Raw genomic sequence first — 57,671 nt, 5'->3', positions numbered from 1 at the left:
TTTAAATTACCTGCGATGGTGATTTCGCTAACCGGATACTGAATTTCGCCGTTTTCTACCCAGAAGCCCGCCGCACCACGGGAATAATCACCGGTAATTGCACTCACGCCCTGGCCCATCAGCTCCGTCACCACCAGCCCGGTGCCCATCTCTTTGAGCATTTGTTCGAAGCTTAGCCCTTGTCCGGCAATCCGCCAGTTGTGAATACCGCCCGCATGTCCGGTGCTTTTCAGCCCCAGTTTTCGCGCCGAATAGCTGGTCAGCAGCCACTGAGTCAGGATGCCATCTTTAATAATATCGCGACGCTCGGTGCGCACACCTTCGCTGTCAAATGGCGTCGATGCCAGCCCTTTCAGCAGATGCGGATGCTCTTCAATGGTCAGCCAGTCCGGCAGAATTTGTTTACCCAGCGAATCCAGCAGGAAGGTAGATTTACGGTAAACCGCTCCACCCGCTATCGCCCCCACCAGATGCCCAAAAAGCCCGGTTGCCACTTCATTGGCAAAAATGACCGGCGCTTTCATGGTGGAGAGTTTACGCGGTGACAGGCGCGATAAAGTACGGCGAGCACAGTCGGCCCCAACCCACTCTGGCGTTTGCAGATCGCTCATCGCACGACCAATGGTGTAGGCGTAATCACGCTCCATATCGCCATTTTCTTCGGCAATTACACAGCTGGAGAGCGAATGACGCGTAGAGCAGTAACCCTGCAACATGCCGTGGCTGTTGCCAAAAACTTTGACACCGTAGTGGCTGTTAAAGCTGCCACCTTCGGTATTGGTGATACGTTTGTCCGCCTGTAATGCTGCCTGTTCTGCGCGGGCCGCCAGTTCAATGGCTTCATCCGGGGAAACTTCCGCAGGGTGGAACAAATCGAGATCCGGTGCCTCAAAGGCCAGCAGCTCTTTGTCTGCCACGCCGGCACAGGGATCTGGCGAGGTATAACGGGCAATATCCAGCGCCGCCTGTACGGTGCGGGCAATGGCCTGCGGGCTTAAATCGGTGGATGATGCGCTACCTTTGCGGTTCTGGTGATAAACAGTGATCCCCAGCGCGCCATCGCTATTGAATTCAACATTCTCCACTTCACCATAACGCGTGCTTACGCTAATGCCGGTGGTCTTGCTGACGGCAACTTCCGCACCGTCCGATTTGCCTGAGGCCAACTCCAGCGCAGTGGAAACTGCTTCTTCCAGAATCTTGCGCTGCGCTTCAACTTGAGAGATTACTTTCATTGCAAGTGCCATAATGTAGAGAGTTTCTCTGAAGTCTAACAGAGAACCGTTTTTCAGTGCGCATCTTAACTGGTAACATTAGCCTCTTTTTTTAAGGAGCCTGAGATGACTAAGCAGCCCGAAGACTGGCTCGACGACGTTCCCGGTGATGACATCGAAGACGAAGACGATGAAATTATCTGGGTCAGTAAAAGTGAAATTAAACGTGATGCCGAGGAGCTAAAACGCCTTGGCGCGGAAATTGTTGATCTGGGGAAAAACGCGCTGGATAAGATCCCGTTAGATGCGGATCTGCGCGCGGCTATTGAGCTCGCCCAGCGTATTAAGATGGAAGGTCGCCGCCGCCAGTTGCAGCTCATCGGTAAGATGCTGCGCCAGCGCGACGTAGAGCCTATTCGTCAGGCGCTGGATAAGCTGAAAAACCGTCACAACCAGCAGGTGGTGCTGTTCCATAAACTGGAAAACCTGCGCGATCGTCTGATCGATCAAGGTGATGACGCCATCGCTGAAGTATTGAATCTGTGGCCCGATGCCGATCGTCAGCAGCTGCGTACTCTGATCCGCAACGCGAAGAAAGAGAAAGAAGGGAATAAGCCGCCGAAATCCGCACGCCAGATTTTCCAGTATCTGCGCGAACTGGCGGAGAATGAAGGGTAATTTTCGTTGTTGATGTGAGTATGGTTTGCCGGATGCGGTGCACCTGTAGGCCTGATAAGACGCATCAAGCGTCGCATCAGGCACTATGCTCAAATGCCGGATGCGGCGTGAACGCCTTATCCGGCCTACGCACACTATATCAGGCTAAGGCCGAATTACTGCGCGGCTTCCGCCTTCTTCGCCAGACCATCCAGCAGTTTCTGATGGATCCCACCAAAACCGCCGTTGCTCATCACCAGAATATGGTCGCCAGGCTGAGCGGTTTTCACCACCATATCTGCCAGCGTATCCACATCGCCACTCCAGTGTGCAGGCTGAACGCAGGCTTCTGCCACTTCTGCCACCTGCCACGGAATATGCGCTGGTTGCAGCAGGAAGACTTCATCGGCACGACCTAATGAAGGTGCCAGATCGTCTTTGCAGATCCCCATTTTCATGGTATTCGAGCGCGGTTCCAGCACAGCAATAATGCGCGCCGTACCGCCAACTTTGCCACGCAGCGCCGCAAGCGTTGCCAGAATCGCCGTCGGGTGATGGGCAAAATCGTCATATACCGTGACGCCATTCGCTTCACCACGCAACTCCAGACGGCGGCGAGCGTTAATAAACGAACCCAGCGCGTTAGCGGCATCTGCCGGCGCTACACCAACATGGCGAGCCGCCGCAATCGCCATCAGGCCATTGTGCATATTATGTTCGCCTACCAGCGACCATTTCACTTCGCCCACTTTTTCGCCATCCAGCAAGACTTCCCATTCGGAAGCATCGGTGGTCAGCTTTTTCGCCTGCCAGTGACCCTGCTCACCCACCAGCTCCTGCTCGCTCCAGCAGCCCATCGCCATGGTCTGTTTCAGGTTGATGTCGTTTTCCGGCCAGATAATACGGCCCTGCCCCGGAACGATACGCACCAGATGGTGGAACTGTTTCTGGATCGCTTTCAGGTCGTCAAAGATATCGGCGTGATCGAACTCAAGGTTGTTGAGGATCAGCGTACGCGGGCAGTAATGGACAAATTTAGAGCGTTTGTCGAAGAAGGCGCAGTCATACTCATCCGCTTCGATAACAAAGAAGTCGCTTTCGCCCAGACGCGCCGAAACCTCAAAGTTCCCCGGCACACCGCCGATCACAAATCCCGGTTTGTAACCGCACTGTTCCAGAATCCAGGTCGCCATTCCCGCGGTGGTAGTTTTGCCGTGTGTACCGGCAACGGCCAGCACCCAGCGGTCGCGCAGCACAAAATCGTGCAGCCACTGCGGACCTGACATATAAGGGATGTTTTTTTCCAGTACCGCTTCCACACACGGATTTCCACGGGTCATGGCGTTGCCAATAATCACCAGATCCGGCTGCGGATCGAGCTGGCTGGCATCGTAACCCTGAATCAGTTCAATGCCTTGCTTCTCAAGTAAGGTGCTCATCGGCGGATACACATTGGCGTCCGAACCCGTTACTTCATGGCCTAACTGGCGCGCCAGCATCGCCAGACCGCCCATAAACGTGCCACAAATTCCTAAAATATGAATGCGCATACGTCACTATCCTTTTTTAATCTGCCGCTCATTTTACGCATATGTCGGGCAAGTGAGAAACGCATTTCAGGATAATCCGCAATTTGCTGGCGCGATTCACCTGAGCGCAACATTCCGATTATTTGTTAAGATTGTTACGGTCGCTTTACTCCATAAACATTGCAGGGAAAGTTTTATGAAAACGTTAGGTGAATTTATTGTCGAAAAGCAGCACGAGTTTTCTCATGCTACCGGTGAGCTCACTGCTTTGCTGTCGGCAATAAAACTGGGCGCCAAGATTATCCATCGCGATATCAACAAAGCAGGACTGGTTGATATCCTGGGTGCCAGCGGTGCTGAGAACGTGCAGGGCGAGGTTCAGCAAAAACTCGACTTGTTCGCTAATGAAAAACTGAAAGCCGCACTGAAAGCACGCGATATCGTTGCGGGCATTGCCTCTGAAGAAGAAGATGAGATTGTCGTCTTTGAAGGCTGTGAACATGCAAAATACGTGGTGCTGATGGACCCACTGGATGGCTCGTCCAACATCGATGTTAACGTCTCTGTCGGTACCATTTTCTCCATCTACCGCCGCGTTACGCCCGTCGGCACGCCGGTAACGGAAGAAGATTTCCTCCAGCCTGGTAACAAACAGGTTGCGGCAGGTTACGTGGTATACGGCTCCTCTACCATGCTGGTTTACACCACCGGATGCGGTGTTCACGCCTTTACTTACGATCCTTCGCTCGGCGTTTTCTGCCTGTGCCAGGAACGGATGCGCTTCCCGGAGAAAGGCAAAACCTACTCCATCAACGAAGGAAACTACATTAAGTTTCCGAACGGGGTGAAGAAGTACATTAAATTCTGCCAGGAAGAAGATAAATCCACCAACCGCCCGTATACCTCACGTTATATCGGTTCACTGGTCGCGGATTTCCACCGTAACCTGCTGAAAGGCGGTATTTATCTCTACCCAAGCACCGCCAGCCACCCGGACGGCAAACTGCGTTTGCTTTATGAGTGCAACCCGATGGCATTCCTGGCGGAACAAGCGGGCGGTAAAGCGAGCGATGGCAAAGAGCGTATTCTGGATATCATCCCGGAAACTCTGCACCAGCGCCGTTCGTTCTTTGTCGGCAACGACCATATGGTTGAAGATGTCGAACGCTTTATCCGTGAGTTCCCGGACGCGTAATCTCCTGCGCCTCTCCACACGGAGAGGCGTTTTTATCGCTGCGCAATGTTGACTCTTGTCACTGGCGAACTCTGACGATTCTCCCACAGCACCGTTAATCCACGCTGTAATGCTATAAAAATAAACAACAAAATACCGATGGCGATTTTCGTCCACCATGAGCTCAGCGTGCCATCAAAGTTTATGTAAGTCTGAATCAGTCCCTGAATCGCCACGCCAAAAAGCGTCCCTAATACCGTTCCAACGCCACCGCTCAGAAGCGTACCGCCAATTACCACTGAGGCGATAGCATCCAGTTCCACACCTACGCCCGCCAGCGCATATCCGGCCTGGGTATAAATCGAGAAGACAATCCCCGCCAGCGTTGCCAGTCCGGTAGAGAGCATATAAATGCGAATAGTGGTGCTGCGAGTGGAAATCCCCATCAGGTTCGCCGACGTTGCGTTGCCGCCAATGGCGTATACCTGATTACCAAAACGGGTACGATGCGCGAGGAAAATACCGATAACCACCACCGCCAACATCAGCAGTCCCATCGCACTTAAGCGACCGCCGCCAGGGATTTTCCACGCAAGGCTTGAGAGCGTGTCATAAATGGGATGGTTTATCGGAATCGACTCTTCCGAAACGAGATAGCTGACACCGCGCAAAAAGAACATCCCCGCCAGGGTAATGATAAATGCCGGGATCTTCAGGGCGTCGATCAAAAGCCCCATAAATGCGCCGAAGGCACAGCCCATCACCAGCACTAGCGGAAACGCCAGTAGCGGCGAGAGGCCGAAATCGCCAATCACTTTTGCCAGAAACACGCCAGTAAAGGCGATCACCGAACCGACGGAGAGATCGATCCCACCGGAGAGGATCACAAAGGTCATGCCAACGGCAATGATCCCAAGAAAGGCGTTATCGGTCAGGATATTGCAGATCACTCTTGTGGAAGCAAAACCGGGAAACTGGGTCAGGCAGTAAAGATAACCCAACACAAAGACGCCGATGGTGATCATCAGTGGCAAATTACGTTTTATCACGGCTACGTACTCCTTTAATCAGACTGATAAAGCGTTGCGACTGGACAATCAGCACGCAAAGAACCACCACCGCTTTTACAACCTGGTTCATCTCTGGCGGAAAGCCCGAAAGCAAAATTCCGGTGTTCATCCCCTGAATAATCAGCGCCCCCACCACCGAAAGCAGTAGGTTAAAACGTCCGCCCATCAGCGATCCGCCGCCAATAACCACCGCGAGAATGGCGTCCAGCTCCAGCCATAACCCGGCGTTATTGGCATCGGCACCGCGAATATCCGCCGCCACGATAATGCCCGCAATCGCCGCACACAGCCCGCTCAACACGTAGGTAAGCATGACGATGATCCGCGTGTTTACCCCGGCATTTTTTGCCGCCCGAATGTTGATACCAACGGCTTCGATAAACATCCCCAGCGCCGTTTTGCGGGTCAACAGCCAGAACAGGATAAGCGTCAGCACCGCGATAATGACAGGCGTTGGCAGGAACAACAGCGATCCACTGCCAAACCATGAGAGATCCGGCGAGTTAAACGTGACGATCTGTCCGGAGGTGATCAGTTGCGCCACGCCGCGCCCGGCGACCATCAGGATCAGGGTGGCAACAAACGGCTGAATTTTGAGGATCGCTACCAGTATGCCGTTCCACAATCCCGCCAGGATGCCAGTGCCCAGGGCGCTTAACAAAACAATCGGCAGGCTGAATCCCGCGACCGTCATCGCAGCCGTTGTGGCTCCGGCGATAGCCATCACCGCCCCCACGGAGAGATCAATCCCACCTGTTGCGATCACCAGCGTCATTCCGATAGCCAACAGCGCAACGGGGGCCGCACGGTTAAGAATGTCTATGGGGCTACCGAATAAACGCCCATCCTGGAGCACCACCTGCCAGAAATGCGGGGCCACCAGGCTATCGACCAGCAGCACCAGCAACAGTGCCGCCAGCTGCGGCATTCCCGTTGGCCAGCGAAAGCGCCTTTTCGGCGGCGTAGTGTCCGGGAGAGATTGAGGCATCACACTGTTCTCCTTACGCCGCAATGGCGTTCATGATCGCCGGAACGGAAAGCTCTGCCAGCGGGATCTCCGCCACCTGTTTGCGATCGCGCATGATGATCACCCGGTCGGCATAGCCCACCAGTTCTTCCAGTTCGGAGGAGATCACCAGCAGCGCCAGACCATCGGCGCATAGCGTTTCAATCAGGCGGATGATCTCGGCGTGGGCACCAACATCAATGCCGCGAGTTGGCTCATCAAGGATCAGAAATTGCGGTCGGGTCAGTAGCCAACGTGAAAGCAACACTTTTTGCTGATTGCCGCCAGAGAGAAATTCAATCGGTTGTTCAGTTGAAGGTGTGCGAATGCCAAGCTGGCGGATAAAGCGTTCGGCAATCTCTTGCTGTTCTTTGCGGGAAATGGGACGTAGCCAGCTGCGCTGGGCCTGGAGAGCGAGGATGATATTTTCCCGCACCGAGGCGGCAGCGATGATGCCATCGGTTTTCCTGTCTTCCGGGCAGAAGCCAATGCCCAGTACCGAAGCCTGATGTGGCGATCGCAGGTTTTGCGGTTTGCCTTTGATCAACGCCGTGCCGCTGTCAGCAGGTTTGATACCGAAGATCACTTCGGCGGTTTCGGTACGTCCTGATCCCAGCAATCCAGCCAGACCGACGATCTCGCCGGGGCGTACTTCGAGATCAAACGGTGCGATCGTTCCTTTTTTGCCGTAATTTTTGAACGCGGCAACGGGTTTGTCGCTCAACAATGTTCGCCCGGCACGCTGTAGCGCGTGGGTATCCAGCTCGCGCCCCAGCATCATTTTTACCAGTTCGATCTGCGGTAGCTCGCACGTTTCCCGACAGCCTACGAAACTGCCGTTGCGTAAGACGGTGATCCGATCGCTGACCTGATAGACCTGATCGAGAAAGTGAGTGACAAAAATCAGGCTGACGCCGCGATCGCGCAACTGACGCATCAGGTCAAACAGTAACTCCACTTCCTGGGTGTCGAGACTGGCGGTGGGTTCATCGAGGATCAGCACTTTGGCAGAGAGATCGATAGCCCGGCAAATAGCGACGATTTGCTGCATCGCGACTGAAAAGCGGTTGAGCGGTTCGCGCACGTCGAGGGAGAAACCGTAAGATGCCATCAGTTCGGTGGCGCGCTTTTCCATCTCTTTGCGGCGTAGAAGGCCGAAGCGTTTGGGTTCGCGGCCTATAAATAGATTATCAGCGACCGACATATTGGGTAGCAGGTTTACTTCCTGATAGACGGTGCCGATACCGAGTTGTTGTGCATGGGCGGTATTTTTCGGTGAGATAGCCTGGCCTTCCAGCCAGATGGTGCCGCGATCGGCGTGGTATACACCAGTTAATGCTTTGATTAGCGTTGATTTTCCTGCCCCGTTTTCACCGAGCAGCGCCATGATTTCGCCGCGGCGCAGGCTGAAATCAACGTTGTCTAACGCTTTGACGCCGGGGAAAAATTTACTTAATCCTTCGGTGCGGAGGATCTCCTGGTGTTGGTTAGTCGTCATGGTTTCCCCCGGTGTAAAGCGTGCTCCCAGTAGGCATGATAAGACGCGGTAAGCGTCGCATCAGGCTTCAGCGCACCACCGCCGGATGCGGCGCGAGCGCCTTATCCGGCCTACGAATCGGCATCAGGCATAGCAACCCTCAATACCCCATATTTTTCTTCTTCTCTAACTCTTCTTTTGCGGTATCAGGCAGATAAAGGGTGGATTTGGTCAGCGTCAGCTTTTCAGGCATGGTGCCGTCTTTTTTGTATTTCTCCAGCGCGTCGAAGGCGGGACCTGCCATATTCGGCGTCAGTTCAACACTGGCGTTCGCTTCGCCATCAATCATCGCTTTGTAGATATCCGGTACGCCGTCGATAGAACCTGTCAGAATATCTTTGCCTGGTTTCAGGCCCGCTTCTTTAATTGCCTGAATTGCACCAATCACCATGTCGTCGTTATGGGCGTAAACCATGCAGATGTTTTTGCCGTTGTTTTCCGCTTTGATAAAGCTCTCCATGACTTCTTTGCCTTTACTGCGGGTGAAGTCACCTGACTGCGAGCGGATAATTTTGATATTTGGCGCATTCTTAATGGCTTCGGCAAAGCCTTTCTTACGGTCAATGGCGACGCTGGCCCCAACAGTGCCCTGCAGCTCCACCACGTTGCATGGTTTGCCATTCACTTCTTTTACCAGCCAGTCACCAATCAACTTGCCTTCGAGAATGTTGTCGGCAGTGACGGTGGTCATATAGAGAGATTTGTCTTTCACATCAATAGAACGATCGAGCAAGAAGACCGGGATTTCGGCATCTTTCGCCTCTTTTAATACCGGTTCCCAACCAGTCGCAACCACCGGAGCGATAAAGATCGCATCCACCCCTTGCGCGACGAAGGAACGTACCGCTTTAATCTGGTTTTCCTGCTTTTGCTGACCATCGGCAATTTTCAGCGTAATTCCGCGTTTTTCGGCCTCACTTTTCGCCACATTGGTTTCTGCGGCGCGCCAGCCAGATTCCGATCCGACCTGCGAAAATCCTACGGTTAATGGAGCGGCCAACGCCATAGACGACATGGCTGCCGAGACTGCAGAGACTACAAGTAAGCGTTTCCACATAGGGTTGTCCTCGTCGGGGTAATTATTATTGGTGAAAAGATGTTCGCGAAAAAACTATAGACAATTCGTTATGTAACGGATTGCGTTACATCACACTTCAAAGAAGTAAATAAAACGTTAATCACAAGTTTGTAATCGCTTTCATCTCACTATGAAAAATGCGGCTACGGTTATGGATTTTCCTGCTCTGTATACCGTCTTAAAATTGGCGAAAAAGGAAAATGAAGACGAAAACAAGCGAAGACATTCGGCGCGAGTTGGCTATAATACTCGGCACTTGTTTGCCACATATTTTTAAAGGAAACAGACATGAGCTTACTCAACGTCCCTGCGGGTAAAGATCTGCCGGAAGACATCTACGTTGTTATTGAGATCCCGGCTAACGCAGATCCGATCAAATACGAAATCGACAAAGAGAGCGGCGCACTGTTCGTTGACCGCTTCATGTCCACCGCGATGTTCTATCCGTGCAACTACGGTTACATCAACCACACCCTGTCTCTGGACGGTGACCCGGTTGACGTACTGGTCCCGACTCCGTACCCGCTGCAGCCGGGTTCTGTGATCCGTTGCCGTCCGGTTGGCGTTCTGAAAATGACCGACGAAGCCGGTGAAGATGCGAAACTGATTGCTGTTCCGCACACCAAGCTGAGCAAAGAATACGATCACATTAAAGACGTTAACGATCTGCCAGAGCTGCTGAAAGCGCAGATCGCTCACTTCTTCGAGCACTACAAAGACCTCGAAAAAGGCAAGTGGGTGAAAGTTGAAGGTTGGGAAAACGCAGAAGCCGCTAAAGCTGAAATCGTTGCTTCCTTCGAGCGCGCAAAGAATAAATAAGTTCTTCTAGCGCAATAACCCTGAACGCCGGGCTTCGGTTAGTAAGGGTTTTTTTATGCCCGCGATAAATAAACTCTCTATTCCACCATCATTATTCTCAGCGGTTGCAAGGCTTGAACGGTAAGAACAAGCAAACCCGACCACCATTTTGCTGTTCATAGCCACTTGCTGGAAGTTAGCCGACCTCACTCATACTCACCGTTCAAAGCGTGCCCCCGTTTTACCCCTGCACATTTGTGAACGCCAGCAGAGTTTTTTATGCGATTGCAGATATGGAAAGCGGCTCGGAGAGAAAAGCAAAAGATGGAAAAGTTACAAAAAAAAATCGCGAGATACATCGCATAAAACAACGCCACCCGAAGGTGGCGTGCTTTTATTATTACTTATCCCTGTCTAACCAGTCGCCGCTTTCAATTAGCTTTAATCCATCGACGGGTCGTTGATAAACGTACATCCATGCACTCCCGTACGGCGTCTGAATCAACTGGCGCGCGTATTCACCGCCCCTGGTGCGCAAGGCATCAAGTTCGGCCAGCGTGGCGTTGTCAATACGATAAACTTCACCGTGTACTGTTCCGTTCCCCGGAACTGCGCCTGGATAGTGGCCCAGGCTATACAACTGGTAGTTATCGATACTGAAATCGCCCAGTAACTGGGCATTGGTCATCCAGTGACTGTTGCCTTGTTTGTGGCGTAAACTGCCGTAGACAAATATTCGCATTGCTAAAACTCGAACTGATAGAGCAAATCCAGTGCCTGGTCTACACCAGACACGGCTTCCAGATATAGCTTAGGCATCAGGCGATAACGTAACGTGAGTGTTGCTATAGAGTCAAATATACCCACGCCGTATTTCACTTGCAGACCTGGCAATACATAGCCGCTGACCACTACCTGGGAGGAGTCGCCTACTCCCTGGGTGTCGAGCGCTAAATTGCTTACGCCAAACGTCTCGCCGATTTTACCCACAATCTGGCCACTTTGCGCAACCCCCAGACCAATCAGCATCGAGGTCATTGCCGCACTGTCGCTCTGATCGCTCTCCAGCCCTTGTCCACGTAGCAAATAAGACAATGCAGCTTGTTGCGACATCGCCGGGTCAGAGAAGATCTCCGCTTTCGGTTCGTCCGCCAGACCAGTGACGCGAACTCCGGCGATTACGTCGTCTTCTGTAGCATCCGGGTTACGAATAGCTTCAATATTAAGATACGGTTGATCCGGCGGACCAGAGAACAGTAACTCACCTTTACGCACAATCAGATCCTGACCATAGGCATGGAAGCGCCCTTCAGGGATGTTGATCTGCCCGTTCAGGCCCAGCCCTTGTTTGTCCTGAACGACGTTAAGATCGCCCGTCAGCCGCGCTTTCAGGCCAAAGGCGTCAATGCGCACATTGTTGCCAACGTGGACAATCAGGTTACTGTTAATCGGAATCGACGCCGTTTTCGGCTCTTCCGGTTGCAGGTTATCGTTAAGCATCACCACATCGCTGGAGACGCCTACTGCGCTTTCCGGCAGATCGTGCACCACGATGCGCGCCCACGGGACATCCACGCGACCATCGAGGGTAAACAGGTTTGGTGTAGCCTCGAAGACAACATCTGGCGATACATCCATTCGTACCATCGGCGGCACGGTGATCCGCACTTTACTGCCTTTCGCCGTTACCCGCGCCCGCCAGTTTTCAATTTGGCTCCAGTCGGCATCACCGTTCAGGTAGATTTCACCCTGCTGGGTCCGTACTGTACCGGCAAGCGTCGAGCGCATACCATTAAAGTTGACCGCAAGCTGGCTCGGTTGCATATCAAACGGCATAAAGTTGCCGTCGATATCCACACCCGTAACCTGAAGCTGACCAAACAACTGCGGGCTTTGCACATCACCACCCAGACGCAAGTTGGCACTCACCATCCCCGCTGCTTTTTCCCCACGGGTAAAGATGGGGTTTATCATCGCAAGGTTGAAGTTACGGATATTGACGTTGCCACCAAGATTACGGCGGCCTTGCGGATCGGTCACCTGCACCTGTCCATCAAACTGGCCGTTATTGGTCAGGCGGATGGTCCAGCCCAATTCGGCACGGTTGTTACGCAATTCCGCCGTCAGATTCAGTGTCTGAAACGCCACGGGCAGCGCCGCATCGTTGACGGTTTGCGTTACCTGCACGTTACGCCCCGAAAGGGTGATACTGCCCTGCGGCAGCCCCTCTTTGGTGGTGTCCCAGGCAACGTCCGCTTTACCCGTGAAGATACCGCTGGCCTGAGTGGTTTCTGGCATAAATGGTTTCAGCATGGCCAGGTCGAAGCGGTTGAGATTCACCACCGCACGCCCTTCGGCACCCGCATCGATAGTTTGCGGCACGCACAGTTCCGCATTCGGGTTAAGCCAGCAGTGTGGCCCGATGCTGATTTTTTGCTCCTTATTGCGGTAATCCAGCGCAATATCGCGGGTCAGCGACCACGGGCCGACCGGCGTCTGGAAGCGGGTATTGCTAAGAGTTCCCTTCCAGCGTTCTTCTTTGCGATCAAAACTTCCTGCCAGATTAAGCTGCCCGGAGACAGGCTCGCCCTGAATCCGCAACTGTAACTCGTGCTGTTTTTCGCTGCCTTTGGCATTCAGGGTGACGAGGTTGATATTTACATCCGGCTGCGAAATTTGCTCAACGCGTACGTCGAGTTTCCCGGCGATCTGATCGGTGGATTTAATGTCGCCTTCCACGCGAACCTGCGCCACGGAAAGTTCCTGCCAGCGCAGGCCGCGCGCGGTGATATCTGCCAGTAGTTGTGGCGCTTCCACCGTGCCGCGTACTTTCACCAGCCCTTTCGCTGTACCGCCAAGCCCCGGCAGCGCGTTATCCAGCCCCGGCGCGTTGATGGTGGCATCAAGATTGAGATCTTTTACCCCCAGCTCGCCTTTCACTTCGGCACTGTTTGGCCCCAGTTCCAGATGAAGCCCTGGGATCATCCACTGCATATAACTGTTGCCTTTCAGCGTGCCGTCAACGTTCACTTTGTTCTGTTTGACGTTACCGGTCAGCTTCAGTTCTGGCACCTCCATCTGCCAGGTGCCGCCGTACAGGCTACCGCGGGTTTTAATCAAGCCATTGAGTTTCGACGGCCACTCTGGGATCTCTTTGGCGGTGTTAATGCCGTTAAGCGTTAGCTCACCGCGCCAACTAATGGCCTGCTGCCAGTCGAGCAACGCCTTGAGTTCAGTTTTCCCTTCCAGCGCCGCGACGGTGAGTTTGTCGAGATTGACCTGCTGTTCATTACCTTTGGCATCAAGGGTAATGGTGGCTGGCGGGATCTCCAGTCCCTTCACTGCCGTACGCATAGAGAGCGTGTAATCGGTCATTTTGCCGGTAAGTTTCAGTTTCAGATCATCCGCCTGATACTGCTTCTCACCAGTGAACGGCCAGTAAATCTGTTTGCTGTTCACTTCCACGTTGAGCGGCAATCCGGCTTCCGCCAGTCGCGTCTGGGCGCGTAAATCCATATCCACCGGACCGGAAAGATTAACGCCAATCTCCAGCTGTTCGCGCAGCGCGCCGCCCACTTTCAGCTTCACCTTTTCACCTTTCAACGGCTCCACGTTCAGTGTACTATTGAGAGTGATGTCCACCGGCCAGTTGTCTGACAGCTGCGCCGTGCCGCTGGCGTTGACGATCCCTTGACTGGAATCGATATCCAGGGCGTCCAGTTTAGTATTGCCGTCAATGCTGCTCACTTTCAGCAGCATGGTGCTCACGGTGATGTCCGTGTCGCCCGTCACGCGCAACTGCTCGCCCTTAAACTCTTCAATGTTCAGGTTAAGCGGCAAATGCACGTCGGTCATTTCCGGCAATACCGGGCGAGAAAAGAGATCTTTCAGCGTTTCGCCGAGCGGCTTTTCCTCCGGCTGCGGATTTTCAATTTTCGGTTCGACCACTTCTTCCTGCGCCACTTCCGCCACTTTCGGCAGAGCAATCAGCAGGCCTTTCAGCGACGTCGGTTTCAGGGTCAGGGTTTTCTCCTGCCAGTTCAGGCCGGAGGTGAAGTCCATCACCGATACCGTGGTGTCATCAATCTTGATGTTGACGTTGTCCAGTGCCACCCGTGTTAGGGTGATGGGATACGGCGTGGAGAGATCCAGCGGACCGCTATCTTCCTCTTCTTCAACCTGTTCAGAAGGGGGCATTTTTTTGCTGTCGATATTGACCTGGATGTCTTTCAGCGCCAGATCATTAATACAAACACTGCTGTTCCACAGGCACTCAAGCCCGACCGCCAGATGCAGATTGCCTGCTTTTACCGCCACGCCTGGCTGCTCATAACGAACGTCAGACAAGGTGAGATCGCGCCAGCCGCCGGTGACCTTGCCAACATCCAGTCCTGGCACCCAGCGATCCGCCGCTTTAAATACCAGATGCAGGCCGCTGGTGGTGCCCACCAGAAACGCCACCGATCCCAGCAACAGTAAGATAACGATAACCACGCCGAGGCTGATTTTTTTCCATAAACTCATAATTCTGGCCCCAGACCGATGTAAAACTGTAACCCGTGTTCGTCTTTATCCGCGACCGGTACGGCAAAATCGAGTTTGATTGGCCCGACCGGCGATTCCCAGCGTACGCCGACCCCGGTACCGGTTTTAAAGTCGCTGCGGCGAATATCGCTTACCGCTTCGCCACTATCGACAAACACCGCGCCCCACCATTTTCCGGTCACGTTGTACTGGTACTCCAGCGATCCGGTTATCAACTTCGAGGCCCCTTTCAGGTCACCGTTGGCGTATTTCGGAGCGATAGATTTGTATTTGTAGCCACGAATACTGCGGTCGCCCCCGGCGAAAAAACGCAGATCCGGCGGTACTTTGTCGAAATCACCGGTTTCAATCCAGCCCAGCGTGCCGCGTGTCACAAAACGATGGCGATCGTACAGTGTGCGGATCCAGACGTTTTGTGCCTGGAAAACGGAGAAATCGACATCTGAGCCCCAGGCAGTGTTGGAGTAGTCGATAGAGTAGCGTTGCGAGTCGCCCCAGGTTGGCATCAGGCCACCACGAGAACGCGTGCGGCTAATCATCACCCCAGGATAAAACAGCATCGTGGTGTTGGTAATTTCACCCTGGGTAAAGTGGTCGAGACTCCAGCGCAGGTTAATGGCACGCTGCCAGCCGCTGGAGAGATCCCAGTAGCGAGAAGCCACCAGCGTAGTGGAGTCAGATTCGGTATCGTTCAGGTCAGTGCGCTTAAAACCGCCCTGCACCAAATAATATTGTTCCAGTGGATTCTTCAGCAGCGGCATTTTATAGCTGAAGTCGAGGATCTGTTCCGGCGCGGAAATACTGGTACTGGTGGTCAGACTGTGACCGTATGAGTTCATCCACGGTTTTTTCCACGTCGCTTTCACGCGCGGTCCCACGTCCGTAGAGTAACCGACCCCGGTTTCGATGGTGTTTTCTGTTCGCGGCGAAACCACGCCCGTCAATGGTAATACTTTCGTTTCGCGCGCTTTATCAAATTGTGGAGCCACCACCACCGAGTTAAACCAGCCGGTAGCAGAAAGTCGGCGGTTCAGTTCCGCCAGATCTTTCGATTCGTACTCATCGCCCTCTTTAAACGGCACCAGATTTTGCAGGTATTCATCGCGGATTTGTGATCCTTCAAAGGTCACATGCCCAAAGCGGTAACGTTCGCCACTGTTATAATCAATATCCCAGAAGGCTTTATGCAGGCCGAGCGCAATGCCCAGCTGCGCTTTGGTAAATTCGCTATCGAAATAACCTTTACGCAACGCAATGCTGGTTAAGGACTTTTTGAAATTTTCATAATCGCCCTGGTTCAGCACCGTGCCAATAGCCGGGCGAGTATCGAGCAATTTCAAATAGTCTTTATCGGTCCGCGCGCCGCCGCGCAATACCACATCGGTGCCGCCAATTAACACCGGCACGCCTGGCGTGACTTTGGCGATCAATACCTGCCGCCCTTTCTTTGGCGGTGGACGGAGATCAAATTCAATGGTCGGCTGGTAATAACCCAGCGCTTTCAGACCTTCGCGGATGGCATCATCGACGCGTGCGCGAAAGCGACGGTCTGGCGTCACTTCATCACTTTCAATCGTAGAAAGCTGCGCACGAACGTTCTTTTCCAGCTGTCCCGATAACCCCTCGACCTGTAGACGGACGTTCGCGGCGACGGCAGATCCGCTTAAGCAGAGTAAGCTTACACAGCATAACTGTCGGATATAGCGCACATTTTCTCCTGAATATCCTTTTTTCCTGCCCCTGGAACGCCGTTAAACGGCTTAACAAAAATCCAGTAATATGGATTAAAAAGCAGACTAAACCCCAAATATTTCTTATGTTTTACTTTAGACCTATTCACGGTGGTTATTGTGTGCAAATACGCCTCTTGTTACAACCTTAACCCCAATGACCGATTTTCGGGAGAGCGACACCATGAGTTTATTTGATAAAAAGCATCTGGTTTCCCCCGCCGATGCCCTGCCTGGACGTAACACCCCGATGCCCGTAGCCACGCTGCATGCGGTCAACGGTCACTCAATGACCAATGTACCTGACGGAATGGAGATTGCCATTTTTGCGATGGGTTGTTTCTGGGGTGTGGAGCGTCTGTTCTGGCAGTTACCCGGCGTTTACAGCACCGCCGCAGGCTATACCGGAGGCTATACGCCAAATCCGACTTATCGGGAAGTGTGCTCCGGTGATACGGGTCATGCCGAAGCGGTACGCATTGTTTACGATCCTTCCGTCATCAGCTATGAGCAGTTGCTACAGGTATTTTGGGAGAATCACGATCCCGCCCAGGGAATGCGTCAGGGCAATGACCACGGCACGCAGTATCGTTCAGCGATTTATCCGCTGACCCCAGAACAGGATGCCGCAGCTCGCGCCAGTCTGGAACGTTTTCAGGCGGCGATGCTTGCCGCCGATGATGATCGTCACATCACCACGGAAATCGCTAACGCCACACCGTTTTATTATGCCGAAGATGACCACCAGCAATATCTGCATAAAAACCCGTATGGTTACTGTGGAATTGGCGGAATTGGCGTCTGTCTGCCACCGGAAGCATAGCGTTACGGGTACAAATGTAGATTGTTGATAAAGTGCGCTTTATTTATGCCAGATGCGGCGTAAACGCCTTACCAGGCCTACAAAATCGTCCAAATTCAATATATTGCAAGGACTGCGTAGGCCTGATTGGCATAGCGCATCAGGCAGTATTGCATTTATCAGCAGTCTGAATTTTAACCCTCTGGCGACTTTACAGTACCTTACGCTATACTAGCCACTGAAAATGCCGGTTCACTTTCTTCGAATCGGCTTTCAATGTGTATTTCACACAAATTAATCAACTTCCCCTTCCGAGGATCTGGCCTGAAAGGTCGGATAAGATATGTTAAACAGTATTTTAGTCATACTCTGCTTGATCGCTGTAAGTGCGTTCTTCTCGATGTCCGAGATCTCACTTGCCGCCTCACGCAAAATCAAACTTAAACTGCTGGCTGATGAAGGCAATATAAATGCCCAACGCGTTCTGAATATGCAGGAAAATCCCGGCATGTTCTTTACCGTGGTCCAAATCGGTCTGAACGCAGTGGCGATTCTCGGCGGTATCGTCGGTGATGCGGCATTTTCTCCAGCTTTTCACAGCCTGTTCTCCCGCTATATGTCGGCAGAGCTCTCTGAGCAACTGAGCTTTATTCTCTCTTTCTCGTTAGTGACTGGCATGTTTATCCTGTTTGCGGATTTAACCCCGAAACGCATCGGTATGATTGCGCCAGAAGCTGTCGCTTTGCGTATCATCAACCCGATGCGCTTCTGCCTGTACGTTTGCACCCCGCTGGTGTGGTTCTTCAACGGACTGGCGAACATAATCTTCCGTATTTTCAAACTGCCAATGGTACGTAAAGATGACATCACTTCTGATGACATCTACGCGGTAGTGGAAGCCGGTGCGCTGGCGGGCGTGTTACGTAAACAGGAACACGAGCTGATTGAAAACGTCTTTGAGCTGGAATCCCGTACCGTTCCGTCGTCAATGACACCGCGTGAAAACGTGATTTGGTTTGATCTCCACGAAGATGAGCAAAGCCTGAAGAATAAGGTGGCGGAACATCCGCACTCTAAGTTCCTCGTCTGTAATGAAGATATTGACCACATCATCGGCTATGTCGATTCTAAAGACCTGCTGAACCGCGTGCTGGCTAACCAAAGCCTGGCACTGAACAGCGGCGTACAAATTCGCAACACGCTGATTGTGCCGGATACGTTAACCCTTTCAGAGGCGTTGGAAAGTTTTAAAACCGCAGGTGAAGACTTCGCGGTGATCATGAACGAGTACGCGCTGGTGGTGGGGATCATCACCCTCAATGACGTGATGACCACGCTGATGGGCGATCTAGTCGGTCAGGGGCTGGAAGAGCAGATTGTCGCCCGTGATGAGAACTCATGGCTGATTGACGGCGGCACCCCAATTGACGACGTCATGCGCGTGCTGGATATTGACGAGTTCCCGCAGTCGGGCAACTACGAAACCATCGGCGGCTTTATGATGTTTATGCTGCGTAAGATCCCGAAACGCACCGATTCGGTGAAATTCGCCGGCTACAAATTTGAAGTGGTGGATATCGATAACTACCGCATCGACCAGCTGCTGGTGACCCGGATCGACAGCAAGGCCACCGCCCTTTCGCCAAAACTGCCTGACGCTAAAGATAAAGAAGAAAGCGTCGCGTAACCCCCAGAAACATCAACGGCTCCTGAATCAGGAGCCGTCTTATTACTGCATAGCACTTTGGTTAAGCCATCTCTGTTTGCAGACGCATAACCTGACGGTTAACTTCGGACATCACTGACAAATGCAGCTTATCCTTCACTTTTGGGATAAGAATCTTACCCTTATCAAATTCAAAAGCGCCAACGTCCTTGATGTATAACCGTCCACGGAACAGGATCTTTACGTACTTCGCCACCTGAAGTGGGTTGTACCGTTGGAAAATTTTCATTGTTATCTCCTGCTGAGTATTACGCCTGTGCGGTGCCACAATCGGCCCAACTATTATGAGGCGCAAATTTTAATGCTTAGTGACTATAGACTATCCGGGCAATGTTTCCACCGCGTATAACTTTTTTTACCTAAAGGTTACAATTATTCAGAATTATCTTTTTACCGAAGCGCGGTCTTCAGTATAAGCATTCATTTTTCATATGATTTGTGCGCTTGACCGCAAACTGGCATCACACTTGCGGGAAATTCGATAAATAGCACATATGATTAAAACTCAGACCCAAGTGGTCGGATCACCTGCATATCATAAGAAGGAAACACCATGACCCTACGCAAGATTCTGGCACTCACCTGCCTGCTGTTGCCGATGATGGCTTCCGCACATCAGTTCGAAACCGGTCAGCGAGTGCCGCCGATTGGCATTACCGATCGAGGCGAGTTGGTGCTTGATAAAGATCAGTTTAGCTACAAAACCTGGAACAGCGCACAGTTAGTGGGAAAAGTGCGAGTACTGCAACATATTGCTGGTCGCACCTCTGCAAAAGAGAAAAACGCGACGCTGATTGAAGCGATTAAATCAGCGAAGTTACCGCACGATCGCTACCAGACCACCACCATTGTTAACACCGACGACGCGATTCCGGGTTCAGGGATGTTTGTGCGCAGCAGTCTGGAGAGTAATAAAAAGCTTTATCCCTGGTCGCAGTTTATTGTCGATAGCAATGGCGTCGCGCGCGGTGCCTGGCAGCTGGATGAAGAAAGTTCCGCTGTAGTGGTGCTGGATAAGGATGGTCGCGTGCAATGGGCCAAAGACGGGGCGCTCACACAGGAAGAGGTGCAGCAAGTGATGGACCTGCTGCATAAATTAATTAATAAATAGACACTCTGAATCCCGGATTCAGGAACGACTCGCGCGGAGTGTAATCCAGCGGTTTACCCTGCCAGTCATGAACGTGCGCTCCGGCAGCTGCAGCCACAGCATGACCAGCGGCGGTATCCCAAATATTCGTTGGTCCGAAGCGCGGGTACAGCTGCGCCTGCCCTTCCGCCACCAGGCAGAATTTCAGCGAAGAGCCGATGGACGTGGTCTGATGTTCGCCAAGCTGTTGCAGATACTCTTTCAGCTCCGCATCTGCATGGGAACGGCTGATAACCACCAGCGGCGGGCGCGCATCGCGGACCTGAATCTGCTTGCGCACACCGCACTCTTCTTTCCAGGCCTTGCCTTCTGCCGCGCTGTACATTATGTTCATTACCGGCGCATACACCACACCTAAAATCGGTTTGCCATGGTCAATGAGCGCAATGTTAACGGTGAATTCGCCATTACGTTTAATAAACTCTTTAGTACCATCCAGCGGGTCTACCAGCCAGTAACGCTGCCAGTGCTGACGGACTTCCCAACCGGGAGGATCTTCTTCAGAAAGGACCGGAATATCCGGTGTCAGCGTACGTAAACCGTCCATGATAACGGTGTGAGCGGCAATATCCGCTGCCGTTACCGGAGAATTGTCCGCTTTGCTGACGACGTCCATCGGTTTCGTCCCGTCGTAGACCTGCATAATGGCATCGCCTGCATTCCGTGCAAGCTGGCATACTTGATCTAACATTTCTCCACCTCGTCTCTGTGAGCGGTGTTAACTTATTGTTTTACTTATACCCTATCGTTAATGAATGCGCCAACTGTGATAGTGTCATCATTTTCAAAGCGTAAAATTGTGGCATTCTTCACTGTTCTATAAGTAAGGCGTTTATTCTCCCTTTTCTTTCGTATTCCCGATGATAAAAGGATGTCCCTGATGATTAAGTTTAGCGCAACGCTCCTGGCCACGCTGATTGCCGCCAGTGTGAATGCAGCGACGGTCGATCTACGTATCATGGAAACCACTGATCTGCATAGCAACATGATGGATTTCGATTATTACAAAGACACCGCCACGGAAAAATTCGGACTGGTACGTACGGCAAGCCTGATTAACGATGCCCGCAATGAAGTGAAAAACAGCGTACTGGTCGATAACGGCGATTTGATTCAGGGGAGTCCGCTGGCCGATTACATATCGGCGAAAGGATTAAAAGCAGGTGATGTTCATCCGGTTTATAAGGCGCTGAATACGCTGGATTATACGGTCGGTACACTCGGCAATCATGAATTTAACTACGGTCTGGATTACCTGAAAAATGCGTTGGCGGGAGCGAAATTCCCTTATGTAAATGCCAACGTCATTGACGCCAGAACCAAACAGCCAATGTTTACACCGTATTTAATTAAAGATACCGAAGTGGTCGATAAAGACGGAAAAAAACAGACGCTGAAGATTGGCTATATTGGCGTCGTGCCGCCGCAAATCATGGGCTGGGATAAAGCTAATTTATCCGGAAAAGTGACGGTGAATGATATTACCGAAACCGTGCGCAAATACGTGCCTGAAATGCGCGAGAAAGGTGCCGATGTCGTTGTCGTTCTGGCGCATTCCGGGCTATCTGCCGATCCGTATAAAGTGATGGCGGAAAACTCAGTTTATTACCTCAGTGAAATTCCTGGCGTTAACGCCATTATGTTTGGCCATGCTCACGCCGTTTTCCCAGGTAAAGATTTTGCTGATATCGAAGGGGCTGATATCGCGAAAGGCACGCTGAATGGTGTTCCGGCGGTAATGCCGGGCATGTGGGGCGATCATCTTGGGGTGGTCGACTTACAACTCAGTAATAACAGCGGTAAATGGCAGGTGACGCAGGCGAAAGCGGAAGCACGGCCGATTTACGACATCGCCAATAAAAAATCCCTCGCGGCGGAAGACAGCAAGCTGGTAGAAACACTCAAAGCCGATCACGATGCCACACGCCAGTTCGTCAGCAAGCCAATCGGTAAATCCGCCGACAATATGTATAGCTATCTGGCGCTGGTGCAGGACGATCCGACCGTGCAGGTGGTGAACAACGCGCAAAAAGCGTATGTCGAGCATTACATTCAGGGCGATCCGGATCTGGCAAAACTGCCGGTGCTTTCAGCTGCTGCACCGTTTAAAGTTGGTGGTCGCAAAAATGATCCGGCAAGCTATGTGGAGGTGGAAAAAGGCCAGTTGACCTTCCGTAATGCCGCCGATCTTTATCTCTACCCCAATACGCTGATTGTGGTGAAAGCCAGCGGTAAAGAGGTGAAAGAGTGGCTGGAGTGCTCCGCCGGACAGTTTAACCAGATTGATCCTGACAACACGAAACCACAGTCACTCATCAACTGGGATGGTTTCCGCACCTATAACTTTGATGTGATTGATGGTGTGAATTATCAGATTGATGTTACCCAGCCTGCCCGTTATGACGGCGAGTGCCAGATGGTTAATGCCAATGCGGAAAGGATTAAGAACCTGACCTTTAATGGCAAGCCGATTGATCCGAACGCCATGTTCCTGGTTGCCACCAATAACTATCGCGCTTACGGCGGCAAATTTGCCGGTACGGGCGACAGCCATATCGCTTTTGCTTCACCGGATGAGAACCGCTCGGTGCTGGCAGCGTGGATTGCTGATGAGTCGAAACGTGCGGGGGAAATTCACCCGGCGGCAGATAACAACTGGCGTTTAGCACCGATAGCTGGCGATAAGAAACTGGATATCCGTTTCGAAACCTCTCCATCAGATAAAGCCGCGGCGTTTATTAAAGAGAAAGGGCAATATCCGATGAATAAAGTCGCGACCGATGATATCGGGTTTGCGATTTATCAGGTGGATTTGAGTAAGTAATACACTTCTTTTTCGGCCTATAAATCATCAACCGCATCCGGCACTTTTGTCGGATGCGATGCTGGCGCATCTTATCCGCCCTACAAGTCATGAACCGTAGGCCGGATAAGCGCAGCCGGCAGTTATGCCGCACGTTCATCCCGCACCGCCAACACCTCGGGCAAATTCAACTCAATCCAGTCCGCCAGTGCAGCAACCTTTTCGCTCACCTGCTCGCCCAGCGGCGTGAGGCTATATTCCACATGCGGCGGCACCACCGGATACGCGATACGGTTAAGAAAACCATCCTGTTCTAACGCCTGTAACGACTGCGCAAGCATCTTTTCACTCACCCCACCGATTTTGCGCCGCAGGTCGCTAAAGCGATGAGTACCTTCGCGTAGCGCCACCAGAATCAACACCCCCCAACGGCTGGTGACGTGTTTCAACACCTCGCGCGACGGGCACTGTTCCGCAAAGAGATTACCCTCTTTCAGTTGTTGTGACAGGCTAACCTGACTCATTTCATACTTACCTTTTTGTACGTACTTACTAAAAGTAAGTTTAGGTGTTAGCGTATTTAAACACAAGACAAAACGATGGAGACTTCCCATGATCGCTATTACTGGTGCCACTGGCCAACTTGGTCACTATGTTATTAAATCCTTGATGAAAACGGTTCCTGCCAGCCAAATAGTGGCTATCGTTCGTAATCCGGCAAAAGCCCAGGCACTGACAGCACAAGGCATTACCGTGCGTCAGGCTGACTACGGCGATGAAGCCGCACTGACATCTGCACTTCAGGGAGTGGAAAAACTACTGCTGATCTCTTCCAGCGAAGTGGGTCAACGTGCCCCGCAGCATCGTAATGTTATTAATGCCGCAAAGACGGCTGGCGTGAAATTTATCGCTTATACCAGTCTGCTTCACGCGGATAAATCTCCGCTCGGCCTCGCCGATGAGCACATCGAGACGGAGAAAATGTTGGCTGATTCTGGCATCGTTTACACCCTGCTGCGCAACGGCTGGTACACCGAAAACTATCTCGCCAGCGCCCCGGCAGCACTGGAGCACGGCGTATTTATCGGTGCCGCGGGCGATGGCAAAATTGCCTCGGCAACGCGGGCAGATTATGCGGCAGCTGCGGCACGCGTGATTAGCGAAGCCGGTCACGAAGGCAAGGTTTACGAGCTGGCGGGCGATAGTGCCTGGACGTTGACACAGTTAGCGGCAGAGCTGACCAAACAGAGCGGCAAACAGGTTACCTATCAAAATCTGAGCGAAACCGATTTCGCTGCGGCGCTGAAAAGCGTTGGCCTGCCTGACGGACTGGCGGATATGCTGGCGGATTCTGACGTTGGCGCATCGAAAGGCGGTCTGTTTGATGACAGCAAAACGCTGAGCAAATTGATTGGCCGCCCAACGACAACGTTAGCCGAAAGCGTAAGCCATCTTTTTAATGTTAATAAATAGTTAATTAAAGTGGCATCCTCCCGCATCCTCTCTGATAATGACGGGATGCCGGGAGCAATCATGTCTGCTTCCTGAACGTTTCTTCTGACAGACCAATGGATGCCAGTAATGATTAGCGGCGTGCTGTACGCCCTGTTAGCAGGGTTGATGTGGGGGCTTATTTTTGTCGGGCCGTTGATCGTGCCGGAATACCCGGCGATGTTGCAGTCGATGGGGCGTTATCTGGCGTTAGGGTTAATTGCGCTACCCATTGCCTGGCTGGGACGCGTGCGTCTGCGTCAGTTGGCGCGTCGCGACTGGCTTACCGCCTTGATGCTCACTATGATGGGCAACCTCATCTATTACTTCTGCCTTGCCAGTGCCATTCAACGTACTGGCGCGCCTGTTTCTACGATGATTATTGGCACCCTGCCGGTGGTCATTCCTGTCTTTGCCAATCTGCTTTATAGCCAGCGCGACGGCAAACTCGCGTGGGGAAAACTCGCCCCGGCACTGATTTGTATTGGCATCGGCCTGGCGTGTGTGAATATTGCTGAGTTAAACCACGGACTCCCCGATTTTGACTGGGCACGTTATACCTCTGGCATCGTGCTAGCGTTAGTTTCCGTGGTCTGCTGGGCATGGTATGCCCTGCGCAACGCCCGCTGGCTGCGGGAAAATCCCGACAAACATCCGATGATGTGGGCGACGGCGCAGGCGCTGGTCACGCTGCCGGTTTCTCTCATCGGCTATCTCGTCGCCTGTTACTGGCTGAATATACAAACGCCGGACTTCTCCTTACCTTTTGGCCCCCGTCCGCTGGTGTTTATTAGTCTGATGGTTGCGATAGCCGTGCTTTGCTCATGGGTTGGCGCACTCTGCTGGAACGTCGCCAGCCAGCGATTACCGACAGTGATTCTCGGGCCGCTGATCGTTTTCGAAACACTGGCAGGTTTGCTGTACACCTTTTTGATACGCCAGCAAATGCCGCCGCTGATGACGCTGAGCGGTATCGCGCTGTTAGTGGTTGGCGTGGTCATTGCAGTCAGAGCAAAACCGGAAAAGCCTTTAACTGAATCTGTCTCAGAAAGTTGACATACTGGCAGTGAGTTAAATAAGCCTCTGCTACGTAAGGGTTATAGCATTTGCCTTAAAGATGCATTTAAAATACATCTTATCTTATTAAGAATGAGGTATCAGCTATGGCTTATCGCGACCAACCTTTAGGTGAACTGGCGCTCTCTATCCCTCGCGCTTCGGCTCTGTTTCGTAAATATGATATGGATTACTGCTGCGGCGGTAAGCAAACGCTGGCGCGTGCGGCGGCACGTAAAGAACTGGATGTTGAGGTCATTGAAGCTGAGCTGGCAAAGCTTGCTGAACAACCGATTGAGAAAGACTGGCGTAGCGCCCCGCTGGCAGAAATCATCGACCATATCATCGTGCGCTACCACGATCGTCACCGCGAGCAACTGCCGGAGCTGATCCTGCAAGCGACTAAAGTCGAGCGCGTTCACGCCGACAAACCGAGCGTGCCAAAAGGGCTGACAAAATACCTGACCATGCTGCATGAAGAGCTTTCCAGCCACATGATGAAAGAAGAGCAGATCCTCTTCCCGATGATCAAACAAGGCATGGGCAGCCAGGCAATGGGGCCAATCAGCGTAATGGAAAGCGAGCACGATGAAGCGGGCGAACTGCTGGAAGTGATCAAACACACTACCAATAACGTCACACCGCCGCCAGAAGCCTGCACCACCTGGAAAGCGATGTATAACGGCATTAATGAACTGATTGATGACCTGATGGATCACATCAGTCTGGAAAACAATGTACTGTTCCCACGCGCGCTGGCGGGTGAGTAATCTAAAAGCTGGATGGCATTGCGCCATCCAGCATGATAATGCGGTTATTTCCGCAGTTCAGCAGCCCGCTTCTTACCAATAAACAACCAGCCCAGCCCCAGTGCGATAAACCACAGCGGGGTGACCAACAGCGCCTGGCGAGTGTCATCTTCCAGTGTCAGCAACACGACCACGAACACAAAGAACGCCATACATACCCAGCACATCAGCTTGCCGAGCGGCATCTTGTAGATCGACTTCTCATGCAGATGAGGACGCTGTTTGCGGTAAACCAGGTACGAGCAAAGGATAATCGTCCAGACGAACATAAACAGAATCGCGGAAACGGTTGTAATCATCGTGAACGCGCCAATCACGCTAGGATTCACATACAGCATCACCACGCCACCGAGCAGGCAGATGCAGGAGAAGGTCAGCCCTTTCGCTGGTACTGCGCGCTTAGAAAGTTTAGCGAACGCTTTCGGTGCCACACCTTCCTGCGCCAGACCAAACAGCATACGGCTGGTAGAGAAGACGCCGCTGTTAGCGGAAGACGCCGCAGAGGTCAGCACCACAAAGTTGATCACGCTTGCGGCAGCAGGCAGCCCTACCAACACGAACAGTTCAACAAACGGGCTTTTCTCCGGGACTACCGAACTCCACGGCGTCACGGACATAATCACAATCAGCGCGAAGACGTAGAACATAATGATACGGATCGGAATGGAGTTAATCGCGCGTGGCAGTGATTTCTCCGGATCTTTGGTTTCCGCAGCTGTTGTACCTACCAGCTCAATCCCCACGAAAGCGAAAACCGCTATCTGGAATCCGGCAAAGAAGCCACTTAAACCTTTCGGGAACCAGCCGCCGTCATTCCACAAATGCGCGAATGACGCTTCCACACCGGTCGGTGACTGAAAGTGCATCGCCACCATGACCAGGCCGACGACAATCAGCGACACGATGGCGACGATTTTGATCATCGCAAACCAGAACTCCATCTCACCGAACATTTTCACGGTGGCAAGGTTGAGCGTCAACAGCAGCACTATCACCGCCAGCGAGGCGACCCAGTCGGAGAGATCGGGGAACCAGAACTGAGCATAAGCAGTGATCGCCACCACGTCTGCCATACCGGTTACAACCCAGCAGAACCAGTAAGTCCAGCCGGTGAAATATCCTGCCCACGGCCCGAGTAAATCGGAAGCGAAGTCACTAAAAGATTTGTATTCCAGATTCGAAAGCAGCAATTCCCCCATTGCCCGCATCACGAAAAAGAGCATAAAACCGATGATCATATAAACGAAAATGATCGACGGCCCGGCAAGGCTAATCGTTTTGCCAGACCCCATAAACAACCCCGTACCAATGGCACCGCCAATGGCAATAAGCTGAATATGTCGGTTTGTGAGATTGCGCCGTAGCGACTGTTCAGCCGGAGCCTGATCATCGGCAACGACTTTTACCTGATCTACCATGTTTTTTTCTTCCTGTACCTGTCTGTGTTGTTCAGGCTCTACGGCCTTTAGTCAGTCTATGATACGACGAATCTGTATCGGGACTCATCGATATTAGGTAACAATACGCGGGATGAATACTAAGATTTAGATCTAATGTTAATTTTATGTTTAAAGTGAGTGTCATATCACGGTGATAACGCGAAACAGCTCACAAAAATACACGCTTACGGGGTCTTTGCAACACAAAATAGCGCCGTTTGGAAAACTGAAGGGTTTATTGCTGAATGCCTGCTCCCCTCTGGTTCGAGGGGAACAGAATGCGCTGCTTAGAGGATTTCCAGCAGTTCGACTTCAAACACCAGGGTGCTGAACGGAGGGATGGATGCGCCTGCGCCGCGCTCGCCATATGCCAGTTCCTGCGGGATAGTCAGTTCCCATTTAGAACCTACCGGCATCAGAGTCAGTGCTTCAATCCAGCCAGGGATCACGCCATTAACCGGGAATTCAGCGGGTTCACCACGAGCAACGGAGCTGTCAAACACGGTGCCGTCGATCAGTTTACCGGTGTAATGAACACGAACGCGGTCAGTACGTGCCGGAATTGCGCCTTCACCCTGGTTGATCACGCGGAATTGCAGGCCAGATTCGGTGCTGTTCACACCTTCTTTTTTGGCATTTTCTTCAAGATATTTCACACCTTCGGCAGCCATCACCTGGAAACGCTGACGACGAACGGCATCGGCGCGTTCGTGGATTTCACGCAGCGCGCGATGCACCACATCAACCGGAACAGCCGGATGTTTGCCTTCCAGCGCATCTGCAATACCAGCCACCAGCGCCTCCGGCAGCAGCCCTTGCAGGCCAGATTCACTCAGTTGTTGGCCTACCTGTAAACCAATGCCGTAGCTTGCTTGCGCTTCGATGGTGTCAAAAGTTGGGGTGGTCATCGTATTTCCTTTCTTAGGGTATAAAAGTAGCGGGCAGCATATCAGCCACACTTCTTTGGGTAAAACTTTGTCGCAGGAATGATGACAAATCCCGGGGAAAAAGAAACAATAGCAATATCCCGTATGAATATAATAAAGGCGGGTTTACCACGGACATCATAGCGTTAGCTTATTCATAGGCTATGATTGAGGAACAAGACGCGGAGCAGGAGGAAACCATGCCCGGGCGCTTTGAACTAAAACCAACCCTGGAGAAAGTCTGGCACGCGCCGGACAATTTTCGCTTCATGGACCCGCTGCCGCCGATGCATCGTCGGGGGATCATTATTGCCGCCATTATATTGGTGGTCGGATTTCTGCTTCCATCTGATGATACGCCCAACGCGCCGGTGGTGACGCGTGAAGCGCAGTTAGATATTCAATCGCAATCACAACCGCCGACAGAAGAACAGCTGCGGGCGCAATTAGTCACACCACAAAATGATCCTGATCAGGTGGCTCCGGTCGCTCCAGAACCTATACAGGAAGGCCAGCCAGAAGAACAGCCGCAAACTACCCAAACACAACCATTCCAGCCAGATAGCGGAATTGATAATCAATGGCGCTCTTACCGTGTCGAACCCGGTAAAACGATGGCGCAGCTGTTCCGCGACCACGGACTGCCCGCTACCGATGTCTATGCAATGGCGCAGGTAGAAGGCGCGGGTAAGCCGCTGAGTAATTTGCAAAACGGGCAAATGGTGAAAATCCGCCAGAACGCCAGCGGCGTGGTGACGGGCTTAACCATTGATACGGGGAATAATCAACAGGTCCTGTTCACCCGCCAGCCGGATGGCAGTTTTATTCGTGCGCGGTAGATGAAGGGTCAACCAAAAGCCAGCTAAGGATTGTCTCTTTGATGACCTTACGTCTGGCTTCCAGTGCCTGGGGGGAAACCATACTGATATGATAAACCAGGCCAAGCGTATGCTGGTTGATCAAATAATATCCGCCAAGCGCAGCAATATTAATATTCACCTGCAATGGGTCGATATCTGGCTTAAAAATATTGTGTTTCTTCCCTTCATCCAATAAGGATTCCATTAACTGCAAGTGCGCATGGTTAATTTCTAAGAGACGCTGTGATTTTGCATAATGCACACCTTTACTTTGATTTTCACTATGCACAATTTTTAAAAACCAGGGATTAGTAATATAATAATCCCATGTAAAATCAATAATTTTCTCAATGGCTTTTTGTGGCGGAAGATCTGAGAAATCAAGGGCCTTTTCTTTTTGTCGAATATCGTTCCAGGTATATTCCAGTACTTCAATAAATAAATTTTCTTTATTACCAAAGTGATGATAAACCGTCTGTTTACTACACCCCGCAGCCTTAACAATATTATCGACCCTGGCCCCTTCATAACCATATTCGGCAAATTCATTAACCGCGCATAACAGCAGCTTTTCCTTCAGGCTCTGTACGTTGCTGGTATCAAGATACATAACGCTTCCCCACGACCTCTTCAAGATAACTATCTTAACCCGATTAATTAGAAGCTCCAGTAAAAAGGATAAAAACTTGTACTTTCATCAAGTTATCAAATGTCCTGTGATCACTATCGCATATCAACCAACCAGATGGTTGATCTTTCTTGCGGCACGTCGCAAGCTAATTGTCACTTAGAAAACAATATTCAAAAAAAGAGAGCTATTGTATGAAATCCACTCGTCCTGTTGCCGTGATTACCGGAGCCGCTCGTGGTATTGGAAAGGGCTGTGCGCTGGAGCTTGCTCGTGGCGGATTTAACCTGCTGATTAACGATCTTCCCGATGCCGACAGCGTAGAAAAACTGCATATCACACAACAAGAATGTATAGCTGAAGGCGTGGAAGTGATTTGCTTCCCTGCCGATGTCGGCGATCTCTCCTTGCATGAAGAGATGCTCGACGCGGCGCAAAACCTGTGGGGACGTCTGGACTGCCTGCTCAACAACGCAGGCATTTCAGTGAAAAAACGCGGTGACCTCCTCGACCTCGAACCAGACAGCTTCGATCAAAACATTGCCATTAACACCCGCGCGCCGTTCTTCCTTGCTCAGGCATTCAGTAAGCGCTTACTGGCACAGCCGAAACCGGAAGCGGAGCTGCCGCACCGCTCGATTATTTTCGTCAGTTCCATCAACGCCATCATGCTGGCGATGAATCGCGGCGAATACACCATTGCCAAAACCGCCGTTTCTGCCGCTGCTCGTCTGTTTGCTGCTCGCCTTTGTAATGAACAAATTGGCGTTTATGAAGTGCGCCCTGGTCTCATCAAAACCGATATGACTATTCCAGCAACGGCTTATTACGACGAACTGATTGCCAAAGGTCTGGTGCCGTGGGGACGTTGGGGTTATCCGGCTGATATTGCTTCCACCGTCCGCGCGATGGCGGAAGGTAAACTGATTTACACCTGTGGTCAAGCGGTCGCCATCGACGGCGGCTTAAGTATGCCGCGCTTCTGAGGCTGAATCATGAGAGATCTGTTACAACGCCCGGATTTATTCAGTATCAATACCGCGACACTGGGCTATAAAACGCCGCTACCCGCCATTATTGATGCCTGCGCCGCACGCGGTATTGGCGCAATTGCCCCCTGGCGCAGGGAGTTGCAGGGTGAAGATCTCCAGCAAATCGCCCGCCAGCTTGCCGCCAGTAACATGAGCGTTTCCGGTTTGTGCCGTAGCACTTACTACACCGCGCCGACACTGGCGGAACGCAAACTGGCGATTGATGATAACCGCCGGGCGCTGGACGACGCAGCGGTCCTTAACGCCGCCTGTTATATGCAGGTGGTTGGCGGGTTACCGCAGGGAACAAAAGATTTGTACGAAGCGCGGGAACAAGTAAAACAAGGGATTCGCCAGTTGCTGCCACATTCGAAAGATGTCGGCGTGCCAATTGCGCTGGAGCCGCTGCACCCGATGACTGCTGCCGACCGCTCTTGCCTGTGCACGTTACGTCAGGCGCTGGACTGGTGTGATGAACTCGATCCCGATGGTGAGTTTGGCCTCGGCGTGGCGGTGGATGTTTATCACGTCTGGTGGGATCCGGAGCTCGCCAGTCAGATCCTGCGTGCCGGAAAACGCATCCTCGCGTTTCATGTTTCCGACTGGTTAGTACCGACCACCGATCTGGTCAATGACCGGGGAATGCCGGGAGATGGCGTCATCAATATTCCGTCAATTCGTCGGCTGGTTGAAAACGCCGGATTTAATGGCGCTATAGAACTGGAAATATTCTCGCCTTACTGGTGGCAGAAAGATATTAACAGCACGCTGGATATTAGCGTCGATCGCATCGCGCATTATTGTTAAGGAATGATCATGAGTGACCAACCCGTTCTGTTCAGCAGAGCGGCGGCTTCTTGCCGCCTGACATTGAACCGTGAAGATAAATGTCATGCTATTAATGAAGAAATGATCGAATCTCTCGACCATTATTTAAATGAAATTGAAAACGACACCACATTACGATTAGTCGAATTAACGGCAACCGGCGATAAATTCTTTTGTGCGGGTGGCGATATTAAATCGTGGTCGGCCTATTCGCCATTAGATATGGGCAGAAAATGGATTAAACGCGGTAATGACGTTTTTAATCGCCTGCGAAACTTACCCCAATTAACCGTTGCGAATCTCAACGGTCATACCATCGGCGGTGGTATTGAACTGGCCTTGTGCTGCGATATTCGTATTGCCCGCCCCGGCGCGAAATTCTCTAACCCGGAAGTGATGCTCGGCATGGTGCCTGGCTGGATGGGCATTGAACGTGTGCTTAATCAGGTTGGTCCGGTGGTCGGTCGCCAGATGCTGATGCTGGGTAAACGCCTGACGGCGCAGGAAGCCCAGGCGGCGAATTTAATTGATGAAGTGGTAGAAAAAGAACAGGTGGAAAGCTGGATGGCGAACCAGTTAGCGCAGCTGGAAAAATGCGGTCCGGTGGCACTGGCGCATATTAAGCAACTGATTCTGGCACTGGAAAATAAACATGCCGATTACCCGCACCAGCTACTGGCCGGATTAATGTCTGCCACTCAGGATTGCCAGCAGGCGACGCGCGCCTTTGCCGAAAAAAGTAGCGTGAGCTTCCATAATCAATAAGGAAATTGTATGCGTAAGATAACAACCGCCGAGGCACTGGCGGCGCAAATTCAGGACGGTGCGACTATTGCTATTAGCGGTAACGGCGGCGGTATGGTAGAAGCCGACCATATTCTGGCTGCTATTGAAGCGCGTTTCCTGCAAACCGGACACCCTCGCGACCTGACGCTAATCCACTCGCTGGGTATTGGCGATCGCGACTGCAAAGGCACTAATCGTTTTGCGCACGCAGAGATGCTCAAACGCATTATTGCCGGGCACTTTACCTGGTCGCCCAAAATGCAGGCGCTGGTAAAAAATAACACGATTGAAGCCTACTGCTTTCCTGGTGGCGTGATTCAGGCACTGCTACGGGAGATCGGCGCCGGACGTCCGGGGCTTTTTACCCACGTTGGGCTGGGATCGTTTGTTGATCCACGCAATGGCGGCGGTAAGTCGAATGAATGCACTACCGACGACCTGGTAGAACTGATTGAAATCGACGGTGAAACCAAACTTCGTTATCGCCCTTTCAAAGTGGATTACGCGATTTTGCGTGGCACTTATGCCGATCCTCGAGGCAACGTCAGCCTTGAAGAAGAAGCGATTGATATGGATAGCTATTCCATGGCGCTGGCAGCACACAACAGCGGCGGCAAAGTGTTCGTACAGGTACGCGATGTGCTGGAAGCTGGCGCGATTGAACCACGCCGGGTCAAATTACCGGGCATTCTGGTTGATGGCATCGTTGAACACCGCGAACAACCGCAAACCTATCTTGGCGGTTACGACCTGACCATTAGCGGTCAACATCGCCGTCTGAGTTCTAACGACGCTATTGAACTGGTTAGTCATCCGGTGCGCCGCCTGATTGCCCGTCGGGCAGCACGCGAACTGGTGGCTGGCGCTTCAACCAACTTTGGCTTTGGTATTCCTGGCGGTATTCCAGGCGTAGCGCTGCGCGAAGGCGTTCCTTACCAAAGTTTATGGCTGAGCGTCGAGCAAGGCGTACATAACGGCATGATGCTTGATGATGCTCTGTTTGGTTGTGCCCGCAACGCCGATGCCATTATTCCATCACTCGATCAATTTGAGTTCTACAGTGGCGGAGGGATCGATATCACCTTCCTCGGCATGGGAGAGATGGATCAGTACGGTAACGTCAACGTCTCCCATCTCAATGGCAATCTCATTGGCCCCGGCGGTTTTCTCGAAATTGCGCAAAACGCCCGTAAAGTGGTGTTCTGCGGCACGTTCGACGCCAAAGGTAGCAAGATTGATGTAACGCCAGATGGCTTGCATATCGCCCAGTCAGGTCAAATCCCTAAACTGGTTACCCAGGTGGAAAAAATCACTTTTAGCGCCGCCTACGCACAGCAAAGTGGTCAGGAAGTGTTGTATATCACTGAACGCGCAGTATTCCAGTTAACGGCAGAAGGCGTTGAATTAATTGAAATCGCACCGAGTGTGGAGATTGAGCGCGACATTCTGCCGTATATGGCCTTCCGTCCAATTATCAAGCATCCACGCCTGATGGAAAGTAGCCTGTTTACGCCGATGGAGGATGCATGAGTCAGCTTGATGACACCATCCTTGATGCGCTGACGCACGTTACTTTCCCAAAGGGTTTTGCACAGGCAGAGCCCGCATGGGTTGTCACGGTAGACGGTGTTGATTACCCACTCTGGCAAACAGATGCCCTGGTAGTCGGCAGTGGTGCAGCCGGGCTGCGTGCAGCTGTGGAACTTAAACGCCGCCAGCAAAATGTGCTGATCGCCACTGCCGGGTTATATATGGGGACGTCGGCATGTTCTGGTTCCGATAAACAGACACTGTTTACCGCCGCTACCGCGGGCAACGGCGACAACTTCACCAAACTGGCAGAGGCACTGGCGAGCGGTGGGGCGATGGATCACGACACCGCTTATGTCGAAGCGGTAGGTTCTCTGCACACTCTTGGCGGGTTGCAATATCTTGGTCTGGAATTACCGGAAGATCGCTATGGCGCGATTCTTCGTTATCAAACCGACCATGACGAAGCCGGGCGTGCAACCTCGTGTGGGCCGCGGACCTCAAGGTTAATGGTGAAAGTGCTGTTGGAAGAAGTACAGCGCCTCGCCATTCCAGTGTTGACCAGTGCAACAGTGATTAAACTGCTGCATCAGCGTGACGAAAACGGCGAAGACCGTGTGGCGGGGGCAATCCTCGCGACCGGTCATCGCGCCCATAACCCTTGGGGGCTGGCAATTGTGACTGCGCCCAATGTGGTACTGGCAACAGGAGGGCCTGGCGAGCTTTATCGCGACAGTGTGTACCCACACAAATGTTTTGGCTCGCTGGGGCTGGCGCTGGAGGAAGGCCTGACGCTAACCAATCTGACCGAAAGCCAGTTTGGTATAGGCACGCCGCGCAGCACGTTTCCGTGGAATTTATCCGGCACCTATGTACAGGTGATCCCGTATATCTATTCCGTGGATGCTGAGGGTAACGAGTATAACTTCCTCGCGGATTACTATCGCACCACCCAGGAGCTGGCTTCAAACATTTTCCGTAAAGGCTATCAGTGGCCGTTCCACGCCACTCGGGTGATGGATTTTGGCTCCAGCTTGTTAGATATGGCAGTAGCGCAAGAGCAGCAATCAGGGCGTCAGGTATTTATGGATTTCAATCGCAATCCTGAACCTGTGCCGGGTGACCTGCCATTCTCATTAGAGCGACTGGACGACGACGTTCGCGCGTATCTGGAAAATAACGACGCTCTGGCACCATCGCCCATCGAACGACTGCAACGAATGAATCCGCTGTCTATCTCGCTGTATAAGATGCACGGTTACGATCTCACCACGCAGCCATTGCAGTTTGCCATGAATAATCAGCACATGAATGGCGGCATTGAAGTGGATATCTGGGGACAAACATCCCTGCCCGGTTGTTTTGCCGTGGGGGAAGTTGCTGGCACACACGGCGTCACTCGCCCTGGTGGTGCGGCATTGAATGCCGGGCAGGTTTTTGCTGTTCGTCTGGCACGTTTTATTGGTTGCACGCAAAAACGTAATATTGATGGAGATATAGCACAGCTGGTAGCTCAGGCACTGGCTTCTATAAGAGAGATCATTACTCAGGCGCACGATAACGGGACCGGGATGCCGTTGTCGGTTGTGAGAGAAAAAATTCAGGCACGAATGTCTGACCATGCGGGATTTATTTGCCATGCCGATAAAGTCCGACGCGCCACTCGTGATGCCCTGCTATTGAACGAATTTGTCCAACGGCATGGATTGGCTATCAAACATGTGGGCGAAGTTGCCGAGCTGTTTATGTGGCGGCATATGGCGCTGACCTCTGCCGCCGTCTTAACTCAACTGACACATTATATTGATGCTGGTGGTGGCAGTCGTGGGGCACGGATAGTTATTGATCCACAAGGCAAATGCCTACCACAAACTCGTCGCGGCGCAAAAGAAGAATGGCGTTTTCGCTCTGAACGTGCTGAAGACAAAAATCACAGATTAACGATTCAATATTCGCAAGGTTCTTTTATTACCGAAGTGAAGTCTTTACGTATGCAACCGTGTATTAACGGTATTTACTTTGAAAAAAACTGGCCAGACTTTTTAAATGGAGAAATTTACACACAATAATTTTCAATATTTCCTCTGTACCTGATTTTTATTACCTATTACACGGAAACACCAACAACCAGGGTTTATTAATATAATTAAAAGGTTTAAACATGAATAAAATAAAGAATTACCGGTGGCATATGATTGCCCTCGTATGCTTTATCACTGTAATCAATTATCTGGACAGAACGGCATTAGGTATTGCGGCTCCAACGATTATGGAGACAACCGGAATAACTAAAGAGCAATATTCATGGATTGTCAGTGCATTCCAGTTGGCCTATACATTAGGGCAACCGGTAATGGGCTTCTTTATTGATACCGTGGGTCTGAAGTTAAGTTTTGCGATATGTGCCGCAATTTGGGGCCTGGCGACAATGGGCCATGCACTCACCGGAACGTGGTCTGGTCTGGCATTTATGCGCGCCCTGATGGGTTTCAGCGAAGCGTCGGCAATTCCGGCGGGTGTAAAAACCGCATCAACATGGTTCCCGGCAAAAGAGCGTGGCGTGGCGACAGGTGTTTTCAATATGGGCACCTCACTCGGCGCGATGCTTGCTCCACCGTTGATTGCCTGGTGCATTATGTTTCATAGCTGGCAATTTGCGTTTATTGTTTCAGGTAGCCTTGCTTTGCTCGCGGCTTTATTTTGGTTCTTTTGTTATAAAGATCCGAAAGATGCCAAACGCCTTTCTGATGAAGAGCGCCACTATATTGAATCAGGACAAGAACAGCATCTTAAAACAGATAAGAAAGAAAAAACGTCAATCAAGCATATCCTCAGCCAACGTAATTTCTGGGGGATTGGCATCGCGCGTTTTCTCGCAGACCCGGCATGGGGAACCATTAACTTCTGGGTGCCGATTTTCTTCGTCGAAACGCTGCATTTTAGCCTGAAAGAAATTGCCATGTTCGTCTGGCTGCCTTTCCTGCTGGGCGATCTCGGCTGTTTAGCCAGTGGTTTTGTCGCGAAGTTCTTCCACGATCGCGGCGTGAGTTTAATTAACTCACGAAGAATTACCTTCACTATTGCAGCCGTCATTATGATGACGATTGGCCTGGTGAGTATTGTCGAAAATCCCTACATTGCCGTATTACTGATTAGTATTGGCGCGTTCTCGCATCAATGTCTTTCTACTGTAGCAGCAACTCTGGGTGGCGATCTGTTCAAAAAAGACGAAGTAGCTACCGCAGTGGGTATGGCAGGAGCCTGTGCGTGGAGCGGTCAGTTGATTTTCAACCTGTTTATCGGGGCATTCGTTCACATTATCGGCTTCGCGCCGTTCTTTATTGCCCTGGCTTTCTTTGACATTATTGGCGCCATTGCGCTGTGGACGCTTATCAAAGTTAAAGATGAAGAACCGCAAGTACAGTTAGCGACAAGCTAATTAATAGATATCAGAGCGTTATACTACCAGTTGTAACGCTTTCGCTATAAAGCAAAACGCCGACCAATGGTCGGCGTTTTTACGTCTCGTTGAATAACGAATTATTCAGCTACTACGTTTACGATCACTTTCGCGAATACTTCGCTGTGAACCTGGAAGCTCACTTCGTGTTCGCCAGTGGTACGCAGAACGCCGTTCGGCAGACGAACTTCGCTCTTAGCCACTTCAACGCCAGCTGCAGTTACAGCGTCAGCGATGTCGCGAGTACCGATGGAACCGAACAGTTTACCTTCGTCGCCAGCTTTAGACGCGATGGTAACAGTTTCCAGTGCATTGATTTTCTCAGCGCGAGCATTAGCAGCTGCCAGAACTTCAGCCAGTTTAGCTTCCAGTTCAGCGCGACGTGCTTCGAAGAATTCAATGTTTTTCTTGGTAGCTGGAACAGCTTTACCCTGCGGTACCAGGAAGTTACGAGCATAGCCCGCTTTAACGTTTACCTGATCACCCAGGCTACCCAGGTTTGCTACTTTATCAAGCAGAATAACTTGCATTACCTTATCCTCTCAAAGTCGTATTAATGGACCGTGACCGATTACTGATGGCGATCAGTGTACGGCAGCAGGGACAGGTAGCGAGCGCGTTTGATAGCGCGAGCCAGCTGACGCTGGTATTTTGCACGGGTACCGGTGATACGGCTTGGGACAATCTTACCGCTTTCGGTGATGTAGTTTTTCAGCGTAGCGATATCTTTATAGTCGATCTCTTGAACGCCTTCCGCGGTGAAACGGCAGAACTTGCGACGACGGAAATAACGTGCCATATGGCTAGTCTCCAGAATCTATCAATTCAATCTGCTCGGCATGCAAAACCATTTTGCTCAGTCCGTTCTTTGCCTTGTGGCATGAAATGAACCCCTGAACGGTTATGCGACTGCCGACCGTTATACTGTGAGTAATGGCCTGGTTTTCGTGTCCGCTAACAATAACGGGCATTTGACACCATGCCTGCCGGTGAAAACCGGCTTCCTCCTGCACAGAACGATGCTCAAGCACGAACTGGCAGTGAGGAATTCCTGATGGACTGACCTTTCGAAGGGGAGTCCTGCACACGGTGCCGGACAACACCAGACGGTTGGTCATCAGAAATTACTCTTCAGAATCCCCAGCTTCAGCATCATCAGCGGTTTCGTTTGCGAAATCATCGCGACGCTCACGGCGCTCGTCTTTCGCTTTAACCATTGGAGATGCTTCGGTAACAGCGTGCTTGGTACGCATAACCATGCTGCGGATAACGGCATCGTTGAAGCGGAAGGTAGTTTCCAGCTCATCGATCACTTCCTGCGGAGCTTCAACGTTCATCAGAACGTAGTGTGCTTTGTGCAGTTTGTTGATCGGGTAAGCCAGCTGACGGCGGCCCCAGTCTTCCAGACGGTGGATCTTGCCTTCTGCACCAGTGATGGCAGCAGTGTAGCGCTCGATCATGCCCGGAACCTGTTCGCTCTGGTCAGGATGGACCATAAAAACGATTTCGTAATGACGCATCGAATTGCTCCTTACGGATTATTCAGCCTCCTGTCTGGGTCAGCCGAATCCCGGGGAGGCAAGGAACGTGTTAAAGGTCGGCTGAAAAATGACGCGTTATAGTACTGACATACCCCGCTAAACTCAAGGGCGGAGCAGAAATAAATCTCCCCTTTCGCAAATAACCTCTAAACCGCTGATTTGAAGTTCATCACATTCCGTCACAGTGTTTTTTCGAACAACTGCATCAGAAATGGTCACCATCAACTTCTTTATCATTGATTAAAATTAAATCAGAAGATCATCACAGAGGAGAGCACACAAAGTCAGCCGTCGAGGAGGTATCTATGTTCAGTCGAGTTTTAGCCCTTCTGGCTGTGCTTTTGCTAAGTGCAAATACATGGGCAGCCATTGAAATTAATAACCACCAGGCCAGAAATATGGACGATGTGCAAAGCTTAGGCGTGATTTATATCAATCATAATTTCGCCACTGAAAGCGAAGCACGTCAGGCATTAAATGAAGAAACAGATGCGCAAGGCGCAACGTACTACCACGTAATTCTGATGCGGGAACCGGGGAGTAACGGCAATATGCACGCCAGCGCGGATATTTATCGCTAGCACCAGGTATAACCAACGAAACATTGCCATAGTTTGCTTTGCCCCCTTCGCAGGGGGCTTTTTTTGAAAAACGGCTGCGGAATTAGACCAGTTATCTCCCGAGGAAGGAAATTTCCGCAGCGCGTGTTTTACTTCTGCCCGTAATAAGCGTTAGGGCCGTGCTTACGCATGAAGTGTTTATTCATCAGGAAGCTGTCGATGTGATTGAGTTGTGGATTAATACTGCGCGCAATCCACGCCATTTTCGCCACTTCTTCCATCACTACCGCGTTATGCACCGCGTCGTGGGCATCTTTCCCCCAGGCGAACGGTCCGTGCTGATACACCACAATTCCCGGCGTATGCAGCGGCTCGGCGTTGCCCAGCGTTTCGATAATCACTTTGCCAGTGTTCAGTTCATACTCACCCTGCACCTCTTCTTCGCTTAATCCACGCGTACACGGGATATCACCAAAGAAGTAGTCAGCGTGCGTGGTGCCTAACGCCGGGATCGCCAGCCCCGCCTGCGCCCATGCGGTGGCATGAGTGGAGTGGGTATGGACAATGCCGCCAAGCGACGGGTAACGACGGTAGAGTTCGAGATGCGTCGCAGTGTCGGAAGATGGGCGATACTCCCCTTCCACCACCTTGCCGCTCATATCAACCACCACCATATCGGCCGCTTTCATGGTTTCGTAGGCAACGCCGCTGGGCTTGATCACCACCAGCCCGCGTTCGCGGTCGATAGCGCTGACGTTGCCCCAGGTAAAGGTCACCAGCCCGTAGCGCGGCAGCTCCATGTTGGCTTCAAATACCTGCTGTTTTAGCTTTTGCATTATGCCGCCTCCACCATGCCCGCTTTCGCCATGCGCGCTTTCACCCAATCACGCGCTTTCGCCACTTCTGCCGCCGGGTCTTCCGCCGTTTCGCTCCACATCTCAATCAGGTACGGCCCGCAATAGCCACTCTGTTTGAGCGTTTCGAAACAACGTTCGAAATCCACTACACCTTCGCCAAACGGCACGTTTTTGAAGACGCCAGGTTTGGTGTCTTTCACATGTACTGCGACGATATGCCCGATTCCGGCCTGCAACTCCATCTGCACATCGTTGTCCCACGCCGACAGGTTGCCGATATCCGGGTAGAGCTGGAACCACGGATTGTTGAGATAGTGCGCGTAGCCCAGCGCCTTGCTGATGGAGTTCATCAACGGATAATCCATGATCTCCATCGCCAGCGTCACCTGCGCGCGGCTTGCCATCTCAACGCTCTCTTTCAGGCCGTCACGAAAACGACGACGCGTTTCGTTATTGGCTTCCTGATAGTAAACGTCATAGCCCGCCAGCTGGATCACGCGAATGCCGACGTCCTGAGCGAACTGGATAGCTTTACGCATAATCTCCAGCCCCTGCGCCCGCACCGCGTCATCTTCGCTACCCAGCGGGAAACGACGATGAGCAGAAAGGCACATTGACGGTACGCGTACGCCGGTTTCAACAATCGCGTTCACCAGCGCCAGACGCTGATCGCGGCTCCAGTCGAGGCGCGACAGGCGCTCGTCCGTTTCATCTACCGACATCTCGACAAAATCGAAGCCCAACGTTTTTGCCAGTTGCAGGCGTTCCAGCCAGCACTCCCCGGCGGGGAGCGCTTTTTCATAGATGCCAAGCGGGATTTGTTTGGACAACATATCCGCTCCTTAGCCCCACAGTTCGGCGATGGAACGTTTGAACTGACGTGCGGCTTCCACCGGAGAAGCGGCATCACGGATACTACGGCCCGCGATAAAGACGTGAATCGGAATGCCTTTGAACAGTGGCAGATCTTCCAGCGCCAGGCCACCAGTGACGGTCACTTTGAAGCCCATATCGGAAAGACGTTTGATCGCGGTAATGTCCGCTTCGCCCCACGCCACGCCTGCGGCCTGCGCGTCACGGCTGCGGTGATAAACCACCTGCTGAATGCCTGCGTCGCGCCACTGCTGCGCCTGTTCCCAGGTCCAGTAGCCGGTCAGTTCAATCTGCACGTCGCCGTTAAACTCTTTTGCTACGTCCAGCGCGCCTTTGGCGGTGTTGATATCCGCACAGCAAATTACCGTCACCCAGTCAGCATTGGCTTCGAAGCACATACGAGAAAGAATTTTGCCCGCATCGGCAATTTTGGCGTCTGCGAGTACGATTTTGTGCGGGTAAAGCGCTTTCAGATCGCGAACCGCACGCACGCCTTCGCCCACGCACAGAATGGTGCCCACTTCGATAATGTCGACTTCTTCGGCAATCAGGCGAGTGGTTTCGTAGGCGCTATCCATAGTCTGGTTGTCCAGCGCGACTTGCAACATCGGTAATGACATCTTCAATTCCTTCTTAAGCTGCCGCGTTGGTGCGGTCAATGAGATCCAGTACTTCCTGCTCGGTACGGCAGGCACGTAAACGGTCGAAATTTTCTTCATCTTCAAACAGATTGACGATCTGCATGATGCCTACTTCCTGGTGCGTGTTGGCATCGACCGCCGCCATGGTGATGAGGATATCCACAGGGTCATTATCTTCGTGGTTGAACTCCAGCGGCTTTTTCAGCGTCACTAGCGCAAAACCGGTTTTCTTAACGCCCTCTTCCGGGCGACCGTGCGGCATTGCCAGGCCTGGTGCGAGCACAAAGTACGGACCGTGCTGTTCAACCGCATCCAGAATCGCCTGGTAGTAACGCGGCTCGACAACATCCGCCGCCACCAGCAGGTCAACGCCGATTTTCACTGCGTCCTGCCATGTCTCTGCTTCAGCCTGCAGGCGGATGGATTTATTCTCCGCCAGCGAATCACGTAATTTCATGGCGCGTCCTTACTTCACGTCCTGCGGGAAATGCTCTTTGATCACTTCCAGCAGTTTCGGGCCAAAGTCGGCAGGAGAGAGCATGTTGCGCACGCCGACCACGTATTTGTTGCCGGTCACGGTGATTTCGCCCGCAATGTGCGTAGAAGCGATGATGATATCCGCGCCGCTCAACTCGCTTTTGTATTCGCCAACCGCGCAGCTGTTTACCGTGTGGTCAATGTTTGATTGGGTTAAAAACTGGTCCACTTTCATCTTCATGATCATGGAACTGCCTTGTCCGTTGCCACACACAGCCAGAATACGTACGGTCATAATCAAAACTCCTTATTAAGCAGACTGTTCTGCCAGTTGTTTTTCTGCATCTTCTTCTGCGCGCAGTGCGCGGCCAGCGAAGAACATATAAGCCAGTGCAATTACAATGATGACAGCCATAAAGGCGATACCGATGGAGAAGAAGCCCTGCATCATCGGCGGTGCCAGAATCGACCAGTCCGCCATACCCATCCAGGCACTCATACCGGTAAGTTTCACCGCCCAGACGCAACCAAAGATTTCGATCATCCCCATCACCAGACAAATCTTCAGCGCCGCACGCCAGCCGCCGAAGTGGTTAGCGAACACGCCGATGGTGGCGTTGGAGAAGAACATCGGGATAAAGCCGGGAATAATCAGGATCGAGGAGCCGCAGGCGACCAGGATGCCAACCGCAATCAGCTGACCGATGGTGCCCCACATAAAGCCCCAAACCACGGCGTTCGGCGCGAAGCTATAGATAGCCGCACAGTCAATCGCCAGAACCGCACCTGGGATCAGGCGCTGAGAGATACCGTTAAACGCTTCAGAGAGTTCCGCCACAAACATGCGCACGCCCTGAGTGATGATGAAGATCGCCACCGCGAAGGAGAAACCGGTTTGCAGGATGTAGACCGTCCAGTTCACTTTGCCTGCCATCGTCTGCACGGTGTCGATACCGAAGGAGAGCAGAATGGCGCCAAAGAAGATGGTCATGACAATCGCCGTGGAGACGATGTTGTCGTGGAAAATGTTCAGCCAGCCAGGCAGTTTGAGATCTTCAACGCTCTCCTCTTTTTTGCCCAGGAACGGCGCGACTTTATAAGCAATCCATGATGCAAACTGCTGCTGGTGACCGATGGAGAAACCGCAGCCATCCGTCACTTCCTGAGTCGGCTTGTACATCATATTGGAGGTAATGCCCCAGTAGAGCGAAACCAGAATCGCGGTGCAGATAATGGTCGTCCACATGGAATAGCCGAAAATAAACAACGTAACGGCAATCAGCCCCGCCTGCTGGAACATGATGTGACCAGTCAGCATGATGGTACGAATACCGGTAATGCGACGCAGCAGCACGTAACAGATGTTCAGTGCCAGCGCTAACAACACCGCGTAACCTACCCAGCTATAAGCATCGCCCATGCGTTCAATGGTTGCCATCATCGACGCGTAAGTATCTGAAATCGCACCGTTGATGCCGTAGACTTCCGACATTTTCGCCACCACCGGTTTGAAGGTACTGGTCAGGATGCCGGCCCCTGCCTGCAACAACATGAAACCAATAATGGTTTTTATCGTACCTTTGATAATAACGCTGACACTTTTGCGCAGCAGGATATAGCCCAGACAGGTCACAATACCCAGCAGTAACGGGGCATTGGTCATGACCTGGTTAAAAAACACGGTAAAGATGTTGTAGAGGATCTCCATAACGATCTCCTGAAGAAGAGGTAACCGGGTATTCCGCACACCCGGAATGTTGTGCACTCACTCTAATTTTCAAAAGTAATCACAACAAGATTATTTATGATTAAATGTGACGCGACCCGCAAATAATTCCACACGGATAGAGTGGGATTCACACAACGAAACAATTATTTATTTAAATTCATTTAGTTAATTTAACTACACATTCCATTAAATCTTTCCACACTCAAAATCAACAACAACTTCCCTGGCAAAAAGTCAAAAAATGGTCATTGCCTTCCTGAAAAAATAGTGTCAGGATTAATCAAAACCAATCACATATTGATTCGAATTGAACTATCATGAAGGTAAATGGCGATGAGTAAAGTGAAAAGTATCACCCGTGAATCCTGGATCCTGAGCACTTTCCCGGAGTGGGGTAGCTGGTTGAATGAAGAAATTGAACAAGAACAGGTCGCTCCTGGCACATTTGCGATGTGGTGGCTTGGCTGCACCGGGATCTGGTTAAAATCGGAAGGTGGCACCAACGTTTGCGTTGATTTCTGGTGCGGCACTGGCAAACAAAGTCACGGTAACCCGTTAATGAAACAGGGTCACCAAATGCAGCGCATGGCTGGCGTGAAAAAACTGCAGCCAAACCTGCGCACCACCCCGTTTGTTCTTGATCCGTTTGCGATTCGCCAGGTCGACGCGGTACTGGCGACTCACGATCACAACGATCATATCGACGTCAACGTCGCTGCTGCTGTGATGCAGAACTGTGCTGATGACGTACCGTTCATTGGACCGAAAACCTGTGTGGATTTGTGGATTGGCTGGGGCGTACCGAAAGAGCGTTGCATCGTGGTCAAACCGGGCGATGTTGTAAAAGTGAAAGACATTGAAATTCATGCGCTTGACGCTTTCGACCGTACTGCACTGATCACCCTGCCTGCCGATCAAAAAGCGGCTGGCGTACTGCCGGACGGCATGGACGATCGCGCGGTGAACTATCTGTTCAAAACGCCTGGCGGCTCCCTGTATCACAGCGGCGACTCCCACTACTCTAACTATTATGCGAAGCACGGTAACGAACATCAGATCGACGTGGCTTTAGGTTCATACGGCGAAAACCCGCGCGGTATCACCGACAAAATGACCAGCGCCGATATGCTGCGTATGGGTGAAGCCCTGAATGCGAAAGTGGTTATCCCGTTCCACCACGATATCTGGTCAAACTTCCAGGCCGATCCGCAAGAGATCCGCGTGCTGTGGGAGATGAAAAAAGATCGCCTGAAGTATGGCTTCAAGCCGTTTATCTGGCAGGTTGGCGGCAAATTTACCTGGCCGTTGGATAAAGACAACTTCGAGTACCACTATCCGCGTGGTTTCGATGATTGCTTCACTATTGAACCGGATCTGCCGTTCAAGTCATTCCTGTAATCTGTCGTTTATACCGGATAGCGTGGAGTAGTTCGCGCTATCCGGCGTAGTATTTCCTGGCTATTTCAAATATCATCTAAAAAAATCAAATTTTATCGGAATAGCTCATGACTGAAGCACAAAGACATCAAATCCTCCTGGAAATGCTCGCACAATTGGGCTTTGTGACCGTTGAGAAAGTCGTTGAGCGTCTGGGAATTTCGCCTGCCACTGCGCGACGCGATATCAATAAACTTGACGAAAGCGGCAAACTGAAAAAAGTGCGCAATGGCGCAGAAGCTATTACCCAACAGCGCCCGCGCTGGACGCCGATGAATCTGCATCAGGCGCAGAATCACGATGAAAAAGTACGTATCGCTAAAGCGGCCTCGCAGCTGGTTAATCCGGGCGAAAGCGTAGTCATCAACTGCGGCTCCACCGCGTTTCTGCTTGGGCGGGAAATGTGTGGCAAGCCAGTGCAAATCATCACTAATTATCTACCGCTGGCAAATTACCTGATCGATCAAGAACATGACAGCGTGATCATTATGGGCGGACAGTACAACAAAAGTCAGTCCATCACTTTAAGCCCGCAGGGCAGCGAAAACAGTCTCTATGCCGGGCACTGGATGTTTACCAGCGGCAAAGGACTGACAGCAGAAGGGTTGTATAAAACCGATATGCTGACGGCAATGGCAGAGCAGAAGATGCTGAGCGTGGTAGGGAAACTGGTGGTACTGGTTGATAGCAGTAAGATTGGCGAACGCGCGGGAATGCTTTTTAGCCGTGCCGATCAAATTGATATGCTGATCACCGGCAAAAATGCTAACCCGGAAATCCTGCAACAACTGGAAGCGCAAGGGGTCAGCATTCTGCGTGTTTAAAGATGCTGGCGGAAAAATGTCACTGCAGCATCTAACGCCTCAGGCGTAATGCGGTGACGCACGCCTGGCTGCCATGAACAGGTTAGCAGTTTATCCCGTCCCGTCTCGCTTAAGGCCTGCTGCAAACGTAGTGATTCGTCGGCAGGCACAACGTCATCGTCGAGGCCATGCCACAGCAGTAGAGGTCTGTCACTAAGTTGTTCCAGGTGGTTTGTCGCTTCCCACTCTGCCAGCGGCGCGACAATGTTATTGAATTCATTCTGCTGTGCTGTCGTTTCAGGTATCAGCGGTGGAAACAGTGAACGGGCGAGTGATGTAAAATAGCCCGATCCCATCATGCTGGCGGTACATCTCACCGTGGGGTGGCGAGCGGTAATCCCCAGTGCCGTCATCGCGCCCATCGACGCACCACCGACTGCCAGACGGTCATCAAGCAGCCACTTTTCTTCGGCTATTGCCGCACGTAAAGTAGTGAATTCCTGCATACTTTGTAGCAAGATTTGCCAGAATTGATTTAACCGCCGCGCTGCGTCGCCACTAAAACGACTACCGTGATCGGGCGCATCCGGCATGATCACCCGCAAACCAGCCTGCGCCAGCGCAACGGCAAAATAGCTATACACCAGACTGGACGAAGTAAAGCCGTGATAAAAAATCGCGCACGGTAACGGGGTATCTTTTTGTCCGACAGGATAAGCATGAAGAACGGGAATATCTGCCAGCTCGCGTGATTCTATTTCAATCATCTGTCTCTCCTTTTTGTCTGGTATGACATGAAGAAATCCTTAGCACAAGTTTCTGCTGGCGGTATTAGTTCATAATGTTGAGATGTGGGTTACGCTTTCGTCACGTTTTCATTCGAAAATCGCGTACCAGGTAACAATTCGGGAACATTCCCCCAAAGTTAAATTAATAAGGCACTACACTATGGTTAGCAGGAAACGTAATAGCGTTATTTACCGGTTTGCCAGTTTATTATTGGTGTTGATGTTAAGTGCCTGTAGCGCACTGCAAGGTACGCCACAGCCAGCACCGCCAGTAACGGACCATCCGCAAGAGATTCGCCGCGACCAGACGCAAGGGTTACAGCGAATAGGTAGCGTAAGCACGATGGTTCGGGGTTCTCCGGATGACGCATTAGCAGAAATCAAAGCGAAAGCTGTCGCTGCAAAAGCTGATTATTACGTTGTCGTCATGGTGGACGAAACCATCGTGACAGGACAGTGGTATTCACAAGCCATTTTGTACCGTAAATAAATCAGACAACTTACATAGTCAGCTTTACATTGCTTTGCGTCCCTATGCGTTTACCTGTGCACAATAAATTACCGGCTGGAAGCCTGGGCGTTTATTACCGCGATGGAATGCCCTGCAACATGTGGGGAAACGAAAAATGGAGCTGACGATGAAACAATTACTTGCCTCACCCTCGCTGCAATTAGTGACTTATCCTGCGAGCGCCACGGCACAGTCTGCAGAATTCGCCAGTGCTGACTGCGTGACGGGCCTGAATGAAATAGGTCAGATCTCAGTTAGCAATATTTCAGGGGATCCGCAGGACGTGGAACGTATCGTGGCGTTAAAGGCCGATGAACAAGGTGCGTCATGGTACCGCATTATTACCATGTACGAAGACCAGCAGCCTGATAACTGGCGCGTACAGGCGATACTGTATGCATGAGTGTCATCTACAGCAAATGAACAATGCCGGATGCGGCGCGAGCGCCTTGTCCGGCCTACAATTTTCACATATTTCATTTAGTTAATCGAAACCAGCGTCGCATCAGTCGTATACGCTTACACACACACTCCCCCCGTCGCCCGCAGCAATAAATCATTCTGGATCTGCTCTGACAACCGTACGCCGCCGCGCGTATCTAACATCACCTGACACCACGCCTGCGCCATTGGCGGAGAAGCATATTTCAACATTTGCGCACCGCAGCCCAGCAGGAATAGCTGATGAGTAATCTCTCGCCCCAGTTCTTCAGCTGGCTTACGCAGCTGCTGCTGTAAACGACGAACCGCGCGATCAAAATAGCGATCCTGCCCTTTCACTTCCACAAATGCTTCCGACAATAAGTCGTATACGCCCGCTTGCTTATTGAGAACGCGCAACACATCCAGGCACATAATATTGCCGGAACCTTCCCAAATACTGTTTACCGGCATCTCCCGGTAAAGCCGCGGCAGCTCGCTCTCCTCGCAATAACCAATGCCGCCCAGCACCTCCATCGCTTCGGCCACAAACGGCATACCTCTTTTGCAGATCACAAATTTTGCCGCAGGCGTAAATAAACGCGCCCACAGGGCTTCTTTGGCATCGGCACGCCGGTCCCACGCTCGCGCAAGACGAAACAGCAACGCCGTTTGCCCTTCAAGCTGAAGTGCCATGCGACTTAAGACATGACGCATAAGGGGCTGTTGGATCAATGGATTACCAAAAACATGGCGTTGATGTGCATGATAAATCGCCAGCGAAAATGCACGGCGCATCATGGCATGGCTACCCAGGGCGCAATCAAAACGCGTCATCCCACCCATTTTCAGGATCAGACGAATTCCTTCCCCTTCCTGCCCCAACAACCAACCAATGGCATCCTGAAACTCCACTTCGCAACTGGCGTTAGAGCGATTACCCAGCTTATCTTTCAGCCGCTCGAGGCGAATCGCGTTGCGTTGCCCGTCAGGCAAAAAGCGCGGCACAAAAAAGCAGGACAGACCACCCGCGGTCTGCGCCAGCACCAGATGCGCATCGCTTTGCGGAACCGAGAAAAACCATTTATGCCCCACCAGCCGATAAGAGCCATCTTCCAGACGCTCTGCACGGGTGGTGTTGCTCATAACATCGGAACCGCCCTGCTTTTCCGTCATTCCCATGCCAATCAACAAACCGCGTTTTTGCCCACCTGGCAATAAGTGAGAATCGTAGCGATCGCTCAATAGCGGCGTGGTCCAGTCCTGAAACGGCGCGGGTAACATCTGTAACAACAATGGCGTGGCGGCAAAGGTCATGGTTATCGGACATAACGACCCTGCCTCAACCTGCGCATGTAACATAAAACGCGCCGCGCGCGCCACAAATGCGCCGGAGCGAGCGTCTTCTTCCCAGGCAAGATTGTGCACCCGATTGGTACATAGCGCCTGCATCAGCAGGTGCCAGGCGGGGTGAAAACGCACATCGTCCAGACGGCGTCCTTGCGCATCGTAGCGCAATAATTCAGGCGGATTCACATTCGCCAGCCGCCCCAGTTCAAGGGATTCAGCCGTTCCTAACTGCTGACCAATACTGGCTAGAAAATCGCTATCCCAGCCAGCACCTTCACGCGTTACCGCTTCGCAGAGCGCGCCATCAGACAGGTATAAGTTGCTGTTATTTAATGGTATAGGTTGATTAAAAACGGTGTGAGTTTGCCAGTGCACTGTGTCTCCCTCCATCAATGGCAGTCACCATTAGTATGGTCACTGCCATGGATTCATGACAGAAAGAGATTGCTAAAACATTCTTATCCAGCAATGTAATGCGGAACGAAACGTGAGGTGTCTTTGGTGATCAGTGTGTTATCTTCACGGATCCCCATTCCGCACGCTTCATCATCGACAATCCAGCTACCGATGAGTGTGTAGCTATCGCCAAACCGCGGCAGAGGTTGAAACGCCTGGTAGATCATCGGTTCATCGGCGTAATCACCATCAGCGTGGTCAACGACGTTATTCTGGCCGTCGAAAATGGTGACATTTCCGCCTTCGCGCGAGTAGAGCGGTTTACGCACATAGCTTTCGCCAGCGGCAATCTGCGATTTTTCACCCTCAAACCAGGATGCAAGAAGGTTAGGATGACCAGGGAAGAAGCGCCAAAGCAGCGGCATTAGCCCTTTATTACTCAAGATACTTTTCCATAACGGCTCCACCCATTGCTCGCGACGCTTGCGCAGCAGCGGACCGTTATCGTCACGCATCATCCACTCCAGCGGATACAGCTTAAATGCACGCTGGATGACATTATCATCAAGATCGGTCAGTACGCCGCCGACGCCCAAACCGAGATCTTCAATGTAGATAAACCGCGACTCCTGCCCTGCCTGCTGGGCGCAGTCCTGCAAGTACAGCACGGTACTCCTGTCTTCATCGGTGTCCTGACAGCAGCAAAAATAAAACGGTTCCCGACTGTAAAGCTCGCTAAAGCGTGAAATCAGGCGTTCCTGAATAGCATTGTACTGATCGGCATCACGCGGAATAATGCCGCTGCGCCGGGCATCCTCCAGCCACAGCCACTGGAAATAAGCCGACTCGTACAATGAAGTTGGCGTATCGGCGTTGTACTCCAGCAGCTTCACCGGCGCATTGCCACACCAGGCAAAATCCATCCGTCCATACAGCGAAGGATCGCGGGCGCGCCAGCTTTCAGCGATCACATCCCAGTACAACGGCGGGATCGCCAGTTGCGTCAGGATCTCTTCATCTTTTACCGCGCGATCCACCACCTCAAGGCACATCTGATGCAGTTCCGCAGTCGGTTTTTCGATCTGCTCTTCAATCTGGCGCAGAGTAAAACGGTAAGCCCGACTCTCATCCCAATAGATTTCATTGTCGATGATATGAAAGTCGAAACCGTTGTCAGCGGCGATCTGGTCCAGATCCCGTCGCACAGGAACGTTGTGTCTCAGCATGATTAGCCTCCCCAATGCCCACGGGCGCTGGAAGAACGACCATAGCCGCCGCGAGAAACGGTAGACGCTTTTTTGGTGGTAAAGCCGCCCGAAGAGTAAGACTCTTTTTTGCCAGAACCGGAGCGCCAAGAGTAATCACCAGAAGTGCTGCGCCAGACTGGGCGCGAAGCAAAAGAGGAACCGCCGCTGTTATAAACAAACGGCTCATCGCGATCTTTACGAATAACCCGGCTTAACAAAAATCCAGAAACGACCGGGATCCAACTCTGTTCAACATTGTCGTAGTAGCAATTTTCGTACTTAGACTGACAGTTCTGCTGAGTCATATTCTTCGGAACATCGGCATAAAATGCCGTTTTGGCGTTGTTCCAGCCACGCGCGCAAATGTCGGCATTATTACCGTCATCAATACAATCCTGCACTGTCGCGTAAAACGTTCCGTCGCCGTCGTTATCGACATCGCTACTATCGCTACAACCTTTCAATACGAAAAAAGCGGCACCGCCCATTAGCGCCAACGTTAAGTATTTTTGTGCGTAGCGATTGCGACGCGGTTCAAAAGGATTATTCGGTCTACCAATGCGACTAATCGCTCCGTGACCAATTTTACTGTTATTTCTTGATTTGCGTTTTCTGGCCATGATCGTCCATTACCATGTCATACAAGCTGCGTTAAAAATACCGCCAGCCAGCGCGGCGGTTCCCATAAACATTCCTGCTGCGGTATTGTGATTAATAATTTTTTCGCTTAATGCGGGCATATAAAGTCTGACACCAGCAAAAACGAGTAACTGAATCACCAGTGCAATCCCGCCCCAGGCGAAATAGTCTGGAATACTCACCGCATTGATTGCCGCACTGGATAAGGGGATAACGTAACCCAACAATGTACCGCTGAACGCCAGTGACGCCGCGGTATTATTGTTTTTGATTAACTGCCATTCGTTGTGCGGTGTAATTTTAGAATAGATAAACAGAAAAATAATCACCATAGCCACGCCAATAAAAAAATAGGCGCTAAAGGCAAGAAGTGAATCCAGTATATGCATTGTAAACGTCCTTGTAATTAACCAATAATATGAAGTGATGTCAGTGGGATATCGACACCCAACGCGCGCGAAAATAACCACTCTGGCTCGCCGAGATCGTTAAAAGATTCCTCACCATTTAGCAGCAAATATTCGTAAGTATCTTCGGTTACTTGCCGTTGGTAGCCCATGGTAAAATTATGGACCTCCCATTTGGCATGGTTTTGATTTTCTACTTTTTCCAGCATGTAGACGGGTTCGATATTTCCCGGTTCTTCGCTGTTAAAAAATCGCTGCCAGCGTTTTTCCTGCAGTTTAAGGTCATTGCTCCCATCGCTTTGGCGTTGATCGCCTCGCGCCAGTGACTCTCTTTACTGATACCGTAGCTCTCTTCATAGACAAAGAGCTTGATATCATCAATGTCATCAATATCTTCGCCGCCGGTGGTATTGATTTGCAGAAACTCATCGCCTGAAGTGTAGTAGCGGAAAATCTGACTACCGCCGCCCAGATCGATGTGGCTGACGGCGGCTACCGTAAATTCCTCACCCGGCAGCGCAATCAGCAATTCATCTTCCAGCAAACGAAACGCTAACGTGTCGAGCGTAAAGCCACTATTGAGATGAAGTCCCAGCGGACCACGAGCGATAGCTGGCTTATTATCCTTGCCAAACAGACGCTGGAAAAAACCAGACATATTTTATCCTTAAAATAGTTGCCAGCCTTTTAGCGAGGCTGGCAAAAAAATTACTCGCCCTGTTGGCGTTGCAGTCTTGCTAATACATCCTGGGCGCTACTTTTATTGCTACCGCCAATTCCGGCTTCCGCCAGCTTTTCGTCAAGGTCGCGACCGTCTGCGACTTTCTCCAACTGTGCGGCAGCATCCAGGCGAGCCTGACGTTCGGCCTGACGCGTTTGCAGGCGTTTTAAGGATTCTGCCGCTGTCGAAACGCTGGAAGATGCGCCAACGGTAGAGGTTGTTACAGCCTGTTGTGCACGCTGCATGGCTTCAGTGGCTTTAACGACTTCCATTTGCTGCTCAAACTGAGCGATACGCTGCGCTGTCGCTGTAACTGCTTTTTCCACGCCATCACGGGAGACTTCCAGATTCGACAACACTTGCTCTTCAGCGGTAATGAGATTCTCAAGGCGCGCGATTTCTTCAGCAACTTCGTTAATCAACGACGGATTAACGTTCTTGCTTAACGCTTCCAGCGCACGGGCTTCCAGACTGGCTTTGCGCTCACGTAAATCTTTCAGCTTATCGTGACTTAATTTCACCCGCGCCAGCAGATCAACGCGAGATTTTCCGGCTTTATCGAGTTCAGCTTTAGCGTCACGAATATGCTGTTCCAGCATGCGCACGCCCTGGGTTTCTTCAATGGATTCTTCCGCCTGGGAGATAAACGATTTCCCCAGCGTAAATAAACTTTTTAAAATTCCCATAAATACCCGTCCTTGTAATTAGTGTGAATATTCTTCTGTAATTTCAGCCAGATCCAATGCGTTATCTACCAGCGAGGTTATCTCAAGCAGGATATCTTCAAGAGAAGATTTAAGCGATAACGCCCCGAAAACAATGTAATACTCTTCCTGTTGTACGCTGGAGATCCCTACCGATGACAACGGCATCATCTTCTGATTTCTTAATAAGAAGGTATTAAATTCATCTGGATTGCTGATACTACTCACCGGACAAATAAAGGTTTCGATAATCATTTGGCGGGAAGTAAAAAGAATATTGATTTGCAAATCGCCATAATCATTCATTTTAATAATTAATGCGTTCTCGCTATTTGTTACATCAATATTTTGTTCAGGTACAGTTTGCAGCGCCGTCGCTAGCGCCAACGGATTCCATGTCATATATTATTCCATATAGATTAAGTTTAAATATTAATAAAATGAATATTTGCAATACGTAATTATCTTACCAGCTATAGACAAAAAAAAACCATCCAAATCTGGATGGCTTTTCATAATTCTGAGAAATTAGCTGCGCTGGCGCACCGCTTCAAATAAGCAAATTCCGGTCGCAACCGAAACGTTCAGGGAAGAAACGCTTCCAGCCATCGGGATGCTGATCAACTCATCGCAATGTTCACGAGTCAGGCGACGCATACCTTCACCTTCCGCACCCATCACCAGCGCCAGGCGTCCGGTCATTTTGCTCTGATAGAGTGTATGATCCGCCTCGCCTGCCGTACCGACGATCCAGATATTCTCTTCCTGCAACATACGCATGGTGCGCGCAAGGTTAGTCACCCGAATCAGCGGAACGCTTTCTGCCGCGCCGCAGGCTACTTTTTTCGCCGTAGCGTTGAGCTGTGCGGAGCGATCTTTCGGCACAATCACCGCATGAACGCCTGCGGCGTCCGCACTACGCAGGCACGCGCCGAGGTTGTGCGGATCGGTTACGCCGTCGAGGATCAGCAGGAACGGTTGATCGAGCGAAGCGATCAGATCCGGCAGATCGTTTTCCTGATACTGACGTCCTGGCTTCACGCGGGCGATAATGCCCTGATGCACGGCACCGTCGCTTTTCTCGTCGAGATATTGGCGGTTTGCCAACTGGATAACCACGCCCTGAGACTCAAGGGCGTGAATCAGCGGTAACAGACGTTTATCTTCACGGCCTTTTAAAATAAAGACTTCCTGAAAACGTTCAGGGGCGCGCTCCAGCAGGGCCTGCACTGCGTGGATGCCGTAAATCATTTCGCTCATTAATGTACTCGTTGTTTACGTTTTGCCTGATGCACTACGTTTATCCGGCCTACATGATCTCTGCAATATATTGAATTTGCGTGATTATGTAGGCCGGATAAGGCGTTCACGCCGCATCCGGCATGAACAAAGCGCATTTTGTCAGCAATCTAACCCTCTTCTTTTAAAGAGGGTATTGATCACTCTGCCACTTTTTTCTTCGCCGCACGCTTCGCTTTGGTCGCTGCAGCTATTTTCTGCGTTTTCGCCGATGGCTTTTTCGCTTTTCTCGCGTCTTTCTTCGCCGCTTTCGGCTTCGTTTTTTTCTCACCGCGGAAGGCGCTGTCTGGCTCAAAGTTTACCTTTTTACCGACCTGACGACGCTTGCCGCCTTTTTTACCTGCATCGCCTTTTTTCGCTTTCTCGCGCGCCGTTTTACCGACGTTGCGCGGTGCGCGTTCGCTGGAGATCAGGCTAAAGTCGATTTTGCGCTCGTCCATATTAACCGCTTCGACGCGAACTTCCACGCGATCGCCCAGGCGATAAGTCTGGCCGCTGGATTCCCCCATCAGGCGTTGCCCTACCTGGTCAAAGCGATAGTAGTCATTGTCCAGCGAAGAGACATGGACCAGACCATCAATGAACAAGTCGTCCAGACGGACGAAGAAGCCAAAGCCAGTGACGCTGGAAATTACGCCTTTAAAGACGTTACCTACCTGGTCGAGCATGAAGTCACACTTCAGCCAGTCAGCCACATCGCGCGTTGCTTCGTCGGCACGACGTTCCGCCATCGAACAGTGCTGACCCAGTTGCAGCATCTCTTCCATCGAATAATGGTAGCCGCCGGTTTCAGTGGTGTTGCCCTGATGCCCCTGCTCTTTCGCCAGCAGATATTTAATGGCGCGGTGCAGCGTCAGGTCTGGATAACGACGAATCGGCGAAGTAAAGTGCGCATAGGACTGCAATGCCAGGCCAAAGTGACCACGGTTTTCTGGATCGTAAATCGCCTGTTTCATCGAGCGCAGCAGCATGGTTTGCAGCATTTCTGCATCAGGACGATCGGCAACCGACTCCAGCAGCTCCGCGTAGTCACGCGGTTCCGGCTTGTTACCGCCCGGCAGTTCCAGCCCCAGCTCCGCCAGCACTGAACGGAAAGAGGTAATCGCTTCGGTGCTCGGCTTGTCGTGAATACGGAACAGTGCCGGTTCTTTCGCTTTCTCAACGAAACGCGCCGCCGAGATATTCGCCAGAATCATGCACTCTTCAATTAATTTGTGCGCGTCGTTACGCTGGGTCTGTTCGATACGTTCAATACGGCGTTCAGCGTTGAAAATGAACTTCGCTTCTTCGCTCTCAAATGAGATCCCACCGCGTTCTTCACGGGCTTTATCCAGCACTTTATAGAGGTTATGCAACTCTTCGAGATGCTTAACCAGCGGGGCGTACTGCTCGCGCAGATCCTGATCGCCCTGCAGAATATGCCAGACTTTGGTGTAGGTCAGACGCGCGTGAGAGCTCATCACCGCTTCGTAGAATTTGTAGCCCGTCAGGCGGCCTTTCGACGAAACCGTCATCTCGCACACCATACACAGGCGGTCTACCTGCGGGTTGAGCGAACACAGGCCGTTAGAGAGCACTTCCGGCAGCATCGGGATAACCTGCGAAGGGAAGTACACCGACGTGCCACGGTTACGCGCTTCTCTGTCCAGCGGCGTTGACGGACGCACATAGTAGCTGACGTCGGCAATCGCGACCCATAAACGCCAGCCGCCGCCGCGTTTTTTCTCGCAGTAAACTGCATCGTCAAAGTCACGGGCGTCTTCGCCATCAATGGTGACCAGCGGTAAATCGCGCAGATCAACACGGCCCGCTTTTGCTTCTTCCGGCACTTCTTCTTTCAGCCCGGCAACCTGTTGCTCAACAGCCTGCGGCCAGATGTACGGAATTTCATGGGTACGCAGAGCGATATCAACCGCCATGCCGGTGCCCATATTGTCGCCCAGCACTTCGACGATTTTACCCACCGCTTTGGTGCGGCGAGTCGGACGCTGAGTCAGTTCGACTACGACCACAAAGCCCATCCGCGCGCCCATGATCTGATCGGGCGGGATTAAGATATCGAAGCTCAGACGGCTGTCGTCAGGAACCACAAAGCCGACGCCCGCTTCGGTAAAGTAGCGACCAACAATCTGGCTGGTTTTTGGCACCAGTACGCGGACAATACGCGCTTCACGACGACCTTTACGGTCAGCACCCAGCGGCTGAGCCAGCACCTGATCGCCATGAATGCAGGTTTTCATCTGCTCGCTGGAGAGATACAAATCATCTTTACGCCCTTCAACCCGCAGAAAGCCGTAGCCATCACGGTGGCCAATAACGGTACCTTTCACCAGGTCGAGGCGTTCCGGCAGCGCATAGCACTGACGACGAGTGAAGACCAGTTGACCATCGCGCTCCATCGCGCGCAGGCGGCGACGCAGGCCTTCAAGCTGCTCTTCGCCTTCAATGTGCAGTTCTACCGCCAGCTCATCACGGCTGGCCGGTTTTTCACGTTTGGTTAAATGTTCGAGGATAAATTCCCGACTAGGGATGGGATTCGCGTATTTTTCAGCTTCGCGTTCCTGGAAAGGATCTTGTGACATCTCGGTTCCTCCGTTGTCATCTCTGA

At 51.7% G+C, this 57,671-nt stretch carries 56 protein-coding genes and 1 pseudogene (1 of these 57 only partly in view); 22 read left to right on the top strand and 35 right to left on the bottom strand.

Annotated features, from left to right (window positions below; all coding sequences use genetic code 11):
- On the bottom strand, positions 1-1,247 hold the 5' portion of the coding sequence (gene pmbA, locus K0778_RS06790) for a metalloprotease PmbA (RefSeq protein ID WP_001162184.1). It extends 106 nt beyond the left edge of the window; the window shows 1,247 of its 1,353 coding nt (coding positions 1-1,247); the start codon lies at positions 1,245-1,247; the stop codon falls past the left edge of the window.
- 93 nt (positions 1,248-1,340) lie between these two features.
- Between pmbA and yjgA the strand changes: the two genes are divergently transcribed.
- Positions 1,341-1,892, top strand: coding sequence for a ribosome biogenesis factor YjgA (gene yjgA / locus K0778_RS06785; RefSeq protein ID WP_000166270.1), 552 nt, complete (start codon positions 1,341-1,343; stop codon positions 1,890-1,892).
- Between the two features lie 155 nt (positions 1,893-2,047).
- On the opposite strand, the gene mpl is transcribed toward yjgA, so the two are convergent.
- On the bottom strand, positions 2,048-3,421 hold the full coding sequence (gene mpl / locus K0778_RS06780) for a UDP-N-acetylmuramate:L-alanyl-gamma-D-glutamyl-meso-diaminopimelate ligase (RefSeq protein ID WP_001219792.1): 1,374 nt from the start codon (positions 3,419-3,421) through the stop codon (positions 2,048-2,050).
- A gap of 175 nt (positions 3,422-3,596) precedes the next feature.
- On the opposite strand from mpl, the gene fbp reads away from it, so the two are divergent.
- The gene (gene fbp / locus K0778_RS06775; protein ID WP_000853753.1) at positions 3,597-4,595 is read left to right on the top strand and encodes a class 1 fructose-bisphosphatase; all 999 of its coding nucleotides are present in this window, start codon (positions 3,597-3,599) and stop codon (positions 4,593-4,595) included.
- A gap of 32 nt (positions 4,596-4,627) precedes the next feature.
- On the opposite strand, the gene yjfF is transcribed toward fbp, so the two are convergent.
- From yjfF to ytfQ, 4 genes are all read right to left on the bottom strand, one after another.
- Entirely contained in the window at positions 4,628-5,623 is a 996-nt protein-coding gene (gene yjfF, locus K0778_RS06770) for a galactofuranose ABC transporter, permease protein YjfF (protein ID WP_000596015.1), read from the bottom strand.
- Entirely contained in the window at positions 5,610-6,632 is a 1,023-nt protein-coding gene (ytfT, locus tag K0778_RS06765; protein ID WP_001297255.1) for a galactofuranose ABC transporter, ATP-binding protein YtfT, read from the bottom strand. Before ytfT ends, yjfF begins: the two co-directional genes overlap by 14 nt.
- 13 nt (positions 6,633-6,645) lie before the next feature.
- The gene (gene ytfR, locus K0778_RS06760; RefSeq protein ID WP_063084806.1) at positions 6,646-8,148 is read right to left on the bottom strand and encodes a galactofuranose ABC transporter, ATP-binding protein YtfR; all 1,503 of its coding nucleotides are present in this window, start codon (positions 8,146-8,148) and stop codon (positions 6,646-6,648) included.
- Between the two features lie 139 nt (positions 8,149-8,287).
- A complete protein-coding gene (gene ytfQ, locus K0778_RS06755) occupies positions 8,288-9,244 on the bottom strand; it encodes a galactofuranose ABC transporter substrate-binding protein YtfQ (protein ID WP_000265933.1) in 957 nt (318 codons plus the stop codon).
- Positions 9,245-9,553: 309 nt separating this feature from the next.
- On the opposite strand from ytfQ, the gene ppa reads away from it, so the two are divergent.
- On the top strand, positions 9,554-10,084 hold the full coding sequence (ppa, locus tag K0778_RS06750; protein ID WP_000055072.1) for an inorganic diphosphatase: 531 nt from the start codon (positions 9,554-9,556) through the stop codon (positions 10,082-10,084).
- 379 nt (positions 10,085-10,463) lie between these two features.
- Here the strand turns inward: ppa and K0778_RS06745 are convergent, their stop codons facing one another.
- Genes K0778_RS06745 through tamA form a run of 3 tightly spaced genes read right to left on the bottom strand, consistent with a single transcriptional unit; the run spans position 10,464 to position 16,317 of the window.
- Positions 10,464-10,805 (bottom strand): gamma-glutamylcyclotransferase, encoded by a 342-nt coding sequence (locus tag K0778_RS06745; protein ID WP_001219160.1) that lies wholly within the window; start codon positions 10,803-10,805, stop codon positions 10,464-10,466.
- Between the two features lie 2 nt (positions 10,806-10,807).
- Entirely contained in the window at positions 10,808-14,587 is a 3,780-nt protein-coding gene (gene tamB / locus K0778_RS06740; protein WP_000060978.1) for an autotransporter assembly complex protein TamB, read from the bottom strand.
- Positions 14,584-16,317: an autotransporter assembly complex protein TamA gene (gene tamA, locus K0778_RS06735; protein ID WP_001269316.1), complete on the bottom strand. Its 1,734-nt coding sequence runs from the start codon at positions 16,315-16,317 to the stop codon at positions 14,584-14,586. Before tamA ends, tamB begins: the two co-directional genes overlap by 4 nt.
- Positions 16,318-16,522: 205 nt before the next feature.
- Between tamA and msrA the strand changes: the two genes are divergently transcribed.
- Both msrA and K0778_RS06725 read left to right on the top strand, forming a co-directional pair.
- Positions 16,523-17,161 carry a peptide-methionine (S)-S-oxide reductase MsrA gene (gene msrA / locus K0778_RS06730; protein WP_001295196.1) on the top strand — a complete coding sequence of 213 codons (639 nt, stop codon included), beginning with the start codon at positions 16,523-16,525 and terminating at the stop codon, positions 17,159-17,161.
- A 322-nt stretch (positions 17,162-17,483) separates the two neighbouring features.
- Positions 17,484-18,827 (top strand): hemolysin family protein, encoded by a 1,344-nt coding sequence (locus K0778_RS06725; protein WP_000935036.1) that lies wholly within the window; start codon positions 17,484-17,486, stop codon positions 18,825-18,827.
- Between the two features lie 61 nt (positions 18,828-18,888).
- Here K0778_RS06725 and K0778_RS06720 read toward each other — a convergent pair whose 3' ends face one another.
- The gene (locus K0778_RS06720; RefSeq protein ID WP_000689228.1) at positions 18,889-19,095 is read right to left on the bottom strand and encodes a DUF1107 domain-containing protein; all 207 of its coding nucleotides are present in this window, start codon (positions 19,093-19,095) and stop codon (positions 18,889-18,891) included.
- Between the two features lie 324 nt (positions 19,096-19,419).
- On the opposite strand from K0778_RS06720, the gene K0778_RS06715 reads away from it, so the two are divergent.
- The gene (locus tag K0778_RS06715) at positions 19,420-19,977 is read left to right on the top strand and encodes a YtfJ family protein (RefSeq protein ID WP_000175286.1); all 558 of its coding nucleotides are present in this window, start codon (positions 19,420-19,422) and stop codon (positions 19,975-19,977) included.
- Here the strand turns inward: K0778_RS06715 and cysQ are convergent.
- Positions 19,967-20,707 carry a 3'(2'),5'-bisphosphate nucleotidase CysQ gene (gene cysQ / locus K0778_RS06710; RefSeq protein ID WP_000886900.1) on the bottom strand — a complete coding sequence of 247 codons (741 nt, stop codon included), beginning with the start codon at positions 20,705-20,707 and terminating at the stop codon, positions 19,967-19,969. The two genes, K0778_RS06715 and cysQ, sit on opposite strands and share 11 nt — an antisense overlap.
- Positions 20,708-20,896: 189 nt before the next feature.
- On the opposite strand from cysQ, the gene cpdB reads away from it, so the two are divergent.
- Positions 20,897-22,840, top strand: coding sequence for a 2',3'-cyclic-nucleotide 2'-phosphodiesterase (cpdB, locus tag K0778_RS06705; RefSeq protein WP_000589409.1), 1,944 nt, complete (start codon positions 20,897-20,899; stop codon positions 22,838-22,840).
- A 122-nt stretch (positions 22,841-22,962) separates the two neighbouring features.
- On the opposite strand, the gene K0778_RS06700 is transcribed toward cpdB, so the two are convergent.
- On the bottom strand, positions 22,963-23,343 hold the full coding sequence (locus K0778_RS06700) for a helix-turn-helix domain-containing protein (protein WP_000084622.1): 381 nt from the start codon (positions 23,341-23,343) through the stop codon (positions 22,963-22,965).
- Positions 23,344-23,431: 88 nt separating this feature from the next.
- Here K0778_RS06700 and qorB point away from each other — a divergent pair, with 88 nt between their 5' ends.
- From qorB to ytfE, 3 genes are all read left to right on the top strand, one after another.
- Entirely contained in the window at positions 23,432-24,292 is an 861-nt protein-coding gene (qorB, locus tag K0778_RS06695; RefSeq protein WP_000560597.1) for an NAD(P)H:quinone oxidoreductase, read from the top strand.
- A gap of 108 nt (positions 24,293-24,400) precedes the next feature.
- Positions 24,401-25,366 (top strand): DMT family transporter, encoded by a 966-nt coding sequence (locus tag K0778_RS06690; protein WP_001295194.1) that lies wholly within the window; start codon positions 24,401-24,403, stop codon positions 25,364-25,366.
- A gap of 107 nt (positions 25,367-25,473) precedes the next feature.
- Entirely contained in the window at positions 25,474-26,136 is a 663-nt protein-coding gene (gene ytfE, locus K0778_RS06685) for an iron-sulfur cluster repair protein YtfE (RefSeq protein WP_000331456.1), read from the top strand.
- A gap of 44 nt (positions 26,137-26,180) precedes the next feature.
- Here the strand turns inward: ytfE and cycA are convergent, their stop codons facing one another.
- Together cycA and fklB are read right to left on the bottom strand one after the other, a co-directional pair.
- Complete coding sequence (cycA, locus tag K0778_RS06680; protein WP_000228346.1) at positions 26,181-27,593, bottom strand: D-serine/D-alanine/glycine transporter; 1,413 nt, start codon at positions 27,591-27,593, stop codon at positions 26,181-26,183.
- A 308-nt stretch (positions 27,594-27,901) separates the two neighbouring features.
- Positions 27,902-28,522, bottom strand: a complete 621-nt coding sequence (gene fklB / locus K0778_RS06675; protein ID WP_063084807.1) for an FKBP-type peptidyl-prolyl cis-trans isomerase — start codon at positions 28,520-28,522, stop codon at positions 27,902-27,904.
- A gap of 218 nt (positions 28,523-28,740) precedes the next feature.
- Between fklB and ytfB the strand changes: the two genes are divergently transcribed.
- On the top strand, positions 28,741-29,379 hold the full coding sequence (gene ytfB / locus K0778_RS06670) for a cell division protein YtfB (protein ID WP_001119458.1): 639 nt from the start codon (positions 28,741-28,743) through the stop codon (positions 29,377-29,379).
- Here ytfB and K0778_RS06665 read toward each other — a convergent pair.
- Positions 29,363-30,010 (bottom strand): TetR/AcrR family transcriptional regulator, encoded by a 648-nt coding sequence (locus K0778_RS06665; RefSeq protein WP_001318432.1) that lies wholly within the window; start codon positions 30,008-30,010, stop codon positions 29,363-29,365. The two genes, ytfB and K0778_RS06665, sit on opposite strands and share 17 nt — an antisense overlap.
- Before the next feature lie 212 nt (positions 30,011-30,222).
- On the opposite strand from K0778_RS06665, the gene K0778_RS06660 reads away from it, so the two are divergent.
- From K0778_RS06660 to K0778_RS06635, 6 genes are all read left to right on the top strand, one after another.
- A complete protein-coding gene (locus tag K0778_RS06660) occupies positions 30,223-31,014 on the top strand; it encodes a 3-ketoacyl-ACP reductase (RefSeq protein ID WP_000843384.1) in 792 nt (263 codons plus the stop codon).
- A gap of 9 nt (positions 31,015-31,023) precedes the next feature.
- Entirely contained in the window at positions 31,024-31,866 is an 843-nt protein-coding gene (locus K0778_RS06655) for a sugar phosphate isomerase/epimerase (RefSeq protein WP_001205235.1), read from the top strand.
- A gap of 9 nt (positions 31,867-31,875) precedes the next feature.
- Complete coding sequence (locus K0778_RS06650) at positions 31,876-32,652, top strand: enoyl-CoA hydratase/isomerase family protein (RefSeq protein ID WP_001283546.1); 777 nt, start codon at positions 31,876-31,878, stop codon at positions 32,650-32,652.
- Between the two features lie 9 nt (positions 32,653-32,661).
- A complete protein-coding gene (locus K0778_RS06645; RefSeq protein ID WP_001226947.1) occupies positions 32,662-34,203 on the top strand; it encodes an acyl CoA:acetate/3-ketoacid CoA transferase in 1,542 nt (513 codons plus the stop codon).
- Complete coding sequence (locus tag K0778_RS06640; protein WP_000080350.1) at positions 34,200-36,272, top strand: FAD-binding protein; 2,073 nt, start codon at positions 34,200-34,202, stop codon at positions 36,270-36,272. The genes K0778_RS06645 and K0778_RS06640 overlap by 4 nt, the downstream gene beginning before the upstream one ends.
- Positions 36,273-36,364: 92 nt before the next feature.
- Complete coding sequence (locus K0778_RS06635; protein ID WP_001033615.1) at positions 36,365-37,642, top strand: MFS transporter; 1,278 nt, start codon at positions 36,365-36,367, stop codon at positions 37,640-37,642.
- A 101-nt stretch (positions 37,643-37,743) separates the two neighbouring features.
- Here the strand turns inward: K0778_RS06635 and rplI are convergent, their stop codons facing one another.
- Genes rplI through rpsF form a run of 4 tightly spaced genes read right to left on the bottom strand, consistent with a single transcriptional unit; the run spans position 37,744 to position 39,183 of the window.
- Positions 37,744-38,193: a 50S ribosomal protein L9 gene (gene rplI / locus K0778_RS06630; RefSeq protein WP_001196062.1), complete on the bottom strand. Its 450-nt coding sequence runs from the start codon at positions 38,191-38,193 to the stop codon at positions 37,744-37,746.
- A gap of 41 nt (positions 38,194-38,234) precedes the next feature.
- Positions 38,235-38,462: a 30S ribosomal protein S18 gene (rpsR, locus tag K0778_RS06625; RefSeq protein ID WP_000135199.1), complete on the bottom strand. Its 228-nt coding sequence runs from the start codon at positions 38,460-38,462 to the stop codon at positions 38,235-38,237.
- A 4-nt stretch (positions 38,463-38,466) separates the two neighbouring features.
- Positions 38,467-38,781, bottom strand: coding sequence for a primosomal replication protein N (priB, locus tag K0778_RS06620; protein ID WP_001296681.1), 315 nt, complete (start codon positions 38,779-38,781; stop codon positions 38,467-38,469).
- Positions 38,782-38,787: 6 nt separating this feature from the next.
- Positions 38,788-39,183 carry a 30S ribosomal protein S6 gene (rpsF, locus tag K0778_RS06615; protein WP_001216676.1) on the bottom strand — a complete coding sequence of 132 codons (396 nt, stop codon included), beginning with the start codon at positions 39,181-39,183 and terminating at the stop codon, positions 38,788-38,790.
- 326 nt (positions 39,184-39,509) lie between these two features.
- Here rpsF and yjfY point away from each other — a divergent pair, with 326 nt between their 5' ends.
- Entirely contained in the window at positions 39,510-39,785 is a 276-nt protein-coding gene (gene yjfY, locus K0778_RS06610; RefSeq protein WP_000492914.1) for a DUF1471 family protein YjfY, read from the top strand.
- A gap of 128 nt (positions 39,786-39,913) precedes the next feature.
- Here the strand turns inward: yjfY and ulaF are convergent, their stop codons facing one another.
- The 6 genes from ulaF to ulaA are packed head-to-tail and all read right to left on the bottom strand — an operon-like array spanning position 39,914 to position 44,320.
- Positions 39,914-40,600 carry an L-ribulose-5-phosphate 4-epimerase UlaF gene (gene ulaF, locus K0778_RS06605; RefSeq protein WP_001170848.1) on the bottom strand — a complete coding sequence of 229 codons (687 nt, stop codon included), beginning with the start codon at positions 40,598-40,600 and terminating at the stop codon, positions 39,914-39,916.
- On the bottom strand, positions 40,600-41,454 hold the full coding sequence (ulaE, locus tag K0778_RS06600) for an L-ribulose-5-phosphate 3-epimerase UlaE (RefSeq protein ID WP_000949504.1): 855 nt from the start codon (positions 41,452-41,454) through the stop codon (positions 40,600-40,602). Before ulaE ends, ulaF begins: the two co-directional genes overlap by 1 nt.
- Before the next feature lie 9 nt (positions 41,455-41,463).
- On the bottom strand, positions 41,464-42,114 hold the full coding sequence (gene ulaD / locus K0778_RS06595; protein WP_000056760.1) for a 3-keto-L-gulonate-6-phosphate decarboxylase UlaD: 651 nt from the start codon (positions 42,112-42,114) through the stop codon (positions 41,464-41,466).
- Positions 42,115-42,127: 13 nt separating this feature from the next.
- Complete coding sequence (gene ulaC / locus K0778_RS06590; RefSeq protein ID WP_000776505.1) at positions 42,128-42,592, bottom strand: PTS ascorbate transporter subunit IIA; 465 nt, start codon at positions 42,590-42,592, stop codon at positions 42,128-42,130.
- A 9-nt stretch (positions 42,593-42,601) separates the two neighbouring features.
- Positions 42,602-42,907 carry a PTS ascorbate transporter subunit IIB gene (ulaB, locus tag K0778_RS06585; RefSeq protein ID WP_000218362.1) on the bottom strand — a complete coding sequence of 102 codons (306 nt, stop codon included), beginning with the start codon at positions 42,905-42,907 and terminating at the stop codon, positions 42,602-42,604.
- A 15-nt stretch (positions 42,908-42,922) separates the two neighbouring features.
- Entirely contained in the window at positions 42,923-44,320 is a 1,398-nt protein-coding gene (gene ulaA / locus K0778_RS06580; protein WP_063084808.1) for a PTS ascorbate transporter subunit IIC, read from the bottom strand.
- Positions 44,321-44,674: 354 nt separating this feature from the next.
- On the opposite strand from ulaA, the gene ulaG reads away from it, so the two are divergent.
- The gene (gene ulaG, locus K0778_RS06575) at positions 44,675-45,739 is read left to right on the top strand and encodes an L-ascorbate 6-phosphate lactonase (protein ID WP_001301370.1); all 1,065 of its coding nucleotides are present in this window, start codon (positions 44,675-44,677) and stop codon (positions 45,737-45,739) included.
- A 107-nt stretch (positions 45,740-45,846) separates the two neighbouring features.
- Entirely contained in the window at positions 45,847-46,602 is a 756-nt protein-coding gene (gene ulaR / locus K0778_RS06570) for an HTH-type transcriptional regulator UlaR (RefSeq protein ID WP_000133631.1), read from the top strand.
- Here the strand turns inward: ulaR and yjfP are convergent.
- On the bottom strand, positions 46,599-47,348 hold the full coding sequence (yjfP, locus tag K0778_RS06565; RefSeq protein ID WP_000569679.1) for an esterase: 750 nt from the start codon (positions 47,346-47,348) through the stop codon (positions 46,599-46,601). The genes ulaR and yjfP overlap by 4 nt on opposite strands.
- A gap of 181 nt (positions 47,349-47,529) precedes the next feature.
- Here yjfP and bsmA point away from each other — a divergent pair, with 181 nt between their 5' ends.
- Both bsmA and yjfN read left to right on the top strand, forming a co-directional pair.
- A complete protein-coding gene (gene bsmA, locus K0778_RS06560; RefSeq protein ID WP_000254633.1) occupies positions 47,530-47,859 on the top strand; it encodes a biofilm peroxide resistance protein BsmA in 330 nt (109 codons plus the stop codon).
- Positions 47,860-48,007: 148 nt separating this feature from the next.
- Positions 48,008-48,283 carry a DUF1471 family protease activator YjfN gene (gene yjfN / locus K0778_RS06555; protein ID WP_000811566.1) on the top strand — a complete coding sequence of 92 codons (276 nt, stop codon included), beginning with the start codon at positions 48,008-48,010 and terminating at the stop codon, positions 48,281-48,283.
- 116 nt (positions 48,284-48,399) lie between these two features.
- Here yjfN and K0778_RS06550 read toward each other — a convergent pair whose 3' ends face one another.
- The 9 genes and pseudogenes from K0778_RS06550 to rnr all read right to left on the bottom strand — a co-directional run bounded on the left by K0778_RS06550 (position 48,400) and on the right by rnr (position 57,645).
- Positions 48,400-50,025: an isovaleryl-CoA dehydrogenase gene (locus tag K0778_RS06550; protein WP_001295190.1), complete on the bottom strand. Its 1,626-nt coding sequence runs from the start codon at positions 50,023-50,025 to the stop codon at positions 48,400-48,402.
- Between the two features lie 83 nt (positions 50,026-50,108).
- Positions 50,109-51,272 carry a glutathionylspermidine synthase family protein gene (locus K0778_RS06545; protein WP_000943964.1) on the bottom strand — a complete coding sequence of 388 codons (1,164 nt, stop codon included), beginning with the start codon at positions 51,270-51,272 and terminating at the stop codon, positions 50,109-50,111.
- A 2-nt stretch (positions 51,273-51,274) separates the two neighbouring features.
- Positions 51,275-51,913, bottom strand: a complete 639-nt coding sequence (locus K0778_RS06540) for a DUF1190 domain-containing protein (RefSeq protein WP_000101685.1) — start codon at positions 51,911-51,913, stop codon at positions 51,275-51,277.
- 9 nt (positions 51,914-51,922) lie between these two features.
- A complete protein-coding gene (locus tag K0778_RS06535) occupies positions 51,923-52,321 on the bottom strand; it encodes a DUF350 domain-containing protein (RefSeq protein ID WP_000547760.1) in 399 nt (132 codons plus the stop codon).
- A gap of 17 nt (positions 52,322-52,338) precedes the next feature.
- Positions 52,339-52,997, bottom strand: a pseudogene (locus K0778_RS06530) (YjfK family protein).
- 50 nt (positions 52,998-53,047) lie between these two features.
- Positions 53,048-53,746: a PspA/IM30 family protein gene (locus tag K0778_RS06525; RefSeq protein ID WP_000511955.1), complete on the bottom strand. Its 699-nt coding sequence runs from the start codon at positions 53,744-53,746 to the stop codon at positions 53,048-53,050.
- An 18-nt stretch (positions 53,747-53,764) separates the two neighbouring features.
- Entirely contained in the window at positions 53,765-54,166 is a 402-nt protein-coding gene (locus tag K0778_RS06520) for a YjfI family protein (protein ID WP_000220128.1), read from the bottom strand.
- Between the two features lie 126 nt (positions 54,167-54,292).
- Positions 54,293-55,024 (bottom strand): 23S rRNA (guanosine(2251)-2'-O)-methyltransferase RlmB, encoded by a 732-nt coding sequence (rlmB, locus tag K0778_RS06515; RefSeq protein WP_001293282.1) that lies wholly within the window; start codon positions 55,022-55,024, stop codon positions 54,293-54,295.
- 179 nt (positions 55,025-55,203) lie between these two features.
- Positions 55,204-57,645 (bottom strand): ribonuclease R, encoded by a 2,442-nt coding sequence (gene rnr / locus K0778_RS06510; protein ID WP_000076332.1) that lies wholly within the window; start codon positions 57,643-57,645, stop codon positions 55,204-55,206.
- Between the last annotated feature and the right edge of the window lie 26 nt (positions 57,646-57,671).

The organism is Escherichia sp. XD33 (assembly GCF_019375075.1).
Classification (GTDB): Bacteria; Pseudomonadota; Gammaproteobacteria; order Enterobacterales; family Enterobacteriaceae; genus Enterobacter; species Enterobacter flexneri_A.
This window is presented reverse-complemented; position numbering and strand designations above follow the sequence as displayed.

Coding starts and splice junctions, on each gene's coding strand:
- yjgA (WP_000166270.1), top strand. CDS start 1,341: ATGACTAAGCAGCCCGAAGACTGGCTCGACGACGTTCCCGGTGATGAC.
- mpl (WP_001219792.1), bottom strand. CDS start 3,421: ATGCGCATTCATATTTTAGGAATTTGTGGCACGTTTATGGGCGGTCTG.
- fbp (WP_000853753.1), top strand. CDS start 3,597: ATGAAAACGTTAGGTGAATTTATTGTCGAAAAGCAGCACGAGTTTTCT.
- ytfT (WP_001297255.1), bottom strand. CDS start 6,632: ATGCCTCAATCTCTCCCGGACACTACGCCGCCGAAAAGGCGCTTTCGC.
- ytfR (WP_063084806.1), bottom strand. CDS start 8,148: ATGACGACTAACCAACACCAGGAGATCCTCCGCACCGAAGGATTAAGT.
- ytfQ (WP_000265933.1), bottom strand. CDS start 9,244: ATGTGGAAACGCTTACTTGTAGTCTCTGCAGTCTCGGCAGCCATGTCG.
- ppa (WP_000055072.1), top strand. CDS start 9,554: ATGAGCTTACTCAACGTCCCTGCGGGTAAAGATCTGCCGGAAGACATC.
- K0778_RS06745 (WP_001219160.1), bottom strand. CDS start 10,805: ATGCGAATATTTGTCTACGGCAGTTTACGCCACAAACAAGGCAACAGT.
- tamB (WP_000060978.1), bottom strand. CDS start 14,587: ATGAGTTTATGGAAAAAAATCAGCCTCGGCGTGGTTATCGTTATCTTA.
- msrA (WP_001295196.1), top strand. CDS start 16,523: ATGAGTTTATTTGATAAAAAGCATCTGGTTTCCCCCGCCGATGCCCTG.
- K0778_RS06725 (WP_000935036.1), top strand. CDS start 17,484: ATGTTAAACAGTATTTTAGTCATACTCTGCTTGATCGCTGTAAGTGCG.
- K0778_RS06720 (WP_000689228.1), bottom strand. CDS start 19,095: ATGAAAATTTTCCAACGGTACAACCCACTTCAGGTGGCGAAGTACGTA.
- K0778_RS06715 (WP_000175286.1), top strand. CDS start 19,420: ATGACCCTACGCAAGATTCTGGCACTCACCTGCCTGCTGTTGCCGATG.
- cysQ (WP_000886900.1), bottom strand. CDS start 20,707: ATGTTAGATCAAGTATGCCAGCTTGCACGGAATGCAGGCGATGCCATT.
- cpdB (WP_000589409.1), top strand. CDS start 20,897: ATGATTAAGTTTAGCGCAACGCTCCTGGCCACGCTGATTGCCGCCAGT.
- K0778_RS06700 (WP_000084622.1), bottom strand. CDS start 23,343: ATGAGTCAGGTTAGCCTGTCACAACAACTGAAAGAGGGTAATCTCTTT.
- qorB (WP_000560597.1), top strand. CDS start 23,432: ATGATCGCTATTACTGGTGCCACTGGCCAACTTGGTCACTATGTTATT.
- K0778_RS06690 (WP_001295194.1), top strand. CDS start 24,401: ATGATTAGCGGCGTGCTGTACGCCCTGTTAGCAGGGTTGATGTGGGGG.
- ytfE (WP_000331456.1), top strand. CDS start 25,474: ATGGCTTATCGCGACCAACCTTTAGGTGAACTGGCGCTCTCTATCCCT.
- cycA (WP_000228346.1), bottom strand. CDS start 27,593: ATGGTAGATCAGGTAAAAGTCGTTGCCGATGATCAGGCTCCGGCTGAA.
- fklB (WP_063084807.1), bottom strand. CDS start 28,522: ATGACCACCCCAACTTTTGACACCATCGAAGCGCAAGCAAGCTACGGC.
- ytfB (WP_001119458.1), top strand. CDS start 28,741: ATGCCCGGGCGCTTTGAACTAAAACCAACCCTGGAGAAAGTCTGGCAC.
- K0778_RS06665 (WP_001318432.1), bottom strand. CDS start 30,010: ATGTATCTTGATACCAGCAACGTACAGAGCCTGAAGGAAAAGCTGCTG.
- K0778_RS06660 (WP_000843384.1), top strand. CDS start 30,223: ATGAAATCCACTCGTCCTGTTGCCGTGATTACCGGAGCCGCTCGTGGT.
- K0778_RS06655 (WP_001205235.1), top strand. CDS start 31,024: ATGAGAGATCTGTTACAACGCCCGGATTTATTCAGTATCAATACCGCG.
- K0778_RS06650 (WP_001283546.1), top strand. CDS start 31,876: ATGAGTGACCAACCCGTTCTGTTCAGCAGAGCGGCGGCTTCTTGCCGC.
- K0778_RS06645 (WP_001226947.1), top strand. CDS start 32,662: ATGCGTAAGATAACAACCGCCGAGGCACTGGCGGCGCAAATTCAGGAC.
- K0778_RS06640 (WP_000080350.1), top strand. CDS start 34,200: ATGAGTCAGCTTGATGACACCATCCTTGATGCGCTGACGCACGTTACT.
- K0778_RS06635 (WP_001033615.1), top strand. CDS start 36,365: ATGAATAAAATAAAGAATTACCGGTGGCATATGATTGCCCTCGTATGC.
- rplI (WP_001196062.1), bottom strand. CDS start 38,193: ATGCAAGTTATTCTGCTTGATAAAGTAGCAAACCTGGGTAGCCTGGGT.
- rpsR (WP_000135199.1), bottom strand. CDS start 38,462: ATGGCACGTTATTTCCGTCGTCGCAAGTTCTGCCGTTTCACCGCGGAA.
- priB (WP_001296681.1), bottom strand. CDS start 38,781: ATGACCAACCGTCTGGTGTTGTCCGGCACCGTGTGCAGGACTCCCCTT.
- rpsF (WP_001216676.1), bottom strand. CDS start 39,183: ATGCGTCATTACGAAATCGTTTTTATGGTCCATCCTGACCAGAGCGAA.
- yjfY (WP_000492914.1), top strand. CDS start 39,510: ATGTTCAGTCGAGTTTTAGCCCTTCTGGCTGTGCTTTTGCTAAGTGCA.
- ulaF (WP_001170848.1), bottom strand. CDS start 40,600: ATGCAAAAGCTAAAACAGCAGGTATTTGAAGCCAACATGGAGCTGCCG.
- ulaE (WP_000949504.1), bottom strand. CDS start 41,454: ATGTTGTCCAAACAAATCCCGCTTGGCATCTATGAAAAAGCGCTCCCC.
- ulaD (WP_000056760.1), bottom strand. CDS start 42,114: ATGTCATTACCGATGTTGCAAGTCGCGCTGGACAACCAGACTATGGAT.
- ulaC (WP_000776505.1), bottom strand. CDS start 42,592: ATGAAATTACGTGATTCGCTGGCGGAGAATAAATCCATCCGCCTGCAG.
- ulaB (WP_000218362.1), bottom strand. CDS start 42,907: ATGACCGTACGTATTCTGGCTGTGTGTGGCAACGGACAAGGCAGTTCC.
- ulaA (WP_063084808.1), bottom strand. CDS start 44,320: ATGGAGATCCTCTACAACATCTTTACCGTGTTTTTTAACCAGGTCATG.
- ulaG (WP_001301370.1), top strand. CDS start 44,675: ATGAGTAAAGTGAAAAGTATCACCCGTGAATCCTGGATCCTGAGCACT.
- ulaR (WP_000133631.1), top strand. CDS start 45,847: ATGACTGAAGCACAAAGACATCAAATCCTCCTGGAAATGCTCGCACAA.
- yjfP (WP_000569679.1), bottom strand. CDS start 47,348: ATGATTGAAATAGAATCACGCGAGCTGGCAGATATTCCCGTTCTTCAT.
- bsmA (WP_000254633.1), top strand. CDS start 47,530: ATGGTTAGCAGGAAACGTAATAGCGTTATTTACCGGTTTGCCAGTTTA.
- yjfN (WP_000811566.1), top strand. CDS start 48,008: ATGAAACAATTACTTGCCTCACCCTCGCTGCAATTAGTGACTTATCCT.
- K0778_RS06545 (WP_000943964.1), bottom strand. CDS start 51,272: ATGCTGAGACACAACGTTCCTGTGCGACGGGATCTGGACCAGATCGCC.
- K0778_RS06540 (WP_000101685.1), bottom strand. CDS start 51,913: ATGGCCAGAAAACGCAAATCAAGAAATAACAGTAAAATTGGTCACGGA.
- K0778_RS06535 (WP_000547760.1), bottom strand. CDS start 52,321: ATGCATATACTGGATTCACTTCTTGCCTTTAGCGCCTATTTTTTTATT.
- K0778_RS06525 (WP_000511955.1), bottom strand. CDS start 53,746: ATGGGAATTTTAAAAAGTTTATTTACGCTGGGGAAATCGTTTATCTCC.
- K0778_RS06520 (WP_000220128.1), bottom strand. CDS start 54,166: ATGACATGGAATCCGTTGGCGCTAGCGACGGCGCTGCAAACTGTACCT.
- rlmB (WP_001293282.1), bottom strand. CDS start 55,024: ATGAGCGAAATGATTTACGGCATCCACGCAGTGCAGGCCCTGCTGGAG.
- rnr (WP_000076332.1), bottom strand. CDS start 57,645: ATGTCACAAGATCCTTTCCAGGAACGCGAAGCTGAAAAATACGCGAAT.